Source organism: Mesorhizobium sp. P2_C7 (assembly GCF_056404515.1).
The window spans coordinates 107,806-162,905 of sequence record NZ_JBFUDW010000017.1 but is presented as its reverse complement, the minus strand read 5'-3'; the positions used below and the strand labels follow the sequence as shown (position 1 = coordinate 162,905).

The 55,100-nt window shown below is 63.7% G+C and carries 57 protein-coding genes (2 of these 57 only partly in view); 31 read left to right on the top strand and 26 right to left on the bottom strand.

Going from position 1 to position 55,100, the window contains the following annotated elements; all coding sequences use genetic code 11:
- Positions 1-741: the 3' portion of a GTPase Era gene (gene era, locus AC1D2G_RS29230; protein WP_477418420.1), read on the top strand. Its footprint begins 192 nt before the window's first position; 741 of the gene's 933 nt are visible here — the last part of the coding sequence; its start codon lies off the left edge, out of view; it ends in the stop codon at positions 739-741.
- A 156-nt stretch (positions 742-897) separates the two neighbouring features.
- On the opposite strand, the gene AC1D2G_RS29225 is transcribed toward era, so the two are convergent.
- Both AC1D2G_RS29225 and AC1D2G_RS29220 read right to left on the bottom strand, forming a co-directional pair.
- Positions 898-1,701 carry a CPBP family intramembrane glutamic endopeptidase gene (locus AC1D2G_RS29225; protein ID WP_477418418.1) on the bottom strand — a complete coding sequence of 268 codons (804 nt, stop codon included), beginning with the start codon at positions 1,699-1,701 and terminating at the stop codon, positions 898-900.
- Between the two features lie 296 nt (positions 1,702-1,997).
- The gene (locus AC1D2G_RS29220) at positions 1,998-2,273 is read right to left on the bottom strand and encodes a hypothetical protein (RefSeq protein ID WP_477418416.1); all 276 of its coding nucleotides are present in this window, start codon (positions 2,271-2,273) and stop codon (positions 1,998-2,000) included.
- Positions 2,274-2,504: 231 nt separating this feature from the next.
- Between AC1D2G_RS29220 and AC1D2G_RS29215 the strand changes: the two genes are divergently transcribed.
- The 9 genes from AC1D2G_RS29215 (at position 2,505) to AC1D2G_RS29175 (ending at position 12,469) form a co-directional block, all read left to right on the top strand.
- The gene (locus AC1D2G_RS29215; protein ID WP_095086569.1) at positions 2,505-3,674 is read left to right on the top strand and encodes a porin; all 1,170 of its coding nucleotides are present in this window, start codon (positions 2,505-2,507) and stop codon (positions 3,672-3,674) included.
- 137 nt (positions 3,675-3,811) lie between these two features.
- A complete protein-coding gene (recO, locus tag AC1D2G_RS29210; protein WP_477226246.1) occupies positions 3,812-4,573 on the top strand; it encodes a DNA repair protein RecO in 762 nt (253 codons plus the stop codon).
- Positions 4,570-5,088: a PaaI family thioesterase gene (locus AC1D2G_RS29205; RefSeq protein WP_477418414.1), complete on the top strand. Its 519-nt coding sequence runs from the start codon at positions 4,570-4,572 to the stop codon at positions 5,086-5,088. Before recO ends, AC1D2G_RS29205 begins: the two co-directional genes overlap by 4 nt.
- A gap of 82 nt (positions 5,089-5,170) precedes the next feature.
- Positions 5,171-7,939: a DUF2339 domain-containing protein gene (locus AC1D2G_RS29200; RefSeq protein WP_477418412.1), complete on the top strand. Its 2,769-nt coding sequence runs from the start codon at positions 5,171-5,173 to the stop codon at positions 7,937-7,939.
- A gap of 160 nt (positions 7,940-8,099) precedes the next feature.
- Positions 8,100-8,618: a sigma-70 family RNA polymerase sigma factor gene (locus AC1D2G_RS29195; RefSeq protein ID WP_477399491.1), complete on the top strand. Its 519-nt coding sequence runs from the start codon at positions 8,100-8,102 to the stop codon at positions 8,616-8,618.
- Positions 8,615-9,406: an anti-sigma factor family protein gene (locus AC1D2G_RS29190; protein WP_477418410.1), complete on the top strand. Its 792-nt coding sequence runs from the start codon at positions 8,615-8,617 to the stop codon at positions 9,404-9,406. The genes AC1D2G_RS29195 and AC1D2G_RS29190 overlap by 4 nt, the downstream gene beginning before the upstream one ends.
- A gap of 206 nt (positions 9,407-9,612) precedes the next feature.
- On the top strand, positions 9,613-10,719 hold the full coding sequence (locus tag AC1D2G_RS29185; RefSeq protein WP_477418408.1) for a peptidase C39 family protein: 1,107 nt from the start codon (positions 9,613-9,615) through the stop codon (positions 10,717-10,719).
- Positions 10,716-12,179: a RimK family protein gene (locus AC1D2G_RS29180; protein WP_477226250.1), complete on the top strand. Its 1,464-nt coding sequence runs from the start codon at positions 10,716-10,718 to the stop codon at positions 12,177-12,179. Before AC1D2G_RS29185 ends, AC1D2G_RS29180 begins: the two co-directional genes overlap by 4 nt.
- A gap of 17 nt (positions 12,180-12,196) precedes the next feature.
- Positions 12,197-12,469 (top strand): DUF3303 domain-containing protein, encoded by a 273-nt coding sequence (locus AC1D2G_RS29175; protein WP_457153773.1) that lies wholly within the window; start codon positions 12,197-12,199, stop codon positions 12,467-12,469.
- Between the two features lie 10 nt (positions 12,470-12,479).
- Here the strand turns inward: AC1D2G_RS29175 and AC1D2G_RS29170 are convergent, their stop codons facing one another.
- Complete coding sequence (locus tag AC1D2G_RS29170; protein ID WP_477418406.1) at positions 12,480-13,412, bottom strand: LysR substrate-binding domain-containing protein; 933 nt, start codon at positions 13,410-13,412, stop codon at positions 12,480-12,482.
- 112 nt (positions 13,413-13,524) lie between these two features.
- On the opposite strand from AC1D2G_RS29170, the gene AC1D2G_RS29165 reads away from it, so the two are divergent.
- A complete protein-coding gene (locus tag AC1D2G_RS29165) occupies positions 13,525-14,415 on the top strand; it encodes a fatty acid desaturase family protein (protein ID WP_477418448.1) in 891 nt (296 codons plus the stop codon).
- A gap of 56 nt (positions 14,416-14,471) precedes the next feature.
- Here AC1D2G_RS29165 and AC1D2G_RS29160 read toward each other — a convergent pair whose 3' ends face one another.
- A complete protein-coding gene (locus AC1D2G_RS29160; RefSeq protein WP_477418404.1) occupies positions 14,472-15,227 on the bottom strand; it encodes an SDR family NAD(P)-dependent oxidoreductase in 756 nt (251 codons plus the stop codon).
- A gap of 93 nt (positions 15,228-15,320) precedes the next feature.
- Between AC1D2G_RS29160 and AC1D2G_RS29155 the strand changes: the two genes are divergently transcribed.
- Complete coding sequence (locus AC1D2G_RS29155; RefSeq protein ID WP_477418402.1) at positions 15,321-16,238, top strand: LysR family transcriptional regulator; 918 nt, start codon at positions 15,321-15,323, stop codon at positions 16,236-16,238.
- A gap of 14 nt (positions 16,239-16,252) precedes the next feature.
- Here the strand turns inward: AC1D2G_RS29155 and AC1D2G_RS29150 are convergent, their stop codons facing one another.
- From AC1D2G_RS29150 to ygfZ, 3 genes are all read right to left on the bottom strand, one after another.
- Positions 16,253-18,388 (bottom strand): putative bifunctional diguanylate cyclase/phosphodiesterase, encoded by a 2,136-nt coding sequence (locus tag AC1D2G_RS29150; RefSeq protein WP_477418400.1) that lies wholly within the window; start codon positions 18,386-18,388, stop codon positions 16,253-16,255.
- 63 nt (positions 18,389-18,451) lie between these two features.
- Positions 18,452-19,087, bottom strand: a complete 636-nt coding sequence (locus AC1D2G_RS29145) for an HD domain-containing protein (protein WP_095086537.1) — start codon at positions 19,085-19,087, stop codon at positions 18,452-18,454.
- Entirely contained in the window at positions 19,087-19,944 is an 858-nt protein-coding gene (gene ygfZ, locus AC1D2G_RS29140; RefSeq protein ID WP_477418398.1) for a CAF17-like 4Fe-4S cluster assembly/insertion protein YgfZ, read from the bottom strand. Before ygfZ ends, AC1D2G_RS29145 begins: the two co-directional genes overlap by 1 nt.
- A gap of 73 nt (positions 19,945-20,017) precedes the next feature.
- Between ygfZ and AC1D2G_RS29135 the strand changes: the two genes are divergently transcribed.
- Complete coding sequence (locus AC1D2G_RS29135; protein WP_477418395.1) at positions 20,018-21,349, top strand: dihydroorotase; 1,332 nt, start codon at positions 20,018-20,020, stop codon at positions 21,347-21,349.
- Positions 21,350-21,382: 33 nt separating this feature from the next.
- Here AC1D2G_RS29135 and AC1D2G_RS29130 read toward each other — a convergent pair whose 3' ends face one another.
- The 4 genes from AC1D2G_RS29130 to AC1D2G_RS29115 form a co-directional block, all read right to left on the bottom strand.
- Positions 21,383-22,168, bottom strand: a complete 786-nt coding sequence (locus AC1D2G_RS29130; RefSeq protein WP_167392167.1) for a hypothetical protein — start codon at positions 22,166-22,168, stop codon at positions 21,383-21,385.
- A 70-nt stretch (positions 22,169-22,238) separates the two neighbouring features.
- A complete protein-coding gene (locus AC1D2G_RS29125) occupies positions 22,239-22,496 on the bottom strand; it encodes a hypothetical protein (RefSeq protein WP_008874920.1) in 258 nt (85 codons plus the stop codon).
- A gap of 339 nt (positions 22,497-22,835) precedes the next feature.
- Positions 22,836-23,213 (bottom strand): TIGR02301 family protein, encoded by a 378-nt coding sequence (locus AC1D2G_RS29120; RefSeq protein ID WP_477418393.1) that lies wholly within the window; start codon positions 23,211-23,213, stop codon positions 22,836-22,838.
- Positions 23,214-23,279: 66 nt separating this feature from the next.
- Positions 23,280-23,711 carry an NUDIX hydrolase gene (locus AC1D2G_RS29115; RefSeq protein WP_477418391.1) on the bottom strand — a complete coding sequence of 144 codons (432 nt, stop codon included), beginning with the start codon at positions 23,709-23,711 and terminating at the stop codon, positions 23,280-23,282.
- Positions 23,712-23,842: 131 nt separating this feature from the next.
- On the opposite strand from AC1D2G_RS29115, the gene AC1D2G_RS29110 reads away from it, so the two are divergent.
- Positions 23,843-24,604, top strand: coding sequence for an SOS response-associated peptidase (locus AC1D2G_RS29110; protein WP_477418389.1), 762 nt, complete (start codon positions 23,843-23,845; stop codon positions 24,602-24,604).
- A gap of 73 nt (positions 24,605-24,677) precedes the next feature.
- On the opposite strand, the gene AC1D2G_RS29105 is transcribed toward AC1D2G_RS29110, so the two are convergent.
- Positions 24,678-24,833, bottom strand: a complete 156-nt coding sequence (locus AC1D2G_RS29105; RefSeq protein WP_111549195.1) for a hypothetical protein — start codon at positions 24,831-24,833, stop codon at positions 24,678-24,680.
- A gap of 391 nt (positions 24,834-25,224) precedes the next feature.
- On the opposite strand from AC1D2G_RS29105, the gene cysS reads away from it, so the two are divergent.
- From cysS to AC1D2G_RS29065, 8 genes are all read left to right on the top strand, one after another.
- Complete coding sequence (gene cysS, locus AC1D2G_RS29100; protein ID WP_477418387.1) at positions 25,225-26,658, top strand: cysteine--tRNA ligase; 1,434 nt, start codon at positions 25,225-25,227, stop codon at positions 26,656-26,658.
- Positions 26,655-27,041 carry a VOC family protein gene (locus AC1D2G_RS29095; RefSeq protein ID WP_477418385.1) on the top strand — a complete coding sequence of 129 codons (387 nt, stop codon included), beginning with the start codon at positions 26,655-26,657 and terminating at the stop codon, positions 27,039-27,041. The genes cysS and AC1D2G_RS29095 overlap by 4 nt, the downstream gene beginning before the upstream one ends.
- A gap of 6 nt (positions 27,042-27,047) precedes the next feature.
- Complete coding sequence (locus AC1D2G_RS29090; protein ID WP_095086514.1) at positions 27,048-27,539, top strand: GFA family protein; 492 nt, start codon at positions 27,048-27,050, stop codon at positions 27,537-27,539.
- Positions 27,536-28,012, top strand: coding sequence for a GFA family protein (locus AC1D2G_RS29085; RefSeq protein ID WP_457151885.1), 477 nt, complete (start codon positions 27,536-27,538; stop codon positions 28,010-28,012). Before AC1D2G_RS29090 ends, AC1D2G_RS29085 begins: the two co-directional genes overlap by 4 nt.
- Positions 28,009-28,965 carry a prolyl aminopeptidase gene (gene pip / locus AC1D2G_RS29080; protein WP_477418383.1) on the top strand — a complete coding sequence of 319 codons (957 nt, stop codon included), beginning with the start codon at positions 28,009-28,011 and terminating at the stop codon, positions 28,963-28,965. Before AC1D2G_RS29085 ends, pip begins: the two co-directional genes overlap by 4 nt.
- Positions 28,962-30,584, top strand: a complete 1,623-nt coding sequence (gene cimA, locus AC1D2G_RS29075) for a citramalate synthase (RefSeq protein WP_477226255.1) — start codon at positions 28,962-28,964, stop codon at positions 30,582-30,584. Before pip ends, cimA begins: the two co-directional genes overlap by 4 nt.
- A gap of 83 nt (positions 30,585-30,667) precedes the next feature.
- On the top strand, positions 30,668-31,585 hold the full coding sequence (rarD, locus tag AC1D2G_RS29070; protein WP_477418381.1) for an EamA family transporter RarD: 918 nt from the start codon (positions 30,668-30,670) through the stop codon (positions 31,583-31,585).
- A 9-nt stretch (positions 31,586-31,594) separates the two neighbouring features.
- Positions 31,595-32,296, top strand: coding sequence for a glutathione S-transferase (locus tag AC1D2G_RS29065; protein WP_477418379.1), 702 nt, complete (start codon positions 31,595-31,597; stop codon positions 32,294-32,296).
- Positions 32,297-32,314: 18 nt separating this feature from the next.
- On the opposite strand, the gene AC1D2G_RS29060 is transcribed toward AC1D2G_RS29065, so the two are convergent.
- The 3 genes from AC1D2G_RS29060 to AC1D2G_RS29050 form a co-directional block, all read right to left on the bottom strand.
- Positions 32,315-33,313, bottom strand: a complete 999-nt coding sequence (locus AC1D2G_RS29060) for a transporter (protein WP_477287334.1) — start codon at positions 33,311-33,313, stop codon at positions 32,315-32,317.
- A 150-nt stretch (positions 33,314-33,463) separates the two neighbouring features.
- Positions 33,464-35,773 carry a glycosyltransferase family 2 protein gene (locus AC1D2G_RS29055; RefSeq protein ID WP_477418377.1) on the bottom strand — a complete coding sequence of 770 codons (2,310 nt, stop codon included), beginning with the start codon at positions 35,771-35,773 and terminating at the stop codon, positions 33,464-33,466.
- 155 nt (positions 35,774-35,928) lie between these two features.
- The gene (locus tag AC1D2G_RS29050; protein ID WP_477287330.1) at positions 35,929-36,219 is read right to left on the bottom strand and encodes a muconolactone Delta-isomerase family protein; all 291 of its coding nucleotides are present in this window, start codon (positions 36,217-36,219) and stop codon (positions 35,929-35,931) included.
- A 109-nt stretch (positions 36,220-36,328) separates the two neighbouring features.
- On the opposite strand from AC1D2G_RS29050, the gene AC1D2G_RS29045 reads away from it, so the two are divergent.
- Positions 36,329-37,234, top strand: coding sequence for a LysR substrate-binding domain-containing protein (locus AC1D2G_RS29045; protein WP_477418375.1), 906 nt, complete (start codon positions 36,329-36,331; stop codon positions 37,232-37,234).
- 62 nt (positions 37,235-37,296) lie between these two features.
- On the opposite strand, the gene AC1D2G_RS29040 is transcribed toward AC1D2G_RS29045, so the two are convergent.
- Complete coding sequence (locus AC1D2G_RS29040; RefSeq protein WP_457151876.1) at positions 37,297-37,908, bottom strand: LOG family protein; 612 nt, start codon at positions 37,906-37,908, stop codon at positions 37,297-37,299.
- 114 nt (positions 37,909-38,022) lie between these two features.
- Here AC1D2G_RS29040 and AC1D2G_RS29035 point away from each other — a divergent pair, with 114 nt between their 5' ends.
- The 4 genes from AC1D2G_RS29035 (at position 38,023) to AC1D2G_RS29020 (ending at position 42,361) form a co-directional block, all read left to right on the top strand.
- Entirely contained in the window at positions 38,023-39,522 is a 1,500-nt protein-coding gene (locus AC1D2G_RS29035) for a LysM peptidoglycan-binding domain-containing protein (RefSeq protein WP_477418373.1), read from the top strand.
- 115 nt (positions 39,523-39,637) lie between these two features.
- Positions 39,638-39,985, top strand: coding sequence for an ArsR/SmtB family transcription factor (locus AC1D2G_RS29030; protein WP_477418371.1), 348 nt, complete (start codon positions 39,638-39,640; stop codon positions 39,983-39,985).
- Between the two features lie 22 nt (positions 39,986-40,007).
- Positions 40,008-41,888, top strand: coding sequence for an ABCB family ABC transporter ATP-binding protein/permease (locus AC1D2G_RS29025; RefSeq protein ID WP_477226266.1), 1,881 nt, complete (start codon positions 40,008-40,010; stop codon positions 41,886-41,888).
- Between the two features lie 125 nt (positions 41,889-42,013).
- Positions 42,014-42,361, top strand: a complete 348-nt coding sequence (locus AC1D2G_RS29020) for an antibiotic biosynthesis monooxygenase family protein (RefSeq protein WP_477418369.1) — start codon at positions 42,014-42,016, stop codon at positions 42,359-42,361.
- Between the two features lie 5 nt (positions 42,362-42,366).
- On the opposite strand, the gene AC1D2G_RS29015 is transcribed toward AC1D2G_RS29020, so the two are convergent.
- Complete coding sequence (locus AC1D2G_RS29015) at positions 42,367-43,230, bottom strand: SMP-30/gluconolactonase/LRE family protein (RefSeq protein ID WP_477418367.1); 864 nt, start codon at positions 43,228-43,230, stop codon at positions 42,367-42,369.
- A gap of 98 nt (positions 43,231-43,328) precedes the next feature.
- A complete protein-coding gene (locus tag AC1D2G_RS29010) occupies positions 43,329-44,066 on the bottom strand; it encodes a lysozyme inhibitor LprI family protein (protein ID WP_477418365.1) in 738 nt (245 codons plus the stop codon).
- A 189-nt stretch (positions 44,067-44,255) separates the two neighbouring features.
- Between AC1D2G_RS29010 and AC1D2G_RS29005 the strand changes: the two genes are divergently transcribed.
- Positions 44,256-44,954, top strand: coding sequence for a phosphatidylserine decarboxylase (locus AC1D2G_RS29005; protein WP_477418363.1), 699 nt, complete (start codon positions 44,256-44,258; stop codon positions 44,952-44,954).
- Between the two features lie 3 nt (positions 44,955-44,957).
- Complete coding sequence (locus tag AC1D2G_RS29000) at positions 44,958-45,776, top strand: CDP-alcohol phosphatidyltransferase family protein (protein ID WP_095086458.1); 819 nt, start codon at positions 44,958-44,960, stop codon at positions 45,774-45,776.
- A 64-nt stretch (positions 45,777-45,840) separates the two neighbouring features.
- Here AC1D2G_RS29000 and AC1D2G_RS28995 read toward each other — a convergent pair whose 3' ends face one another.
- The gene (locus tag AC1D2G_RS28995) at positions 45,841-48,063 is read right to left on the bottom strand and encodes an AMP-binding protein (protein WP_477418361.1); all 2,223 of its coding nucleotides are present in this window, start codon (positions 48,061-48,063) and stop codon (positions 45,841-45,843) included.
- Between the two features lie 141 nt (positions 48,064-48,204).
- Entirely contained in the window at positions 48,205-48,612 is a 408-nt protein-coding gene (locus tag AC1D2G_RS28990; RefSeq protein ID WP_477418359.1) for a tautomerase family protein, read from the bottom strand.
- Between the two features lie 111 nt (positions 48,613-48,723).
- On the opposite strand from AC1D2G_RS28990, the gene AC1D2G_RS28985 reads away from it, so the two are divergent.
- Positions 48,724-49,587, top strand: coding sequence for a LysR substrate-binding domain-containing protein (locus tag AC1D2G_RS28985; protein WP_477418357.1), 864 nt, complete (start codon positions 48,724-48,726; stop codon positions 49,585-49,587).
- Between the two features lie 162 nt (positions 49,588-49,749).
- Here the strand turns inward: AC1D2G_RS28985 and AC1D2G_RS28980 are convergent, their stop codons facing one another.
- On the bottom strand, positions 49,750-50,658 hold the full coding sequence (locus AC1D2G_RS28980) for a DMT family transporter (RefSeq protein WP_477418355.1): 909 nt from the start codon (positions 50,656-50,658) through the stop codon (positions 49,750-49,752).
- 60 nt (positions 50,659-50,718) lie between these two features.
- Entirely contained in the window at positions 50,719-51,606 is an 888-nt protein-coding gene (locus AC1D2G_RS28975) for a DMT family transporter (protein WP_095086443.1), read from the bottom strand.
- A gap of 224 nt (positions 51,607-51,830) precedes the next feature.
- On the opposite strand from AC1D2G_RS28975, the gene AC1D2G_RS28970 reads away from it, so the two are divergent.
- Positions 51,831-52,337, top strand: coding sequence for an OsmC family protein (locus AC1D2G_RS28970; protein ID WP_457151117.1), 507 nt, complete (start codon positions 51,831-51,833; stop codon positions 52,335-52,337).
- 19 nt (positions 52,338-52,356) lie between these two features.
- On the opposite strand, the gene AC1D2G_RS28965 is transcribed toward AC1D2G_RS28970, so the two are convergent.
- The 4 genes from AC1D2G_RS28965 to purF all read right to left on the bottom strand — a co-directional run.
- On the bottom strand, positions 52,357-52,575 hold the full coding sequence (locus tag AC1D2G_RS28965; RefSeq protein ID WP_027045347.1) for a hypothetical protein: 219 nt from the start codon (positions 52,573-52,575) through the stop codon (positions 52,357-52,359).
- A gap of 168 nt (positions 52,576-52,743) precedes the next feature.
- Complete coding sequence (locus tag AC1D2G_RS28960) at positions 52,744-53,373, bottom strand: hypothetical protein (protein WP_457151116.1); 630 nt, start codon at positions 53,371-53,373, stop codon at positions 52,744-52,746.
- Between the two features lie 79 nt (positions 53,374-53,452).
- A complete protein-coding gene (locus AC1D2G_RS28955; protein WP_457151115.1) occupies positions 53,453-54,193 on the bottom strand; it encodes an SDR family NAD(P)-dependent oxidoreductase in 741 nt (246 codons plus the stop codon).
- Between the two features lie 48 nt (positions 54,194-54,241).
- Positions 54,242-55,100 carry the 3' portion of an amidophosphoribosyltransferase gene (gene purF / locus AC1D2G_RS28950; protein ID WP_095086431.1) on the bottom strand. It continues 611 nt past the right edge of the window, so the window shows 859 of its 1,470 coding nt (coding positions 612-1,470); its start codon lies beyond the right edge, outside the window; it ends in the stop codon at positions 54,242-54,244.

The following is a 55,100-nucleotide window of genomic DNA, read 5'->3' as shown; positions in this document are numbered from 1 at the left end:
AATGCGCAGATCGTCTTCGTCGACACGCCCGGCATCTTCAAACCCAAGCGGCGGCTCGACACGGCAATGGTGACCACCGCCTGGGGCGGCGCCAAGGATGCCGATATCGTGCTGCTTTTGATCGACGCCGAGCGCGGCATCAGGGGCGATGCCGACGCCATCCTCGAACGGCTGAAGGATGTGCGGCAGCCGATGGTCCTCATCCTCAACAAGGTCGATCGCGTCAAGCATGAGGCGCTGCTGGCCCTGTCGGCGGCAGCGAACGAGAAAGTGCCGTTCAAGCGCACCTTCATGGTCTCGGCGCTGACCGGTTCCGGCTGCAAGGACCTGCTGGACTATCTCGCCGAAGCCTTGCCTGCCGGCCCCTGGTATTATCCGGAAGATCAGATTTCGGACCTGCCGATGCGCCAGCTGGCGGCCGAGATCACCCGCGAAAAGCTCTATCTGAGGTTGCATCAGGAACTGCCCTATTCCTCCCACATCGAGACCGAGAAATGGGAAGAGAAGGCGGACGGCTCGGTGCGCATCGACCAGACCATCTATGTCGAGCGCGACAGCCAGAAGAAGATCGTCCTCGGCCACAAGGGCGAAACCATCCGCGCCATCGGGCAGGCGGCTCGCATGGAGATCGCTGGCATCCTCGAACAGAAGGTGCACCTCTTCCTGTTCGTCAAGGTGCGCGAGAACTGGGGTGACGACCCCGAGCGCTATCGCGAGATGGGGCTCGAATTCCCGCGCTAATCCCGGGGATCGATGAAGTGCTTGCCGTCCATGCACTGATGACTTGATGTCGCCCTATTGACGGGGCTACCGCTGCTCCCAGGGCGCCGGCAGTACGCATCCGCGCCGCCGACAAATGGCGCGGTGCCGGGTTCGGACACCGCGCTCGTTGCGCGCCTAGACAGCGCCAGCCACGGCAAGCTGCGTCCTTGGCCGGCGAACGAAGCTCTCGGTGCCATAGTAGGCGACGATGGCGACGGCGATGATCGCCCAGATGGCCACGCCGATCCACTGCTGCTGCACATAGTCGCCGCCGGTGAAGACCTTGCCGAGGAAGCGCACGCTGTTTTGGTGCGTCACGTGCATGATGAAGGCGAGCAGCACGCTGCCGGTGTTCTGATAGAGCCAGGTGAACACAATTCCGGCCAGCACGACGTTGATCGTGCTGTAGAGGCTAAGGTCGCCGACCAGGCCGAGCGGGAAGTGCCAGATCGCCCAGATCACGCCGAGGATCAGGCTGCCGGTCAGTGCTGAATGGCTGGCGAGAAGACGTGGCGTCGCAAAGCCGCGCCAGCCAGGCTCTTCCCCGAGCGGGCCGCTGAAGACTGCGTACAGCGCTATGATCGGCAGCATCTCGGAGAGGGCCGGAATATTGCTCCAGGCCGGCGCTGCCGAGCCAAACAGCGGATTGATCAGGATCGAGATCAATTGTGTTCCGAAGGGCAAGCCGAATGCCACCAGGTACCAGAACGGGTGAACCCGCCATTTCACCATCGAGGCGAGGATGGCCTTGACCGAACCCCAGCCGCCGGACAGGGCCGCGACGATGAAGCCGGCGGCCATAGGACCGAAGGTGAACCAGGGAATGCTGTCGCCATTCGACAGCCAGAATGGGATGAACGCCAGCCAGGTCAGGCCAAGCGCGAGCGAAAAGAAGGCGGTCAGCTGGTGCCTTCGCACCAGGCTCGGGACGGAAGTCATGTCGGGTCCTCTCGGCGGGCAGATTGGTCACGAGAGGTCGCCGGGCTGCCCGATCGGTCGACATGCATCTGGAGACGAGCCAGCCGAATTGTTCGGCAGGCCGTGCCGACCGCATCGGCCAACCCGGGTCTATTGGCACCGGCGCGGCCAAAAATCCCGAGCGGTTTCTGAAAGATTTCCGATATTTCCGCCGGACAGACATCGCTCCGCTGTCTTGTCGCTACAGGACGAGTCGCCTCGAATGGCGCGCGACCAACTCACACAGAATCGTCTTGATCGGTTGGCTGCCGTCATAATCAGCGACGCGACAGCGCTCCGGCGGGTTCGATCGCCTCGGCAAAAGCAAAACTGGCCGGGCAGGCGTCGCCCTGCATTTCGGCGCAGCGCCAGAGCGCAAGTGGCGGACGGATGCCATCGGATGGTCGGTGGGTGAAGAAATATCCAGCCAGCTTTTCGCCGAAAACAGGCGTATATTTCGCATGCGGGCGGCAATTGTAGAAAATTGATGTCTCGAATATATAATTAGCCGCGAAATTATCTGAAAGTATATTGAATATATGACGTTGTGCCAATTGTGCTAACTGGAAATGCGGTAAGTGTTATTTGTGCAACACAGCATTAATCTGTTGATAGAAACGGGATTATTTCCGGGATCGTCATTGAAGGCAGAAGGTCGATGGGTATGTTCGCCGCGGAAAAGGGCGAGCGGTGCGCGCCTTTTTCGTTGTGGGGGTGAGGCGGGAAAACATTGCCGCCAGCCACAAATCCGAAGCCATTCAAAATTATGACTGGAGAGTCAGAAAATGAACATCAAGAGCCTCCTTCTCGGCTCAGCCGCGGCACTGATCGCGGTCAGTGGCGCGCGCGCGGCTGACGCTGTCGTGGTCGCCGAACCGGAACCGGCCGAATACGTCAAGATCTGCGACGTCTACGGCGCCGGCTACTTCTACATCCCGGGCACCGAAACCTGCCTGCGCATCGGCGGCTATGTCCGTTATGACATCGGCGTCGGCGATGCCGGCACGTTCGATGGCGTCAACCACGTTCCGGACCATCAGAGCGCCGGCGACACGCACTCGACCTACTACAAGAACACCCGCTTCACGCTGAAGACCTGGACCGGTCAGGAGACCGAGCTCGGTACCCTCAAGACCTACACCGAGACCCGCTTCAACTACGGCAACAGCAGCGGCGACTATCTCAACCAGGCCGCCTCCAATGCGGACGACTGGCAAGGCCGCAACAAGTCTACCTCGCTGCGTTTCGCTTGGATTCAGCTCGGCGGCCTGCGCGTCGGCAAGGACGATACGGCTTTCGATACGTTCATCGGCTATGCCGGCAACGTCATCCAGGATACGCTGGTTCCGTATGGCGGGCAGGAGAGCAACGTCGTTCAGTACTACTTCGACGCAGGCAACGGCCTCACGGGATTGGTCTCTCTCGAAGAAGGCGCCGGCAAGGGCGGCACCATCGACAGCTATGTTCCGCATGTCGTCGGCGGCTTGAAGTACAAGAGCGACTGGGGTGCGATCACTGGCGTCGTCGCCTATGACAGCAACTACGAGGAAGTGGCCGGCAAGGTTCGTTTGGACGTGAATGTCACCAAGGAACTGTCGCTGTTCATCATCGGCGGTTACGGCACGGACGACAACCTCAACGATCCGACCAACGCCATCAATGCTAAAGGTCGCGGCTTCTACAAGCAGTGGGGCGGCAACTGGGCAGTCTGGGGCGGTGGTACCTACAAGTTCAACGACAAGACCGCGTTCAACGCCCAGATCTCTTATGACGACTGGAAGAACCTCGGCGTCGCCGCCAACGTTGCCTACACCGTTGTGCCCGGCTTTACGGTCACGGCCGAAGTCGATTACCTCAATGCTGGAAAGTTCGACGACGCCGACTTCAGCAACTGGACCAAGGCCAACAAGAAGAGCAGCGTCGGCGGCATTCTCCGCTTCCAGCGCTCGTTCTAACGGATCGATTGATCTCACCAGCCGCCCGCAGCGTTATCGCTGCGGGCGGTTTTTTGTGCACTGTGCTGTACCGATCTGTCAGTTGAGCCAAACTCCATACCTTGATTTCGCCATCCAACCGGTGAAAAGCTCTGGAAATGGAATGGCGCGACGAGGGAATCATTCTCGGCACCCGCAAGCATGGCGAAACCAGCGCCATTCTCGAGGTGATGACACGCGCGCATGGCCGTCACCTCGGCTTGGTGCGTGGCGGCCGTTCGCGCAAGCAGCAGCCCGTCCTCCAACCCGGCAATCGCGTCGACCTGTTGTGGCGGGCGCGGCTTGACGAGCATCTCGGCACGTTCCAGGCCGAGGCGATCGAGATGAACGCCGCCCGGCTGATGGACAGCGCGGTGGCCGTCTACGGGCTGCAGACCATGGCCGCGCATCTGCGCCTGTTGCCCGAGCGCGACGCTCATGAAGGTCTCTACGAAACGCTTGCCGTGATGATCGTCCATCTCGACGATGCCGACGCTGCCGGCGAACTGGTGGCGCGCTTCGAGCTTCTGGTGCTGGACGAACTCGGCTTTGGCCTCGATCTCAGTCAATGCGCCGCCACCGGCACGCGGCAGGACCTGGCCTATGTCTCACCCAAATCCGGACGCGCCGTGTCTCGTGAGGCCGGTGCACCCTGGCGCGACAAGATGCTGGCGCTGCCGGCCTTCCTGCAGCGCGGCTCAGGCCAGCGCGGCGATCCAGCGGCGGTCGACGACGCCTTCCGGCTGACCGGCTTCTTCTTCACCCGCCACGTCTATGAGCCGCGCGGCATCGAACCGCCCGACGCCCGCGCCGGCTTCCTTGCCGCACTGCGCAAACACCACGCGCGCAGCAAGACCATAGCCGGAGAGAACGCAGCATGAGCGAGGTCGAATTGTATCCGGGCTGGGTCTCGCCGCTCGGCCTCGGCACGATTCCGCATGCCGACATCCCGGAATACACCGGCCTGGACCTGCTGCAGCGTATCATCGACGGCAAGTATCCGGCGCCGCCGATCTCCTTCCAGCTCAACTTCGCGCTGACCGAAGTGTCGGAAGGACGTGCGGTGTTCCGTGGCGTGCCCAACGAGCGCCACCTCAACCCGCTGGGCAGCGTGCATGGCGGCTGGGCGGCGACGCTGCTCGATTCGGCATTGGGTTGCGCCGTGCAGACGCTGCTCGAAAAGGGTGAGGCCTATACGACCGCGGAGTTCAAGGTGAATTTGACGCGGCCCATCACGCCGAAGACCGGCGAGGTGATCTGCGAGGGCAAGGTCGTCCACAAGGGGCGTACTCTGGCGGTGTCGGAAGCGACGCTGAAGGATGCCGGCGGCAAGCTGCTGGCGTTCGGCACCGAAACATGCTCGATCTTTCCCGCGGCCAATCTGGCGGCGCGTTGACTTTCAGGCCGTTTGGCCGCCGCATTTGAATGTCAGTGAGACTGAACGTCAGTGAAAACTGGCCTGGTTTGGGGGAACCGCCATGTTTGAAAGCCTGATCGGCCTTGTCGCCATCATCGCCTTGTTCGTCATCATTTCGCGCCAGCAGAGCCGCATTGGCCTGATCGAGCGCGAGCTTGGCGCGCTGCGCAGCTTTGTCCTTTCGGGCGCCGTGCCGCCGGCGGCCAAGCCGTCCGAACAGGCAACCGCCGACAGCGCGCCGCCCGCCGATGTGGCTCCGGCCGTTGCGGCCGCGGCCGATATCGTCCTGCCGGCGGTGAGCGAGGCGGTCGCTGCGCAGGCACCGGTTGCCGAGGCGGAAGTTCCAACCGGCGAGGCCGTGTCCGGGCCATGGGCGCCAAGTGATGCGGCGCCGAAGGCAGCAGAACCTGCCGAGCCGGCCGCGGCAGCGAAAGCCGCCCGCCAGTCGGATGTCGAAACGGCACTCGGCACCCGCTGGGCGGTCTGGGTCGGCGGCATCGCGCTGGCGCTGGGTGGCCTGTTCCTGATCCGCTACACCATCGAGGCCGGCATTTTCGGCCCCGGCGTGCGGCTGACCATGGCCGCTGTTCTCGGCCTGGTGCTGGTCGCAGGAGGCGAGTTCATCCGCCGCACCGGCTTCAAGGTGCCGGTGCAAGGCGTTGCCGGCGCCTATATTCCAGCGATCCTGACAGCGGCCGGTGCCTTCATCCTGTTCGGCACCGTCTATGCCGCCCATGGCATTTACGGCTTCATCGGCCCGGCGCTCGCCTTCACGCTGCTCGGCGCCATCGGCGTGGCGACCATTGCGGCAGCCCTGGTCCATGGCCAGGCGCTGGCCGGCATTGGCCTCGTCGGCGCCATGGTGACGCCGATGCTGGTTGCCTCGCAGGCGCCCAATCCCTGGGCGCTGTTCGGCTATCTCGCGATCGTGCTTGTCGCCACCGGCGTCATCGCCCGCATGCGCGACTGGACGTTGCTGATGGCGGCCGCCTTTTTCGGCACCGGTGTCTGGACCATCCTCTATATGACCGATGCGCCGGGCGCGAACCTCTCCACCATCCTGTTCATCGACGCCGTCACGCTGGCCGTGCTTGCGTTTGTCTGGCTCGGCCGTCGTGGCGGCGAGGCCGGACCAGCCAGGGCTTTCGACTGGCCGTCTATCATCCCTGGCCTGTTCATTGCATTCTCGGCGCTCGGCCTGTCGGTCGACCCGGTCTTCGCCGCAGCCGGCGATGCCTTGCCGGGCGCCGTGCTGATCGCCGCAATGGTGGCCGTCGCGCTTTATCGCCCACCGGCGCTGCCGCTCCTCTATGCCGCAGGACTGGTGACGGTGATGATCTATCTCGGCATCATCCCGCCGACTTCGATCGCCTCCGACTTTTCGGCCGGCGCTCTGGGCGTCGATGGCTTGCCGGTGGCCACGTCCAACGCGCTGACATTGCGTATCGGCATCGCGCTTGGCCTGGTCTTCATAGGCGCCGGCTTCTGGGCCGCCCGCAGGTTCGCCGCCGCGACACAGATCCGCGCGGCCTCATGGGCGGCGTGGGGCGTCATCGTGCCGCTGGTCGTCCTGCTGGCGCTCTGGTTCACCTTCGGCAATCTCGACCGCGACTTTGTCTACGCCGCCGCAGCAGCACTGCTGGTCGTGGTTTTCGCGGCCGGCAGCGAATGGATCGCACGCAGCGAAGAGCTGCCTCTCACCGGCGGCGTGGCGGTGTCGTTTGCCCTGGGCGGTGCGGCCGTCGCCGGCCTCCTGATGCTGCATATGGCGTTCAATTCCGGCTGGACCACCATCCTGCTCGGCGCGGCGGCGATCGTGCCGGCGCTGGCGACGCGCTGGCGTTCCTATCCGGTGCTCGGCTGGATTTCGGTTGGCGCGGTGATTGCCGTGCTTGGCCGCGTCTCCTTTGACCCGACCATTGTCGGCGCAGAGTTCCTGTCGACGACGCCGGTCTTCAACTGGCTGCTGCCGGGCTACGGCGTGCCGGCGCTCGCCTTCGGTTTCGCCGCCTGGCAGCTTGCCCGCACCACCAACGGCCGCCCACGCCTCGCCATGGAAGCGGCGGCGGCGCTGTTTGCGCTGCTCACGCTCGCCATGCTGGTGCGCCACGCCATGCATGGCGGCGTCATCGACACGGGTGCGATGACGCTCGCCGAGCAGGCGATCTACACGCTGATCGCCATTGGCGCCGGCGCCATCCTTGTCGCCATCGACATGCGCTCGCCAAGCTCTGTGCTGCGCTATGGCTCGATGGCGGCGGGCGTTGTTTCGGTGGCCTTCATCGTCATCCGGCATTTCGTGGTGCTGAACCCGTTGTTCACCGACGAATCGACAGGCCAGATCCCGGTCTTCAACCTGTTGTTCCTCGCCTATCTCCTGCCGGCCATCGCTGCCGGCGGACTGGCGCTCTATGCCAGGGACAAGCGACCGAAATGGTATGCGCAGATGCTGGCGCTGGTGGCGGCCGTGCTTGCCTTCGCCTACGCCACCCTGTCGGTGAGGCGTCTGTTCAAGGGCGAGTTCATTGGCCTGTGGAGCGGCCTCGGCCAGCTGGAAACCTACACCTATTCGGCGCTGTGGCTGGTGATCGGCGTGGCGTTGCTCACCGCCGGCGTCTGGCTGAAATCGCAGGTGCTGCGCATTGCCTCGGCCGTGCTGATCTCGGTCGCAGTGCTGAAGGTCTTTGTCTTCGACATGTCGGAGCTGGAAGGCGTGTTGCGGGCGTTGTCCTTCATCGGCCTTGGCGCCGTGCTGATCGGCATCGGCCTGTTCTACCAGCGGCTTTTGACGCGGGCGGCGAGAGAGAAAATGCCGGTCGGCGAGCAGTGATGACAGGAACTCAATTTAGCCGGGAATAAAACGGCCCGCCATCTCGTTATCTCATTGCTTGGGTGACCGGGGCGGCGGACCGCTTCGCGCTGGCCGCTTGCGCCGCGCCGAGAAGGCGCGTTCAATATCGGATCAACAAGGGCGACCAGAACCAGCGGTCATGCACGAAAAGAAGGCAGCAATCCTTGGCGAAATACCGCGACTGCGCCGCTACGCACGCTCGCTTTTGCGCGACCGCGATGCTGCCGACGATCTCGTTCAGGATTGTCTCGAGCGGGCGCTTGTCCGGCTCGACAACTGGCAGACGGGAGAAAGCCCCAGGAGGTGGCTGTTTACGATCATGCATCATTTGTTCATCGACCAGATGCGCAAGGTGAACCGACGCGGCGAGGCGACGATGCTTCCGCTGGAAGCAGGCGAGGCGGTGGCCCAGCCGGCCGAGCAGGTGGAGAGCATCGCTTCGCGCGAGATCATCGACGCATTGCAGGCAATCAGCCCCGACCGCCGTGCGGCTCTTGTCATGGTCGCCATCGAAGGGTTTTCCTATGCCGAAGCCGCCAACATTCTGGGCGTCCCCGCAGGCACGCTGATGTCGCGCATTGCGCGCGGGCGTGAGGAATTGCGCGGGCTGCTGGACGACACGGCGCGCCGTCGCGCAATAAGGATCGTCGAGAAATGATCCGCCGCGACTTCTCCGAACGTGACATCCACATGGCGATCGATGGCGAGCTGCCGGCTGACGAGCGCGCCGCCTATGATGCCTGGCTCGACGCCAATCCCGAGATGAAGGCCAGGAGCGCCCGTTTCACCGCCGATCGGACGGCATTGCGCGCCGCCTTTGCCGGCGTGCTGGACGAACCCGTCCCAGTGCGGTTGCGCAAGGTCGTGTTCGGCGACACGCCGGTCAAGGCTGCGGCCTCACGCTCACGCTGGTGGCTTGCCGCCGCGGCGGCCGTGCTTGTGGTCGCCGGCGGGCTTGGCGGCTACCTTGCCGGCATCGACCGCATCGGACAGGAAAATCCTGCCGAAGATCAACTGGCCGAACAGGCAATCGCGGCCCACGTCGTCTTCGCCGCCGAAAAGCGGCATGCGGTCGAGGTGCCGGCCAGCGACAAGGATCATCTCCAGACCTGGCTGTCCAACCGTGTCGGGTTGAAGCTGGTGGCGCCGGACCTGACCGCGAACGGTTTCCAGCTGGTCGGCGGCCGGTTGTTGCCGGCCGGAGAAAGCAAGGCCGCGATGCTGCTCTACGAGGACGACAAGGGCGAGCGCATATCTCTCTTCGTCACGGCGCAATCGGCGCAGAATGCCAAGGGCACCTATGCATCGGCGCAAGACGGTCCCCAGGCCGTCTACTGGCTGGACAAGGGCTATGGCTGCGCCGTCGTCGGTTCGTTGCCAAGCGAGCAATTGGCCGTCGTGGCAAAGAGCGCCTATGGTCAGCTTCTGGCTGGCCTCGCCAGTTGAAAAGGCGCCGCCTTGATGGCGACGCCAGTCCATAAATAGTGATCCTGTTCAAAGCGTTTTGCATCGCCAGGTTGCTGCCGAATCTGTCACAATTCGGCCCTATTCGAGGTGCGATAGCGCTTTGTGGTCATCAGTATTTCGACTGATGTCTTGAACGTTTTCCAGTAGGGCATTTCCCACCACCAATCGAGGTTTTCTCAACCCGCATGCCTGCCGAGATCCGCACGGCCCGCGCGTCTGACGTCGATGATCTCGCCGCCATCGAGAAAGCTGTTTTCCAAAGCGACCGTATTTCCCGCCGCTCCTTCCGCCTGTTCATCGAGCGCGAAACCGCCGAGACGCTGGTCGCTGAAATCGATGGCCGCGTGGCCGGCTATGCCATCGTGCTGTTTCGCAAGGGTAGCGGGGTGGCACGTCTCTACTCGATCGCCACCGGTCCCTTCTTCGGGGGACTGGGTGTTGGCCGCATGCTGCTCGGATCAGCGGAAGACGCCGCCTTCGAGCACGGCCGCATGATGCTGCGTCTCGAGGTGCGCGAAGACAACAGCCGGGCCATCCGCATCTATGAGCAGGCCGGCTATCGCAAGATCGGCCGCGAATCCGGCTACTACGAGGACGGCGAGACAGCGCTTCGCTATGAAAAGACCTTGCGTGGTGACATTCCGATCGCCACCAAGGTGCCGTTCTACCAGCAGACCTGCGAATTCACCTGCGGCCCATGCTGCCTGATGATGGCGATGGCCAATTTCGATCGCGGCTTCGTGCCGGATCCGGTCATGGAAATCCGACTTTGGCGCGAGGCGACGACTGTCTTCATGATGTCGGGACCCGGTGGCTGCGAACCGTTCGGCCTCGCTGTCTCGGGCTACGAAAGCGGGCTCGCGGCGGAGATCTATGTTTCGTTCTACGGCGCGCTGTTCCTGCAGTCGGTGCGCAGCGAGGACAAGCGCCGGGTGATGGAACTGGCCCAGGTCGACTTTCGCCGCCGCGCGGAACTTTACGGTATCCCGGTGAATTACCGTCCATTCACCATCGACGACATTCGCGCCGCGATCGCGGAGGGTAAACTGGTGCTGGTGCTGATCAGCGGTTTCCTTATGTTCGGCAAGAAGGTGCCGCACTGGGTGCTGGCGATCGGCGATGACGGCGACCATATCCTGATCCACGATCCATGGGTCGAGGACGAAAGACAGGAGACCATCCTTGATGCCGCCAACATTCCCGTGCCCTACGGCATCTTCATGAACATGGCGCAGTTCGGCCGCGACGGACTGCGAGCCGCCATCACTCTGGGAAAGCGCGACAGACAATGACCTGGGTCATCCTTACCGGCCGGCAGAGCGATCTCGACCAGGTGGCGACACCGCACAAGATCATCACCAACCGTGACTATCTTGCGCATCCGTCGCTGTTTCGCGGCCAGCGGCCGAAGGTCATCAACCTGTCGAACAATTACGGCTACCAGAGCCGCGGCTACTACGCCTCGCTACTGGCGGGCTCACGCGGCCACAAGGTCATTCCGACCGTCGAGACGATGATCGACCTGTCGGAGCGCAAGCTCTACGAACATGCGTTGCCGGAACTGGAACTGGCACTCAACAAATGTCGCAAGGATCTCGGCGGCGCCTTTCCAACCAAGGTCTGCATCTTCTTCGGCATCGGCCCGTCGAAGATCTGGGACCGGTTCGCTAAGCTGTTGTTCGACTGGTTCCGCGCACCGGCACTCGAAGTCCACATCAAGGACAGCGCTGAATGGGCTTCGATCCGCAAGATCGGCTTCCATCCGCTGGCGCGGATGACCGAGGACGAAGAAAAAAGCTTCATCCAGTGCCTGGAGACCTACACCAACCGCGAGTGGCGCGACACCAAGGGCCGGACGCCGGCGCGCTACACCTTCGCCACGCTGGTCGATCCGCATGAGGAATTGCCGCCGTCGGAGATCTCGTCGCTGCGCTACTGGGCCAAGATCGCCGAAAAGATGGGCGTCGAAATCGAGCCGATCACCAAGCGGGACCTCGCCAAGCTCGCCAACTACGACGCGCTGTTCATCCGCGAGACCACCTCGATCTCCAACCACACCTATCGTTTCGCCCGCCGTGCCCAGCAGGAAGGCATGCCGGTGATCGACGATCCACTGTCGATGATCCGCTGCACCAACAAGGTCTATCTCAACGAGCTGATGGCCTACAACAAGGTGCCAGTGCCGCCGACGGTGATGATCGCCGGCAGCTCGGATCTCGAACTGGCGGCGCAGACGCTCGGCTTTCCGCTGGTGTTGAAGATCCCCGATTCGTCGTTCTCGCGCGGCGTCAAGAAATGCGCTGACTTCGAGGAGTTGAAGACGCTCGCCACGGAATGGCTGGAGGATTCCGATCTTCTGATCGCGCAGAAATTCATTCCGACCGAATATGACTGGCGTGTCGGCGTGCTCGGCGGCCAGCCCCTGTTTGCCGTCCACTATCTGATGGCCAAGAAGCACTGGCAGATCGTCAACCACAAGGCCAACGGCAAACCCGACCAGGGCGGCATCAAGACCTTCACGCTGAAGGAAACCCCGGCGCATGTCGTCGAGACGGCGGTGAAGGCGGCGCGCTGCATCGGTGACGGGCTCTATGGCGTCGACCTCAAGGAAACCAAGGATGGCGTCTTCGTCATCGAGGTCAACGACAATCCGAACCTCGACCATGGCTGGGAGGATTCCGGCGAAAAGGACGAGGTCTGGGTGCGGCTGACGCAGTGGTTCCTGGAGCGGCTGGACCGGCCGGGGCGCTAATTTGATCGGGGGTGGATATGCTGTTCGTCGTGATCGAGGACTTTCGCGGTTGCGATCGAAAGGATATCTACCGTCGCTTCAGCGATCGCGGCCGCCTGAAGCCGGACGAGTTGCTCGTGCACCATAGCTGGATCGCGGCGGATATGAGCCGCTGCTTCCTGCTGGTGGAGGCCGATGATGTCACGCTGCTGCAGCGCTGGGTCATCGAATGGGCCGATCTGGTGGAGTTCGAGATCGTTCCCGTGGCGACGAACAAGGACATGGTGGAGGCATTGAGCGGGCACCTCTGAGCGGCGGCCGTCAACGGCCCTCGGTCAGCGCCGGCGAATTGACCGTGCGCACGCATTCCTCGATCAGCCATTGGCGAAACGCCGCCACCACATCGCGTTTTGCGCTGCGTTCCTGGATTGTCAGGCAATAAGGCTGGCGCAGCTCCAGCGCCTGGGCCAGCGGCCGGACCAGCCGACCGTCTTCCAGCGCTTCGGCACAGTAGACCCCTTGCGCCAGCGCCACGCCAAGGCCGGAAATGGCAAGATCAAGGGCGGCCCGTGACGAATTCGGCGAAAGGCCGCGTTGCGCTGCCCGGCCAGGCTCTATGCCCATCGCTTCGAACCAGTTGCGCCAGGACGGGAACGACGCGCCCGTCGGTCCCCAGTCGGTGTGGATCAGCGGCAGGCCGGCGAGGGCGGTGGCGTCCAGAGATCTGTTCGACGCGACGAGATCAGGGGCGCAAACGGGGTAGACGGCATCCCTGGCGATGTCTTCCGTTGCCTGGTCTCGATAGTGCGAACGGCCATAGGAAAGGCGGGTGTCGATCAGGTCGCGGTCGAACGACACCGGGTCGTCTTCGCCTCTGAGCGATATGTCGACAGCGCCGTGGGCCGCGACAAAGCCCGCCAGGCGCGACGACAACCAGCCCATGGCCATGGATGGCGGGACCGACACGACGAGCCGGGAGCGGAACTCGGCGCCGCCCAGTTCGCGTGACACGCTGCCGATCTCACCGAATGCCGTTGTCAGCCGAGGCAGTATTTCCCTGCCGGCGTCGGTGAGGACGACGCGGCGGTTGACCCGGTTGAACAGCTTGCGGCCCATCTGGTCTTCGATGGTCCGGATCAGCTGGCTGACCGCGGCAGCCGAGATGGACAGCTCCTGGGCTGCCGCGGCAAAGCTGCCGGAACGCGCCGCCGCTTCGAAAGCCTGGAGTCCGCGCAAGGATGGAAAAGCGATCATGCTGCCCGATAGATAAGATGACCTTATCTAAATCGCATAATTCCTCGTTTTCAGAAAGCTTTCTTGTTGAATACGATGGGCGTCGACATTTTTCGAACTCCGGATGACGCCAGTGGACCATCGCGACGTAATTGCATCGTTGACGCAGCAAGAGCGCAATCGCCTGACCGCCAAATCCGACGTCGCGGGTCTTGTCCAGCTTGGTGCTCATTGGGGTGCGATCATCATCATCGGATCGCTGATCGCCGCCAGGGTTCCGTTCTGGCCGCTGCTGATGCTGCCGCAAGGCATCCTGATCGTCTTCCTGTTCACGCTGCTGCACGAGACGGTGCATCGCACGGCCTTCGAAACGCAGTGGCTGAACGATGCCGTGGCGCGGGTGTGCAGCCTGGCGATCGGGCTGCCGGCGGACTGGTTCCGCTATTTCCATTTCGCCCACCATCGATACACCCAGGATCCGGACAATGATCCGGAACTGGCTTTCCCCAAACCGGAGACATGGAGGCAATACCTCGTCCATGTCTCCGGCATCCCGGTGTGGTGGGGGCACCTCAAGACGCTTTGTGGCAATGCGATGGGCCGCGGCCGGGAAGGCTATGTGCCGCCAAAAGGCTACGCCAAGGTGCGCGTCGAGGCGCGGGCCATGCTTGCCTTCTATGGCGTGGTCATTCTACTGGCCGTCTATTTCCGGCTTACGGTGCTTCTCTATGTCTGGATCGTGCCGGCCTTGCTCGGGCAGCCGTTTCTGCGCCTCTATCTCTTGGCCGAGCATGGCCGTTGTCCATTCGTCGCCAACATGCTGGAGAACACCAGGACCACGCTGACCAATTGGCTGGTGCGCAAGCTGGCGTGGAATATGCCGTTCCATGCCGAGCATCATGCCTATCCCGGCGTGCCGTTTCATCAACTGCCGAAGTTTCATGCGCTGATCGAGCGGCATCTGAAGATTGTCGAACCGGGCTATGTCAGCTTCCACGAAAAATACATCGAGACATTGCGCTGATGCTGCGCGGTTGCATACCGGTCGCGCCCTGCTTGAGGACGCGACCGGTACGACGGCTAGATTTGTGCAATACCGCCGTCGACGAAGAGCTCGGCGCCGGTGACAAAGCTGGAATCGTCCGAGGCCAGGAACACGGCCGCCTTGCCGATCTCATCGGGATCGCCGAGCCGGCCCATTGGCACCTGGTTGGCAAGGAAATCGAGCAAACCCTTCTGGTGTTCGGCCTCAGGTCCGGCAAGCTCGGCGAGACCCGTTGTACGGGTCGGACCGGGACTGAGGATGTTGACGCGGATTTGCCGCTCCTTCAGGTCGAGAATCCAGCTGCGGGCAAAATTGCGCAGGGCCGCCTTCGACGCGCCATAGACGCTGAACGCCGCCGCGCCGGTTGAGCCGGCGGTCGAACCAGTCAGGATCACCGATGCACCGTCCACCAGCAATCCAAGCGCCTTCTGCACGGTGAACAGCACGGCTTTGACGTTGCGGTCGAATGTTTCATCATAGTGCTGTTCGCTGATCTGCCCGAGCGGCAGCATGGAACCGCCGCCAGCATTGACCGAGAGCACGTCGATCCGCCCGCTTTGCGCTTTCACTTTGGAATAGAGTCGGTCGAGATCGGCGAAACTGGTCGAGTCGGCCTGGATGCCGGTGGCGTTCTTCCCGATTGCCGTGACGGCCTTGTCGATCTCGGCCTGGCGCCGTCCGGTGATGTAGACATGGGCGCCTTCAGAGGCGAAGCGCTTGGCGATGCCAAGGCCGATGCCGCTGCTGCCGCCGGTAACCACGGCGATCTTTCCTTCGAGTTTCCGCGTCATTTTCGTCACTCCTGTTGTGGGTGACAGAGAGATATGGACAGGTAGTTGTTTTCGAAATAGCAATGTTTGCAAACAATCGTTGCAGGAATGGTGATGTCGAAAGTTCCGGACTTCGAAGGATTGGCCATTTTCGCCAAAGTCGCGGAGGAGCGGTCCTTTGCTGCCGCCGCGCGCGTGCTCGGCCTGTCGGTGGCGACAGTATCGCGTGGCGTCAGCCGACTGGAGGAGCGGCTTGGCGCGCGGCTTTTCAACCGCACATCGCGGCGTCTCGCCCTCACGGATTTCGGTCATCGTCTCGCCGAGCGGGCGTCGCGCCTCTACCGTGACGCGGAGGATGCCGAGAATGCGGCACGCGAGCTGTCGGCCAGTCCGCGCGGCCTTGTACGTCTGGCCGTGCCGATGTCGTTTGGGCTGCGGTGCGTTGCGCCGTTGCTTCCTGATTTCTTCAAACTCTACCCCGACGTGTCGATCGATATGCATCTGAGCGATGCGGTCGTCGACCTGGTCGGTGATGGGTTCGATGCAGCACTCCGGATTGCCGTCCTGCCGGATTCCTCGCTGGTTGCGCGGCGCCTGTGCAGCATTGCTCCGTTCATCGTCGCGGCACCGACCTATCTCGCCCGGTATGGCCGTCCAGGCAGGCCACGCGACCTCGACGCGCATCATTGCCTTGGCTATGCCTATCGTCCTCGGCAGGACGTCTGGCATTTCAGCAATGCCGCGGGTGACAGCGAGGCCGTCACGCCCTCCGGGCCATTGCGGGTGACCAATTCTGACGCGCTGGTTCCAACAGTGCTGGCCGGAACGGCGATTGCCGAGCTGCCGGAATTCATTGCCGGCGAATACCTTGCCGATGGGCGCCTGGAAGCGATCCTGACCGACTGGACTTTGCCGAGGGGGGCGCTGTATTTCGTCACGCCCTCAGCACGCTCGCGCCCCGCCAAGGTCGAAGCCGTCGCCGGTTTCATGGCCGCGCATCTGTCGCAGCCAAGTTGGCCAGTGCCGAAATAGCGGGCAGCGCCGGTTTAACCGGATTGCCCGAAGGCCGCGGTCGGTCTCAGTAGGCGCTGAATATCCGCCGCCCTTGATGGCAACCCGATCAGATAGCCCTGCGCTTCGACACAGCCATTGGCGCGCAGAAAGTCGAACTGCATCTCGGTCTCGACACCCTCGGCGGTGACCGTGATGCCGAGCTCGGCGCCCAGCCCGATGATGGTTCGAACGATCGCCGCTGTGTCGCGATTGCCGATGTCGCGAATGAACGAACGGTCGATCTTGATCTTGTCGACGGGAAAACGCCGGAGATAGCCGAGCGAGGAATAGCCGGTGCCGAAATCGTCGAGCGCAATGCGGATGCCCAGCCCTCGCAATTGACGCAACGTCTTCAGCACGGTCTCGCTTTCGTCCATCAGCACGGTTTCGGTGATTTCCAGTTCCAGCCGGCTGGCCGGGACGCCGGAGAAGGCCAGCGCCGAGATGACGCTGCGGGCAAAGCCGCCACTTTTGAGCTGCACGGCCGAGACATTGACCGCAATGCGCAGGGAAGGCCAACTTGCCGCCGCCACGCAGGCTTTCCTCAATGCCCACTCGCCAAGCGGCACGATCAGCCCGGTTTCTTCGGCGACGGGAATGAAATTGTCCGGCGCCACCGTGCCGCGTGTCGGCGAATGCCAGCGCATCAAGGCTTCCGCGCCGACGATCCCGCCGGATTTTATGTTCATGATGGGCTGGAAATCGAGATCGAATTCGTGGCGCGGCGACGCGGACTCAAGGTCGACCTCAAGCGCCCGGCGCGCCTGCACCGTGGCGTCCATTGCTGGCTCGAAGAATCGGTACAGGTTGCGTCCTTCGCTCTTCGCCCGGTACAGCGCCGTGTCGGCGTTCTTCAGCAGCGTATCGGCATCCCTGCCGTCGTTGGGGTAAACGGCGATGCCAAGGCTGATGCCGACATGCATCTCCCGGCTCTTGTCGCGAAACGGTTGTGCGATCGCCTCGACGATGCGTTTCGCCAGTTTTTCCGCGTCGGCAAGATCTTTGAAGTTGGACTGGATGATGACGAACTCGTCACCGCCGAAACGGGCGACGATGTCTGTTTCATCGCGCAGGCAACGCCGCAGCCTCTCGGCCACGCTTTTCAGCAGCCAGTCGCCGGCCGGATGCCCCAAGGTGTCGTTGATCGCCTTGAAGCGGTCGAGATCGAGAGAGAAGATCGCCAGCGGTGAAGTCGCATCCTCCAGCGCCTGGTCGAGCCGTTCGCGAAGCATCGAACGGTTGGGCAGTCCGGTCAGCGTGTCGTGATGCGCAAGATGGGTCATGCGCTCCTCGACCAGCCTGCTTTCGGTGACGTCGTCGAACGTGGCGACCCAGCCGCCACCACTCATCGGCCGACGCGCGATCATCAGCGTTCGTCCGTCGGCAAGCTGACGAGGGGTCGATCGCGTCTGGCCGATCTGCAGGCGGGCTTCAGTTTTGAGGACCTCRCCATCGATATCGATGGGCGGATAGACACCCAGGCGTACAAGCCGCTCAAGGAGTTCGCGCAGACCCATGCCCAGCGGAAGGTCTGCCTCGCTGACACCATAGAGCTCCAGAATGCGTTGGTTGCGCACGATCAGCCTGCCGTCGGCGTCATACATCAGCAGGCCTTGCGACATGTTGGCAAGTGCTGCGTCGAAGCGGCGGTGCTGCTCCTTGAGATCCCGCTCTGCGCGTCGCTGTTCGGTGATGTCCTCGTAGATGGAGACCCAACCGCCCGAAGCCAGCGGGCGATGCGAGATGTTGATGATACGACCGTCCGACAGCGTCTCCTCGTAGGTCGAGGCTTTCGCCCGGTCGATATAGGGTTTGCGGATGGCGTAGAGTTCTTCGGCGCTTTGCGAGGCGATGCCGATGTCGACGCTGTGGCGCAGGATGTCGAGGAACCGGATGCCGGGCCGCATCACCTTGGGGTCGAGGCAGAAGATGTTGATGTAGTTGACGTTGCAAATAATCATGCGCTCGTCGGCGTCGAACATGCACAGCCCATGCGACATGTTCTCGACCGCAGCCGAAAAGCGTTCGTTCTGTTCGCGCAGTTCGTCCTCAATGGAGCGCGGCCGATCCATGCCTTCGGCCCCCGGTTCCGGGACGGTCGAACCATCCTTGGCATCAGCGACGGGCATAAGGCGCCTGCGGATCGTGATCGAACGGGCTAGTGTGGTCGCCGCCGGTTAATTTAGCGTTTTTCAGCCGATCACGGGTGCTGGAACCTGGTGGCGCGACTTCTCGATCGCCGAAAAGCGCTTCAGGAACGCATTTTGCGCTGAGGTCACCGAGCGTGGCGTGAAATCGAAGCGATCGGCATTGAAACCGCGCGGACGGCCGAAGAATTCGGTCGCCTCGGCAGTCGAAAAACCGGCAAGCAGCGTTGCTTCGAAATAGGCGGCGATCTGGTCGGCGCGCTTGATCTCCTTGCGCAGCGCAGCAGCTGGTTCCGGCGGCAGCGAGAAGCGCAGATGGATGGCGCGCTGCAGTCTCAATTCACAGTCCTTGTAGCTGCCGCCCATCACCGATTTGAACGGCGAGATCATGTCGCCGATGACATATTCGGGGGCGTCGTGCAGCAGCGCCGCCAGCCGGGCGTCGGCCGAAGCCGCAGGCACCAGGTCGCAAAACAGCGCCTCGACCAGCAGCGAGTGCTGGGCGACCGAGAACGCATGCTCGCCTCTGGTCTGGCCGTTCCAGCGGGCAACGCGGGCGAGCCCATGCGCGATGTCCGAAATCTCGATGTCGAGTGGTGAGGGGTCGAGCAGGTCGAGCCGGCGGCCGGACAGCATGCGCTGCCAGGCGCGTGGCGGCGCGCCGACGCGATCGGCCGCCATCAGGCCTCCTCCGCGCTGACGGCTTCCTGCGGAAAGCTGAACTTCGCCCAGGCGGGGATGGTCACGGCAACCGGCACGTCGCCCGCCATGATCGGCTGGCCGGCGTCGAGCGCCGCCTTGACCCTGTCGATGCGGGCAATGGCGAGCCCGATCGTGCCGGCGTTCGAGCCAAGCGTGCCGACCGGCCGTCCCTCGACGGTCAGTTCGGTGCCCGCGGCGGGCAGGGGAAGTCCGGCCTGGACGATCAGCACGCGCCGCCTGGCCGTGCCGCGATGCTGCATCCGCGAGACAACCTCCTGGCCGACATAGCAGCCCTTCTTGAAACCGACGCCGCCGGTTTCGTCCAGCAGCACGTCGTGCGGGAAGGCGTCTCCTAGTTGGTAGTCGCTGCCGCTTTCGGCAATGCCGCTGGCGATGCGGGAGGCCTGCCATGCGGCAAGGTCGCTGCGCTCATCCGCTTGGCCATAGCAACGCGTGACGGTGCCGTTCGCAAAGCGCGTGTCGGCCGCCGTTGAATCAGATTGTGAGGTGGTTGACTCAACTCCCCATGCGACGGTGACAAGCGCCTGATCGGCTTTGGCAATCTCGACCTTGGCGCGCAGCTTGTAGAGCGTCAGCCGGCGTACGAAATCATCTGAAATGTCGGCCCGGCATTCGAGCCTGAATGCATTGTCGCCGGCACGCGAGATCAGGAAATCGAACAGGATCTTGCCTTGCGGCGAAAGCAGCGCGCCCGGTTTTGCTTGGCCGGGTGTCAAGACGTCGAGATCGGTGGTCAGGATGTTCTGCAAGAAATGCTCGGCATCAGGCCCCGAGACGGAGATGAGCGCGCGGTCTTTGAGCTGGGCAAAGGGCATTGGCGAAAGCAGCCTGATCTTGCAAAACGGTCGGCCTTTACGTAAGCCGCTGGCACTCCCCCCGCAAGAGAGCATGGCCATGACCTACGACCTCATCCTGACAGGCGGCACTGTGGTCAACCATGACGGCGAAGGGGCTCGCGATGTCGGTGTGAAGGACGGCCGCATCGCTGCCATCGGCGATCTCGGCCAGGCCTCGGCCGGCGAGACGATCGACTGCCGCGGCCTGCATATCCTGCCGGGTGTCGTCGACAGCCAGGTCCACTTCCGCGAGCCGGGACTGGAGCACAAGGAAGACCTTGAGACGGGGTCGCGGGCGGCGGTGCTGGGCGGCGTCACCGCCGTGTTCGAGATGCCCAACACCAATCCGCTGACCACCAGCGAGGCAGCGCTTGCCGACAAGGTCCGCCGCGGCAGCGGTCGCATGCACTGCGATTTTGCCTTCTGGGTTGGCGGCACCCGCGAGAATGCGAAAGACGTCGGCGAACTCGAGCGGCTGCCGGGTGCGGCCGGGATCAAGGTTTTCATGGGCTCCTCCACCGGCGACCTCCTGGTCGAGGACGATGAAGGCGTCGCTTCGATCCTGAGGAATACCCGCCGCCGCGCCGCCTTTCACTCCGAGGACGAATTCCGGCTGCGCGAGCGTCAGGGCCAACGCATCGACGGCGACCCGTCATCGCACCCGATCTGGCGCGATGAGATCGCCGCCTTGCGCTGCACCGAGCGGCTGGTGCGCATCGCGCGCACTGTTCGCGCCCGCATCCATGTCCTGCACATCTCGACGGCCGAGGAGATCCTGTTCCTCCAGCAGCACAAGGATGTCGCAACCTGCGAGGCGACGCCGCACCACCTGACCCTGTCGGCTGACGATTACGCGCGGCTCGGCACGCTGATCCAGATGAATCCGCCGGTGCGCGACATCAGACACCGCGACGGCGTCTGGCATGGCATTGCGCAAGGCATCGTCGACGTGCTCGGCTCCGACCACGCACCGCACACGCTGACCGAGAAAGCCAAACCCTATCCGGCCTCGCCGTCGGGGATGACCGGTGTGCAGACGCTGGTGCCGATCATGCTCGACCATGTCAACGCCGGCCGGCTGACGCTGCAGCGCTTTGTCGACCTGTCCAGCCACGGTCCGCAGCGCATCTTCGGCATGGCGAGAAAAGGTCGCATCGCCGCCGGCTACGACGCCGATTTCACCATCGTCGACATGAAGCGGCGTGAGACTATAACCAACGTGCAGGCCGGCTCGAAAGCCGGCTGGACGCCTTATGATGGCAAGCAAGTCACCGGCTGGCCGGTCGGCACCGTCATTCGCGGCCGCCGCGTCATGTGGGATGGCGAGATCGTGGCGCCGGGCCAGGGCAAGACGGTGGAGTTTTCCGAGGCATTGCCTCGCTAGGCCCCAACCTCTCGCAAGGCGGGCCAAAAAGGCTCAATCGCCGGCGACGAAGAATGTCCACTGTCCGGTGGGCGTGATGCCGACGCGGTAGAAGATGTAGGCGCCGAACTGCTTCATGTCGTCGAAATCGCCGGCGGTGACGATCTTGAACAGTTCGACCCGTTGCTTGGCGTCGAGCTTGTCCAGTGGCAGCGCGAAGAAATACGGCCACACATAGAGTTCTTCCGGTTTGCCGGCGTCGAGGTGGACGTAGCCGGCATTGAGCACCTCTTCCAGGATGGCCAGGATCTCCTGGCCGTCCGGGTCGCCGGAGAGACCCTTGAGGAAGGCGATGGCGTCGCCGTCTATATCGGTCAGCGACAATTGTGTCGTGCTGTCGCCCGTGCCGATCAAAGGCCGCAGCTTTTCGATGTCGCCGCTTTTGCAGGCTTCGACGATCAGGTCGTGCATGCGCCGTACCGGTTCCGGCAGCTTGCCGAGATCGTAGACGACCTCGGGCACTGGGGTTTCCGGATCGACGCGCGGCCTGGTTACGCCGCCGCCGCTCGGCGGGCTGTCCGGCTCGGCTTCGTCGGGGCCGGCCGGCTTGCTGGTTGGAGGCGGCGTTCCGACCGGGTCGGGCATTGGCACAGTGCTTCCCGGCGGCGACATGTCGTCGTCCGCCGGCGGCGTGACGGGTGCGGGGAGCTCTTCGCGCTTGATCTCGCTCAGCGCATAAGCGGGGCTGCTGACGAGAACCAAGGGAATCGCGGCACAGCCAGCGGCGAAGCAGATGTAGAGGACCAAGCCAACCGGCTTGCCTGACATCGAAAAACTCACTGCCCGTTTCTCCCTGCTTCCGGGCATGACGCCCGAGCGGCATTCTGCCGTCAAAGAACCGGATGTCGGTTCAGTGCCGCAGCCGTTCAGGTTCGAAGGCGCCAGCAATCACCTTTTCACGCATACGGTCGAGCAGGGCAAGGGCCGAGGTCTCACCATTGGCACGCAACATCTCGCCGAAGGCCGTCTCAAGCGCTGCCTCGGCAATGATCTCGGGCTCTATACCGGCGGAGAGACCTTCCGCCCAGGCTTCGCTGTGGCTTTCCACGGCGGTCAGGCGCTTCTCTTCCCTGACCAGCGCGTCGATGTCGTTGACACCATGTTCCATATGCGATGTCCACCCTTTCAAGCGGCGATCCGTCGATGCGGATCAGGCTTGATCTGTTCATTTCACACGCAGGGTCAATTAAGTATTTGTAAATACGACATTTTTTTGATCGTTTTTTACAGAACCCGATTGCCTTGCGCGAAGCTGCGTTCAACTCAGGCCAAACTTAGCCGATTAGGGCGGCCTGCGGGGCGAAAACCTTCAGTTTGAGTTAATTCCGCATTCGCGCGGTAAGGTTTCATTAAGACTGTTGCAGAAGTGCCACACGAGGATTGCACCAAGATGTCACCTGACACAAGTCGGAGGTCCCAATATCTGTGGATGGGCAGTTCGGAATGCCTAGTTGCCATAACGCGAGGCGATGTCGCGCGACAGCGTCTCGCCTTCCTTCATATAGCGGCTGATGGCTTCGGTGGCCGAGGGGGTGCACTGCGTGTAGGTGCCGCCGAAGGAGCGGTAGCCGCGATTGAAGCTGGCGATGAAGCGGGCGCGCCGCTCGGCGTCCGGATTTTCCGAATCGAGCAGCTTCTGCATCTCGACACGCCACTGGTCGCCTTTCTCACCGCACAAATTGCGCAGGAAATGCAGCGATCCCAGAACTTCCGCCAGCCGCATCAGCCCGGGTTCGAACGGCGATTCGGCACCGAGCGCCGGCCGCGTCGAGACGACCGAGCTAACGGCCAGACATATGGCGAGGAGCAGGGATGGACGGTTCATAAGCCCTCTTGGCCAAACAGCATTAAGTCTTTGTGGCGAAACAATTTGTCGCCCGCAAGGCGATTTTCAGGGCAGCCCGGCGTTTGCGCCAAGGCCCAGCAAGTCTTCGGCTACCGCGAACACCGAGCCGGCAAGTGGCAGCCTTGCCATCTCGCTGAGCGTATAGAAGGCCGCTGTCTCGGCGTCGTCGCTGGCCACGGCCTCGCCGCCGGCATAGGCGGCTCCGAACACTGTCAGAAGGTAATCGACCGGGTGGGCGTCATCCCTTTCGTCGATGTGGATTTCCCGAAGCGGCCGGTATTCGATGGCGTGCAAGCCGGTTTCTTCCAGCAGTTCGCGCTTTGCCGCGGCCTCCAGCGTCTCGCCGGCCTCGACCTTGCCGCCCGGAAAGGCATAGAGCCCTTGCGATGGCTGCCGCGCGCGCTTGACCAGGAGCACGGTGTCGCCGCGCACGACGGCCACCGAGACGGCCGGAAGTGTCTTGCGCGCTTCGTTCATGGATTCCCGATCAGGCTCATCTGAAGGCAGGTCTGTTGTGGACCGCCCAGCATGGGGAAGCTTTGGCGATTGCGCAACGCCGGTTCCATCGCCACTTTCAAGCTGAACCAGCCGAAGGGTACCAGTCGACCATGTGCGGACGTTTTGCCTTGACCGCGACACCGGATCGGACCGCCGCCTTTCTGGGCGTGGCGGGGCTTGAGGATTTCCCGGCGCGCTACAACATCGCGCCGACGCAGCCGATCCTGGTGGCGATCGCCGGTGCTCCGCGGGCGCCGGGCTCCAATCTGCCGGACCGCCAGCCGATGCTGGTGCGCTGGGGGCTGATCCCGACCTGGGTGAAGGACACCAGGGAGTTTCCGCTGTTGTTCAACGCACGCTCGGAAGGGGCCGCCGAAAAGGCCTCGTTTAAGGCCGCCATGCGCCATCGTCGTGCGCTGGTGCCGGCATCCGGCTTTTACGAGTGGCGGCAAACCAGGGGCAAGAAGGGGCAACCTTATTGGATACGGCCCCGGCATGGCGGAGTGATCGCCTTTGCCGGACTGATCGAGACCTATGCCGAGCCGGGCGGTTCGGAAATGGACACCGGCGCCATCCTGACCGTCAATGCCAATGCCGACATCGCCCACATCCACGACCGTATGCCGGTGGTGATCGATCCCAGCGACTTTGCCCGTTGGCTGGATTGCCGCACGCTCGAGCCGCGCGATGTCGCCGACCTGTTGCGGCCGGCGCAGCCTGATTTTTTCGAAGCAATTCCCGTGTCCGACCTCGTCAACAAGGTCGTCAACACCGGACCGGAGATTCAGGAGAGGGGCGAGATCGGGCCGGAGCCCGAGAAGGTCAGGCGCCAGAAGCCCGGCGCGGACGATAGTCAGATGACACTGTTTTAGAGGCGCAAGTCGGCTTTGGAGGCACATGTCAGCGCTATGTCGCCGGCCCCTCCGGGGCCGGTCGCGCACCAGTTCAGGCAGCGCGAGGCGATACGATCTTCTGCGCCGGCTTTTTCTTCTTCGCGGTATGGAGAAGGGCGGCGACGATCGCTGCCGGGCCGATGGCGCGATAGTGGTTGGCCAGCGCCGGTTGCTTGGCTCGGTTGGATTCCTGCTTGGTTCGGGGCATGTCTCTCTTCCCAGGTAACATTTTCGTGTCTGCCGTTTGATGGCCGATTCTGACCAAATCGTGACGCGTGCTGAACTAGTCGACGAATGTTTCATCACTGTGCCGACATGTTTAATAAAATGTTTCAGTGCGCTTTTACCTGTGATCCAACGACGTTTTTGCCGAAAGTAGCGACTTGACGGCAACACCTGCCAAGGCGATAAAGCCGCCCATGAAAACGTCTTTCGCCATTTGTGGCATTTGCATTATTGGCTAGCCTCGCGCTGGTCCGGACGTTTTCGCCTCATCTTCCCCAGATTGGACAAACGCCCCGGCCAGCAGGCTGGAGTCTGTTTTGCGCCTCGGCGGGCGCCCGGCTTCAGTCAAAACATAACGAACCGGGAAGGCACGAATGTCTGACGCATCGCATGGCCTGCGCCTCTACAACACGCTGACGCGAACGAAAGAGGATTTCGTCCCGATCGATCCGCGCAATGTGCGCATGTATGTCTGCGGCCCGACGGTCTACGACTTTGCCCACATCGGCAACGCCAGGCCGGTGATCGTCTTCGACGTGCTGTTCCGCTTGCTGCGCCATCTCTATGGCGAGGCGCACGTCACCTATGTGCGCAACATCACCGACGTCGACGACAAGATCAACGCGCGCGCCTTGCGGGACTTCGGCGGCGAGATCGCTTCCGGCGCGCTCTCGCTCAACGAGGCAATCCGGCGGGTCACCGAAAAGACCGCCGACCAGTTCCACAGGGATGTGGCCGTTCTCGGCTGCCTGGAGCCGACGGTCGAGCCGCGCGCCACCGAATTCGTCGAGCCCCGCGCTGACGGCAAGGCCGACATGATCACCTTGATTCAAAGCCTGATCGGACGCGGCCATGCCTATGTCGCGGCGGGTGAAGTGCTGTTCGACACGGCCTCGATGCCGGACTACGGACAATTGTCGAAGCGCAATCTCGACGAGCAGCAGGCCGGCGCTCGGATCGCCGTCGACGCGCACAAGAAAAGCCCGCAAGATTTCGTGCTGTGGAAGCTGTCGTCACCGGAGGAGCCGGGCTGGAACAGCCCATGGGGCAGGGGACGGCCGGGCTGGCACATCGAATGCTCGGCGATGTCGGCCGCCTATCTCGGCGAGGTCTTCGACATCCACGGCGGCGGCCTCGACCTGATCTTCCCGCATCATGAGAACGAGATCGCCCAGTCGCGTTGCGCCCATGGCACCGACGTCATGGCCAATATCTGGATGCACAACGGCTTCCTGCAGGTCGAAGGCCAGAAGATGTCGAAGAGCCTCGGCAATTTCTATTCGATCAACGAGTTGCTGGAGACGGAGACTTTTGGCGGCCGCAAATGGCCGGGCGAGGTGCTGCGGCTGGCAATGCTGATGACGCATTATCGCGAACCGATCGACTTTTCCGTGCGCAAGCTGGAGGAGGCAGAGAACATGCTGCGCAAATGGAAGCGGGCGGCGGACCTGGCGCCGGCCGCTGGGCAGTTGCCGGTGGAGGTCATCGAAGCGTTGTCGGACGATCTCGCCACCTACGCCGCCTTCCAGGTCTTGACGCAGTTGGCCGGCGAGGCCGTGGACGGCAACGAAGCGGCGGCTTCGCTGAAGGCGTCGCTGCTGTTCCTCGGCTTCGATGTCGCCTCGGCCGACATTGATGAAGGTGGTGTTGCCGAGGCGATCGCCAATCGCCTCGCGCTTATCGCGGCGAAGAACTGGGCCGACGCCGACCGCATCCGCGACGAATTGCTGGCACAAGGCGTACAATTGAAGGACGGCAAGGATCCCGTCACCGGAGAGCGCGTGACAACGTGGGAGGTAAAAAGATGATCGACCATCTCGGTATCACCGTTGCCGATTTCGATGCTTCGAAGGCTTTCTACGACAAGGCGATGGCGCCGTTGGGCGCTGCGCTGCTGTATATGGTGCCGCCGGAATACACCGGCGGCGCCAAGGTCGGCGGCTATGGCCGCGACCGGCCGGTGTTCTGGCTGAGTTCCGGCAAGGACAGGCCGAAAGACCACCAGCACGTCGCCTTCACCGCGCGCAGCCGCGCCGAGGTCGATGCCTTCCATGCCGCGGCACTTGCCGCCGGCGGCAAGGACAATGGCGGGCCGGGCCTGCGTCCGCACTATCACCCGAATTATTACGGCGCCTTCGTCTTCGATCCCGACGGCAACAATGTCGAAGCCGTCTGCCATGCCCCGGAGTGAACCGCGATGAGCCTCGACAACCGACCGATCTATACCGGCGGCTGCCAGTGCGGCGCGGTGCGCTTTCGCGTCGAGGGCGCGCTTGGCGACGCTTCGATCTGCCATTGCCGCATGTGCCAGAAGGCGTTCGGCTCGTTCTACGCGCCGCTGGTTTCGGTGCGCGGCGCAACGCTCGACTGGACGCGCGGTGAGCCCAAATATTTCCGCTCGTCCAGCCATGTCGATCGTGGCTTTTGCGCCAATTGCGGCACGCCGCTGACCTTCACCGCGCCGGACGGCGTTGGCCTCGCCATCGGCGCGTTCGACAATCCGGCGGAGATCGTGCCGCTGATCCAGTGGGGCACCGAGGCAAAGCTGCCCTATGTCGACACGATCCCGCAATTGCCGGGCGAGGAGACGATGGCGGACATGTCGTCGGCCCCCTATCTGGCCGATCTCGTCTCCTACCAGCACCCGGACCACGACACCGAACAATGGCCGCCGAAGGAAAGATCATGACCGAGACAATACGAACCGGCGGCTGCCAGTGCGGCGCGGTGCGCTTCCGCATCAAAGGGGCGCTCGGCCGGCCGTCGATTTGCCATTGCCGCATGTGCCAGAAGCAGTTCGGCTCGTTCTTCGGGGCGCTGGTGACGGTGCCCAGGGATGGCGTCGAATGGACCCATGAGGAGCCAAGCTATTTCCAGTCGTCGGTCAACATCGATCGTGGCTTCTGCGCCCGCTGCGGCACGCCGCTGACCTATCGGCAGCCCGGTGGACTGGAGATCGCCATCGGCGCCTTCGACGACCGCTCCGATCTCGCCCCGCAAATCCAGGTCAACTACGCCGCGCGGCTGCCCTGGGTGGAGACGATCTTCGACCAGCCCATCCACCAGGACCCCGATTACTACGCCCGGCAGGAGCAGATCATCTCCTTCCAGCATCCCGACCACGAAACGGCGGACTGGCCGACCAAAGGTTTGCAGCTATGAGCAGTCGACTGCACACCCTCTATCCCGAGATCGAGGCGTTCGAGTCCGGCATGCTCGATGTCGGCGACGGCCATCAGGTCTATTGGGAACGCTCCGGCACCAGGGGCGCCAAGCCGGCGGTGTTCCTGCATGGCGGGCCAGGCGGCACCATCTCGCCAAAACACCGGCGGCTGTTCGACCCAAAGCTTTACGACGTCATCCTGTTCGACCAGCGCGGCTGTGGAAAATCGACGCCCAACGCCTCCCTGGAAGCCAACACGACCTGGCATCTGGTCGCCGATATCGAACGCCTGCGCGAGATGGCCGGCTTCGACAAATGGCTGGTGTTCGGCGGTTCCTGGGGCTCGACCCTGGCGCTTGCCTATGCCGAGACCCACCCTGATCGCGTCAGCGAACTGGTGGTGCGTGGCATCTACACGCTGACGCGTGCGGAGCTCGAATGGTATTACCAGTTCGGTGTCTCGGAAATGTTCCCGGACAAATGGGAGCGGTTCCTGGCGCCGATCCCGGAGGCCGAGCGCGGCGACATGATGGCGGCTTACCGCAAGCGGCTGGTGGGCAGCGACCGCAAGGCGCAGATCGAGGCGGCTCGGGCCTGGAGCCTGTGGGAAGGCGAGACGATCACGCTTTTGCCTGACCCCGAAACCAGCGGGCCTTTCGGACAGGACGACTATGCCGTCGCCTTTGCCCGTATCGAAAACCATTATTTCGTCCATGCCGGCTGGCTGGAAGAGGGGCAGTTGCTGCGCGATGCCTGGAAACTGAGGGATATACCCGGCACCATCGTGCATGGCCGCTACGACATGCCGTGCCCGGCGCGCTATGCCTGGGCGCTGCACAAGGCCTGGCCGAAGGCGGATTTTCACCTGATCGAGGGCGCCGGTCATGCCTATTCGGAGCCGGGCATCCTGGGTCAGCTGATCCGGGCGACGGACAAGTTTGCGGGCAAATGACCATGACCCGCGAGCGCCTCTACCTCTTCGACACCACCTTGCGCGATGGCCAGCAGACACCAGGCATCGACTTCTCCGTCGAGGACAAGATCGCCATCGCAAAATTGCTCGACGCTTTCGGCCTCGACTATGTCGAGGGCGGCTATCCCGGCGCCAATCCGACAGACACCGCCTTCTTCCAGGAGAAGCGCACGGCGCGCGCCAAATTTGTCGCCTTCGGCATGACCAAGCGGGCAGGGGTGTCGGCGTCCAACGATCCTGGCCTTGCAGCCCTTGTGCAATCGAAGTCGGACGCCATCTGCTTCGTCGCCAAGAGCTGGGACTACCACGTCCGCGTCGCGCTCGGCTGCACCAACGAGGAGAACCTCGACGCCATCAAGGCATCCGTCGAGGCGGCGATCGCCGCCGGCAAGGAGGCGATGGTCGATTGCGAGCATTTCTTCGATGGCTTCAAGGCCAATCCCGACTACGCCCTGGCCTGTGCCAGGACGGCCTTTGATGCCGGCGCGCGGTGGGTGGTGCTGTGCGACACCAATGGCGGCACGCAGCCGTCGGAAGTCCGCGCCATTGTCGAGCAGGTCATCGGCTCAGGCATCCCCGGCGGCAATCTCGGCATCCATGCCCATGACGACACCGGCCAGGCGGTGGCTAATTCGCTGGCCGCGGTCGAGGCCGGCGTGCGCCAGATCCAGGGCACGCTCAACGGCATCGGCGAGCGCTGCGGCAACGCCAACCTGATCTCGATCGTGCCGACCCTGGCGCTGAAGCCGGCCTTCTCCACCCGCTTCGAAACAGGTATTTCGGCGGAAGCCCTGACCGGTGTCTCCAGGCTTTCCCGCGCTTTCGACGAGCTCCTGAACCGTGCGCCGGAAGCGCAGGCGCCCTATGTCGGTGCCTCGGCCTTCGCCACCAAGGCCGGCATCCATGCCTCCGCACTGGCCAAGGAGCCGGCGACCTATGAGCACGTGCCCCCGGAAGCGGTCGGCAACCGCCGCCGCGTCATGGTCTCGGACCAGGGCGGCAAGGCCAATTTCCTCGCCGAGCTGAAGCGGCGCGGGATTGATGTGCCTAAGGACGACCACCGGCTCGATGCGCTGATTGCCGTGGTCAAGGAACGCGAGGCCGAGGGCTATGCGTATGAAGGCGCCGATGCCAGCTTCGAACTTCTGGCGCGCAAGATGCTGCACGGCCTGCCGGAGTTCTTCAACGTCACCTCGTTCCGCTGCATGGTCGAGCGCCGCTTCGACGCCAACGGCCAGTTGAAGACGGTGTCCGAAGCTATCGTCAAAGTGCTGGTCGACGGCGAGGAGAAGATGTCGGTGGCCGAGGGGCATGGCCCGGTCAACGCGCTCGACATTGCCCTGCGCAAGGATCTCGGCAAATTTCAGAACGAGATCGCCGACATGGAGCTTGCCGACTTCAAGGTGCGTATCCTCAATGGCGGCACGGAGGCGATCACCCGCGTGCTGATCGAATCGCATGATGGTACCGGCGCGCGCTGGTGGACGGTCGGCGTTTCCGAAAACATCATCGACGCTTCGTTCCAGGCGCTGATGGACTCCATCGTCTACAAGCTGATGAAGAACCGCGAGATGGCCGGGCTGGTGGCGGCGGAGTAGGGTTGAACCATCAACGAAAGTCCGTTGATCCATCAGAACTTTGTGATGGTCTTGGCAAGGCGGCTGGGCCATAGCGTTGGCCCATGGCCCCTGAAGCAACTGCCCTGGACACCGATTCAAAGGCCCGCCGCGGTTTTCTTTTGGCGCTGGGCGCCTATCTGCTGTGGGGATTGCTGCCCTTCTACATGAAGGCGGTCGCCCACCTGCCGCTCGCCGAAGTCATTGCCCACCGTATCGTCTGGTCGGTGCCGATCGCCGCGGCCGTGCTGGTCTGGGCCGGCCGCACGGCGGATTTCAAGGCGGCACTTCGCTCACCCCGAACCATCGCCATGGCCGCGCTGACAGCGGCGCTGATTTCGGTCAACTGGGGCATCTATGTCTGGGCGATCGCCGTCGACCGCACCGTCGAGACCGCGCTTGGCTACTACATCAACCCACTGGTCAACGTCGTCGTCGGCGCGCTGCTCCTGGGCGAGCGTCTCGACCGATTGCAGATCGCGGCGGTGGTGCTGGCGGCAGTCGCCGTCACGGTGCTGACCATCGAGGGCGGCAAGCTGCCCTGGGTGTCGCTGGCGCTGGCGTTTTCCTTCGCCGCCTACGGCTTCTTCCGCAAGACGCTGCCGATCGGCCCGAGCCAGGGGTTCCTGCTTGAAGTCCTTTTGCTGTCGGTGCCGGCCCTCGGTTACATCGCCTACCTGATCGCGACCGGGCAGGACCACATCGTGTCCGGCAGCGGTGCTGATACGGCATTGCTGATCGGCTGCGGTCCGGTCACATCGGTGCCGCTGCTGCTGTTCGCCTTCGGTGCCAAGCTGCTGCGCCTCTCGACCATCGGCATCATGCAATATATCGCGCCGACCATGGTGTTCCTGATCGCGGTCCTGATCTTTGGCGAACCTTTCGGCACAACCCAGGCCGTCGCCTTTGCTCTCATCTGGGCGGCATTGGCGATCTATTCCTGGTCGATGCTGACGAGCGCGCGCAAGGCTTCTATCCGGTAAGGAGTTTCGATGTACCTGCTGCACATCGCCAACAAGAACTATTCCTCATGGTCGCTGCGGCCATGGGTGCTCATGCGCGAGCTGGATATTCCGTTCGAGGAGCGGCTGACGCCATTTCCGACCGGATCGAGCTGGGATCTCTACCGGCCGTTCTCACCCAGCGGCCGGGTGCCCTGCTTGATAGACAACAGCCTGGTCGACGATGGCTGGGCGGTCTGGGATTCGCTCGCCATCGTCGAGTATCTGGCCGAGCGTCACCATGGCGTTTGGCCCGTCGAGGCCAAGGCGCGCGCCTGGGCGCGCTCGGCCGCCGCCGAAATGCATTCGAGTTTCACCGCACTGCGCGGCGCGTGCCCGATGAGTTGCGGCGTACGCGTCAAACCGTTCCCGATGTCCGATGCGCTGAAGCAGGATCTCTTCCGCCTCGGCGACCTATGGAACGATGGCCTTGCCCGTTTCGGCGGGCCGTTTCTCGCCGGCGCACATTTTACCGCCGTCGATGCCTTCTTTGCCCCGGTGGCGTTCCGGGTGCACTCCTATGGGCTCACCTTCGAGGCGGCGGCTGCGGCCTATGCGGCACAGCTGCTCAATCTGCCGGCGATGCGCGAATGGTATGCGGCCGGCCTTGCCGAGACCTGGCGCGACCCGGACCACGAGGCGGAAATCCGTGCCGCCGGGACCATCATCGAGGATCTTCGCGCTTCGGCATGAACAGTCGCCGGGCTGCGGTTACAGCCCCCGGCCAAGCCGCCTGACGAACAGATAGGTGGCAGCCGCGATAAACACCGAGACCGCTGTCACCACCCAGAAACCCATGGGTGTGTCGACCAACGGCAGCCCGCCGACATTCATGCCGAACAGGCCCGAGATGATGGTCATCGGCAGGAGCACCGCCGTCATGACAGAAAGAACATAGAGCAGCTGGTTCGACTGCATGGTCAGCTTGGCCATCAACTCGTCCTGCAACAGCCTTGTGCGCGCCTGCAACTGCTCGCCGTCATGATAGAGCGTATGCGCCCGCTGCGAGAGCCTTGCCGCCATGTCGTTGATCGGGTCAGGCAGCTCGTTGCGATGCGAATGGTCGAGATGCCGGAACAGATTGGTGATCGTCGCCATCTGCCGATGGATCACCACCAGCTGCCGGCGCGCCTCGACCAGCGCCTGTCGCTCATTATGCCATGCATCGCGCACGACGCGGTCCTCGATGCCGTCGAGCGTGTCGCCCAGCTTGCCGAGCTCGACCGACATGCCGTCGAGCGACTGGCCCGTGACCGCCTCGATCAGCTCCGCCGGCGAGCGGAATTTCCGCGATCCATTCTCCACCGCCTTGCGGACGGCATCGACCGATTCCAGCGGCTGCTTGCGAGCGCCGACCAGCATCGTCTCGTTGAAGGCAAAGCGGAAATGGACAAGCCCGCGCGCTTCCGAAAAGTCGTGCTTTAGGTCCGGCAGATCGCCATAGAGCCAGCCATCCTCGAAGTCGATGTGACAGCCATGGCTGGGGGCAAGGAAGGCGTCGCGCACCGGCCCCGGCAAAGCTTTTTCGGCGCCGATCTCCTGGCGTGCATGCAGGTCGGTGATCTGATAGCTGCGCCAGGTCCAGCACGCCTGTGCCGGGTCCTTGGTGCGCAGGCCATCGGCGGTGAAATGATAGATGAAGAACAGCCCGTGCTCGTCGGGCAGGTAAGGCGACAGGTCGGTGCCTTCCGGGGCAAGAGCGACATCCATGGGCAGTACCAGATACAGTTTTCGGAAATGGCGCCGCGTGGCGGCAGCCTGACCGCGATTTCTAGCACGGACGAGTCCGCTTGCGTGTGACGGTTTCTTGACGGTCGATCACGGTCCGTCGATCACCGGCATCGCTTTCGATGTTGCGCGTCATCTTCGGCGCGCGAACGGGCCTAGCGCCCAACGCAATGGTGCGGTCAGCCGCCAGCTGCGTGACGCGAGGATCGCGTCGCGTTCTGCGCGGAGAGCGTCTCGGTCGCGGACGAGCATGTCGCGTTGGAGGCTGAGATCGTGGTTGGTGCGAACAAGTGCGTCGTGGTCGAGTGCGAGGTCACGCGTCGTGACCGTCGGCTGCGGTTGTTCCTGCAGCGGCAGCCGGGCGAGGAGCCATTCGGAAATTGCTGCCGGGAGGGCCAGCGTTCCGTCCAATATCGGATTTGCCTCTGCCGATCCGGCGCTGAACAGGTGATGATAGTGGATGTGGACCAATCGCGCCGCGTCGGGTGACGGCAACCCAGCCAGGTTGTTGAGAGGAAAATTGTGCGTATCCGGCAAAAGTCGCACGGAGTGGTTTCCCGCGACTGCCGCCAGCGAAAAGGCGGCCTGGCTTGTACCCCAATAGGCGGTGGCCTCTCCGTGCAGAACCCCGGTTCCGGTGTTGTAGGTTGGCCCGTCGGCCCACGACTTCATATCCGCGGCCACCAATTGTCTGAAAATGTCTTCGGTGCGCTGGAAAAGCCCGCAGGCCCTTTTTGCTACAAAAAGCCCGCCATTGTAGCTCGCCCGCACCGCCTGGCCACCGACCGTCGTGTTCACGATGGGCAGACGTTCATAGTCGACGCCGACAAGGGCGCACAACTTTCTCCAGTAGCTGTCGAAGGGGTCGCCAGGACCCATCGTGCACATTCCCTTGACGTCTACAGGGCGCGCGGCGGCCGAACTGGCGCCCAACGATAAATCGGGCTCGGCGACAAAGATCGTATCGCTGTCGAGCTGCACAATGATTGGCGGCCCCGGCCGACGTTCGACGTGAGCAAGAGCGTGAATGCGATACGACGTGCCATATTGCGGGTAGTAGCTCTCGATCTCGATCGGCAGATATTCGACACCCATCTGCTCAAGTTTGCGCAGCGTTGATACGGATGGGCGACGGCTACTCCTGGGCGACACGACCGTTATCGGGAACCGCGAATAGGCACCGGCGAAACATCGTATGCTCTCGCACAGCAACAGGGCTTGCGCTTCGAGAATGCCCGCCTCGGCAATCAGGACAAATTCGACACTCTTTTCGGCGATGTCGCGCGCCTGGCCAGCCTCCCGCGGCAGTGCCGGTACGCCCGGCGAGGGTGCCGGTGAAGGCTCTATTTTCGCAGTTTCGCCGAGCCATTTCCCCGTCGCGCGCAACCGGGCCTTCAAGCCAGCCGCCAGCCGCGTCATTGCCGCTCTGGTCGCGGCACGCCGGTCGAGCGGCCAACACAGGGAACAGACCCTCAGCATCTCGTGTATCCGCAACGGCGGACTGGCCAGCATGCGGGCAACGAGGCCATGCGCCAGCTGCCTGGCGGCATCCGCATCCTCGGCCCGCTCGAACGGCCGGGCGGCGGCGAGGAAGACGCGAAGCACGGCAAGCAGCTTGCAGTAGGCGGCGGCGCGCCGCTCGACGGCGATCTCATGCCCACGGATGAATTCGGTCATATCGCGCGCGAAGGCGTCGTCATAAAGATCGTAGGTCAGCCCAAGCTTGGCCCAAAGCGCCTCGCGGATCGGATGCGTCCGGTTGCGCGCGTTCTTCGAGTGCTTCGTGCTCAGCCCTTGCGTGTTCAGCCGGTAGCGCGTCAGCGGTTCGGCAAGGTTTCGCGCCCGGCACAAAGGCAGCAGGGCAAAACACAGATAGTGATCATGCGATATCCACTGATCGGCCTTGTAACCTCCGACGGCCTCGAAGCCGCTACGGCGATAGGCCATGGATGAATGATAGAATGGATTGTGGAACAGGATGGTCCACCGGATCGCCAGATCCGTTTCGGGCATCAGCTGCCCGCCGACGACGCGGTCGGCTTCGTCGATCAGCGTTACCGCGTTTCCGACGAGGCCAAGCTCGGAGTCCTCGTCCAATGCGGCGACCAGTCGCCCGACATGCGTCGGCTCGGCAATGTCATCGCAATCCAGACGCAGGATGATGTCGCCGCGGGCCGCCTCGATGCCGCGGTTGGCGGCGGCGGCTGGGCCAAGATTGGTGGGATTGGTCACGATCCGTATGCGCGGATCACGGCGTGCCAGTGCCTCGAAGACCGCGTCGTCGCCCGTCGCGTCATCGACGATCACAAGCTCAAGATCGCGGAACTCCTGGGTTAGGATGCTGTCGACCGCCGCGTCGAGGAAGCGCTGGTCGGTGTAGACGGTCATGACGACGGAGGCGCGGGGAGCGAGATCTGTCTCCGTCTCGGGTCTGTTCTCCAAAGTTTGTCCCCCTGCAGATGTTCCCCGATAGCCAACTCGCTCGCGAGCCGCAAACGGAAATCGCCACAGGACGAGTTTGCCCACCCGTATCCGGCGAAAGTCTTGGAGGGAGAGGAGGCGGCAAGCCTTGCCGACCGCCGCTCCTCGTGCGCCCGTCAGCGCTTCGGGCCGAAGCCTGGATAGGGATTGAGCGGGACGATGGCGGCGATGTCCATCATGCCCGCCTTGACCAGCGGCAAGGTGGCGAGATGGTGGCGCACATCGGCGTCGCTGCCGGCCTCGAACATCATGCCGCTGCCCGGGATGTCGCCACGGTTCCACACCTGGCGCACCGCGCCTTCGGCATAGAGCGTGCGCCGTTGCTCGGCCTCGCCGGGCAGCAGCGGCGCGAAATCGGCATCGCTGAACTTTTCAGTGTTGCGGGTGAGAAGGGCAAAGAACTGCATGGCGGTCTCATTGGGTTGCGGTGCCCCGACCATCGCTCCGCCTAGCCAGACTGTCCAAGACTGAATAGGCTAAAGTTGAGACCTCCAAGGACCTGAAGATCGAAGAAAAATGTTCGACTTGCGCCAACTCCGCTATTTCGTCACGGTCGCCGAAACCGGCAATGTCGGCCGTGCCGCCGAAATCCTGCATATTTCGCAATCGCCGCTCAGCCGGCAGATCATGCAGCTCGAGGAGCAGCTTGGCGTTCCCCTGTTTGAAAGAGCCAGGCAACGGGTCCATCTCAACGCCGAGGGCCGAGCATTCCTCACCGAGGCCCGCTCGCTGTTGTCCAACGCGCGACGATTGGAGGAGTTCGGCCGCAACCTGGCCAGCGGCGCCGTCGGCCGTCTCGCCATCGGCTATGTCGAAGGCGCCGTGCATGCCGGGCTTGTCGCAGGGATGCTGCGTCAGTTCCGTCGCGAACGGCCGGATTTTCACCTTCAGTTGCGAAGCCTGCGGTCGGCGGCGCAACTGGAGGGGCTTAGGCAGCGCTCGCTCGACCTTGGTTTCGTCTATTCGCCGCCGGCTGACGATGACCCGGACATTGCCACGATCGCGCTGCGCCATGAGCCGCTGGTGCTGGCGATCCCCGAAGATGACCCGCTTGTCGGGTTGTCGGACATCAGGCCGCATCACCTCGACCGCCGCACCTGGATCACCGTCGTGCGCCAGCCTGACGACACCAACCGTGGCCAGTTCCTGGCCGCCTGCGCCAAGGCCGGCTTTTTTCCCGACATCGCTTATGAGACGGCCGATCCGTTGACCTCGCTCGGTCTGGTCAGCGCCGGTCTTGGCTTGGCCACAGTGCAGGCCAGCCTGCGTACCGCCGCACCGTCGCGGATCGTGTTTCGCGACCTGCCATGGTTCGAGCGAACGGTTTCCATCCATCTTGCCTGGCGGCGCCACGACCGCCGCGCGGTGATCGCCGGCTTGCGGGAGGCGGCGGGGGAAGAGGGCAGGGCAGCAGGGCAGTAGGGCAGCAGGGCTTCACCTCAGGCAATCTACATACTGCCATACTGCCCTACTGCCTTTTTCCCCTACATCTTGTCGATCACCGACTGCATGCCCTCGGTCGGGGCGTCGACGGAGGAGCCTGCCACCATGATGGCGGCGACGATCGCCTCCGGGTCGTTGACCACCAGCGGCTTGACCCGCTGCGCGGTGTGGATGAAGCCCTCGGCGGCCATGTGGTCGAGCAAGGCCAGCATCGGATCCCAGAATCCGCCGACATTGGCGAAGACGATCGGCTTGCGGTGATGGCCGAGCTGCCCCCAGGTCATGACCTCGACGATCTCCTCGACCGTGCCGATGCCGCCCGGCAGCGCCACAAAGGCGTCGGATTTTTCGAACATCCTGTGTTTGCGCTCGTGCATGTTGTCTGTGATTACGAGTTCGTCGAGCCGGTCAAGCGCGGTTTCGGTCGCCTCCTTGTTGATCAGGAAGCGCGGAATGATGCCCGTCACCTTGCCGCCGGCACGCAAGGCGCCCTCGGCGACGGCGCCCATGATGCCTTTGGTGCCGCCGCCGTAAATCAGCCTGAGGCCGGAGCGCGCAATCGAGCGCCCAAGCAGGTGACCGGCCTTGGCATAGGTTTCATCGCGGCCCGGAGACGAGCCGCAATAGACGCAGACGGATCGAATCGTGTTCATACCGATGATTGGTGATTGGGTCTGAAAGCGGGGTCAAGCCCGGGGCGGGCTTTTTCTTGTCGGCTTGGGCAAAACAGGCTAGACCGGCATTAGGTGGCTAAGGGGTAGGGAAATATGGCAATTAATCCACTGAAGGCGTTCTTGTTCGCAGCGGGTGGGACCGTTGCGGCCGCAGGAACCGCCTATGTATCGGGCGCACTCGACCCATATCTCATTCGTACGCCGCCGGCGGAAGTGGCAGCACTGACGCCGCCCGCGGCGCCGAAACCAGCCGATCCCGGCACGGAAGCGCGGCTGCCGCCAGCGGCGGTGCCGGCCGCTCCCGGCGCGGCGCCTCAGGCGACGGCCCCGGCCGCACCGGCAACGGATGCGGCGGCTCCAGCCGCGCCCGCAACGGATGCGGCGGCACCGGCTGCGGCCGGTCTGATCGTGCCGTCCTTCGATGTGGTGCGCGTCGAGAGCAATGGCTCGATCGTCATTGCCGGCAATGCGGCGCCCAATTCGAAGGTAGAGATCCTCAACGGCACCACCGTGCTCGGCTCGACGGTCGCTGGCCCCGATGGCGCCTTTGTCATCGTGCTCGACGATCCGCTGAAACCCGGCGACTACACAATCGCATTGCGCGCCACCACCGGCGATGTCGTGACCGCCTCGGCGCAAACCGCCGTCGTCTCGGTTCCCAAGGATGCGGCGGGCCAGGTGCTGGCGATGGTCGAGGAGCCCGGCAAGCCGGCCGAACTGCTCACCGTTCCGGCGCCCGAGACAAAGCCGGCCGCACCGGCCGCTGGCGACCAGGCTGCCGCCCCGGCGGCTCCAGCGCCAGCCGTGGTTGCAGCAGCACCCGCGCCAGCGGCACCGGCTACGCAGCCCGCCGGATCAGTGGCCGAACCCAAGATCGTCGTCGAAGCGGTCGAAATCGACGGCAAAAAGATCTTTGTCGCCGGTCTCGCCGATGCCGGCCGCAAGGTGCGCGCCTATGCCAATGACATCCTGCTCGGCGACGCGCAGACGTCGCCGGACGGCCATTTCCTGGTCGAGGCGACGCGTGACATTCCGGTCGGCAGCTACACCATCCATGTCGACGGTCTCGATGCCGACGGGGTGACAGTTGTGGCCCGCGCCGCCGTACCGTTCGAGCGCGAGCCGGGTGATTCTGTCGCCGCCGTGGCGCCCGCCGAAGCAAAGCCGGCCGCGCCTGCCGTCGCAGGCGCCGCTCCGGCGGAATCCGCATCGGCTCCTGCTGCACCGGCCACCGAGGCTCCGGCCGGGACGGCACCGGCCGCGCCCGCTCCCGCCACCGACGCTCCTGGAGTTGTGGCTGCGGCAACGCCGCCAGGCGATGTGCCCGAGACGGTGGCGCCCAAGCTCGAGCATGCCGGCAGTGCCGTCATCATCCGCCGCAACGATACGCTTTGGCGGATTTCGCGGCGCGTCTACGGCCATGGCGTGCGCTACTCGACCATCTACCTCGCCAACCAGGATCAGATCAGCGATCCCGACCGCATCTGGCCGGGGCAGGTGTTCAAGGTCCCGGAAAAGTCGAAGGAAGGCGAAGCCGCCGACCTCAAGGCGATGGGCGAGCAGGCGACAACGGCTCCGCCCAAGACCAAGTAGTCAGCCATCGGCTGAGCGCGCAATCTCCCCCGTGTGGGGGAGATTGGCAGTTCCAGCGCTCTACCCATCGGGTTAGCTTGCAGTAGAACCGGTCATCGTTTATCGCCGATGGACGATGACCGAATCCTCCTCCGAAACAGACGGATGCCGCTCCGCGCCGGCCAACTGCGCCCCGGACAGCCGCACCGTTGCCGCGCGGCTTGCCGCGTTATCCCACCCGGCACGCATCGAAATCATAAAGCACCTGTCAGCCAGCAACTCCTGTTGCTGCCGTGAAGTCGTCGATCGTTTCGATCTGGCGCAGTCCACCGTGTCACAACACCTGAAGATACTGGTCGAGGCCGGGCTGGTCCGCTTCGAGCCCGATCGCCAGCGCTCGCGCTATGCGGTCGACCACGCCGCGCTTGCCGATGTTTCCGCATCGGTCGCCGCGCTCGTCAATTCCTGCTGCTCCGGCCGCTGAAAATAAGAAGAAGGCACCAGAAATGGCCGAAAAAACCGTCTCCGACTCCTCGACCTTCAAGACGCTGCTCAATCTGTGGCCTTACATGTGGCCGGCGGATCGCGCCGATCTCCGGGCACGGGTCACCTGGGCGACGCTTCTCTTGGTTGTCGCCAAGCTGACGCTGGTCGCCGGTCCCTATTTTTTCAAATGGGCGACCGACGCGCTGGCCGGCGACGCCAGGTCTGTGCCGCCGCTGCCAACCTTTCTGCTGGCACCCGTCATGCTGGTCGTCGCCTACAACGTCGTGCGACTGGTGCAGCTTGGTTTCAACCAGCTGCGCGACGCACTGTTTGCCCGCGTCGGCCAGTATGCGGTGCGCCAGCTCGCCTTCCGCACCTTCGTCCATATGCATGAACTGTCGCTGCGCTTTCATCTCGAGCGGCGCACAGGCGGCCTGTCGCGTATCATCGAGCGCGGCACCAAGGGCATCGAGACGATCGTGCGTTTCATCATGCTCAACACCGCGCCGACCATCCTCGAATTCGCGCTGACCACCGGCATCTTCGCCTACACCTATGGCTGGAAATACGTCGTCGTCGTCGCGGTCACCGTCTGGGTCTATGTCTGGTTCACGGTGCGGGCGAGCGACTGGCGCATCGGCATCCGCCGCGACATGAACGACAGCGACACCGACGCCAACACCAAGGCGATCGACTCGCTGCTCAACTACGAGACGGTCAAATATTTCAACAATGAAGGCATGGAGGCCGAGCGCTTCGACCGCTCGATGGCGCGCTACGAGATCGCGGCGACCCGCATCTGGACTTCGCTCGGCTGGCTGAACTTTGGCCAGGGCATCATCTTCGGCCTCGGCACCGTCATCGTCATGTGCATGTCGGCACTCGAAGTGCAGGCGGGCACGCAGACGGTCGGCGACTTCGTCTTCATTAACGCGATGCTGATGCAGCTGTCGGTGCCGCTCAATTTCATCGGCTTCATCTATCGCGAAATCCGCCAGGGGCTGACCGATATCGAGCAGATGTTCGACCTTCTGGATGTTCCGCAGGAGATCGTCGACAAGCCGGATGCCAGGCCACTCGCCGTCAGCGCAGGGAAGGTCGAGTTTCGCGACGTGCATTTCTCCTATGATCCGAACCGCAAGATCCTGAAGGGCATCAGCTTCGCGGTGCCGGCCGGCAAGACGGTCGCCATCGTCGGGCCATCGGGCGCCGGCAAGTCGACCATCTCCAGGCTGCTGTTCCGCTTCTACGACGTCCAGGGCGGCCAGGTGCTGATCGATGGCCAGGATATCAGGGACGTGACGCAGGAGAGCCTGCGCGGGGCGATCGGCATGGTGCCGCAGGACACGGTGCTGTTCAACGACACCATCGCCTACAACATCCGCTATGGCCGTATCGGCGCCAGCGAGGAGGACATGCGCAAGGCGGCCGAACTCGCCCAGATCGGCCCGTTCATCGAGCGGCTGCCCGATGGCTACAAGTCGATGGTTGGCGAGCGCGGGCTGAAACTCTCCGGCGGCGAGAAGCAGCGCGTGGCGATCGCCCGCACCATTTTGAAAGCGCCGCCGATCCTGATGCTGGACGAGGCGACTTCGGCGCTCGACAGCCACACCGAGCAGGAGATCCAGGCCGCGCTCGATCTGGTCAGCCGTGGCCGCACCACCATCGTCATCGCCCACCGGCTGTCGACGGTGATTTCCGCCGACGAAATCATCGTGCTGCAGGATGGCCAGATCGCCGAGCGCGGTACCCATGCCGAGCTAATGCGCAAGCACGGCCTCTACGCCTCGATGTGGGACCGCCAGCGCGAAGCGACCGAAGCCGAAGAGCGGCTGCGCATCGCCCGCGAAGGCGACGAGCTTGGCGTCATCGTCCGCCGCCGCACGTCGGAGGTGTCATAGCGGCGGCTCTTCTTCTCCCCCTTGTGGAAGAAGGGAAAGAATCCGCTTGACCTCAACTTTAGTTGAGATTGTAGGCCGTTCTTGGAGCCCGCAAACACCAAGATCCAGGAACGGAACAATCGAAAATGAGCAAGATAAATCAGAGTGCTGATGGCGGCAGCGTGTTCAGGGTGGACAAGTTCGTCGTCCCGGCCGCCGCCCGCGAAGAGATACTCGCCAAGGTCAAGGCAACGCATGAGGTGCTGCGCCGGCAGGATGGCTTCGTGCAGGATTTCCTGCTCGAGCAATTCTCGGGCCCGGGCGAATTCAACCTCGTCACGATCGTCGAATGGGAGAGTCAGTCGGTCGTCAACCGGGTCGTGCCGATCGTCACGGCCGAGCACGCGCGTGCCGGTTTCAATCCGCAGGAAACGATCGCCCGGCTCGGCGTGCGAGCCGACATCGCCAACTATCGGCGGATCCCAGGGGTGTAAGGCTTCTACGGCCAGCCGACCCCAGGTGCCGGCGCTTCAACGCTGAGCACCTGGCCGGTGCGGGCATCGCTGATCATGTGCTCGAAGCCGCGCCATTCGGCGGCGGCGATGAACAGCGTTTTCCTGTCCGCGCCACCCAGCATGCAGGCAAAGCAGCCGCGATCGACATTGACGGTCTGCAGCACCTCACCGCCTTCAAGCACCCGCACGCAGTGCTTGTTGGGAACGTCCGCGTACCAGGCCGCCCCTTCGGCATCGAGGCAGATGCCGTCGGGAAAACCATCGAGGTCGGCCCAGACGTGGCGGTTGGCGAGGCTGCCGTCCGCGGCGATGTCGAAGGCAGTCAGCCGGTTGGCGTGCGATTCGGCGACGATCAGCGTCTTGTTGTCCGGCGTCACCGCCATGCCGTTGGCAAAGGCGATGTTTTCGGCCACTTGCCGGACCGCGCCGTCTGGCGTGACCAGCACGACGGTACCTGGGCCGAAATACTGGCCGGGAGCCGGCGCCGGGCCGCCGCCATTGACATAGATGTTGCCGCGCCCGTCGACGACGATCTCGTTCCACGGGCTTTTCGACAGCTTTCGAAAATCCGCGTGGGTAACCAGTGAACCGTCCGGTTCCCTGCGCAACACCAACCCCTCGCGACCGGAGACGACGAGCAGGCGACCGTCCGGCAGCCAGTCTATGGAGTAGGGCAACACAGCCGGCACGGTGAGCACGATCTCGCGGCTGCCGTCGGCATCGACGGCGATGATCTCGCCGGTCCCCCAGTTGCAGAGCCACAGGCGTCCGTCACGCCAGCGCGGCGATTCCCCGAAGGCGAGGCCTTCCGTCACGACACGAGCTTTGTTGCCAGATGATGCCTGCATGATCGGAGCCTCCGTTGCACGCGTCGTCGGCCCTTGCGGGCGGAATGAAGCGCTGTCTCACCAAGGACGGGCGAGGGGACGGATCCCCGACAGCAGCCCTACTGTTTTTCGCTCAGGAAGAAATTGCCATCGGCATGACCGTTGGCGCCGCATGATGGCGGTTCCGAAATGCCGTCCTTGCCGGTGCCGCCCTGCTCGACGACGAGCGCATCGCCATCGCGGCGGAAGATGAAAACAAAGCCGGTCGGCCTGTCGTTGTCGTCGGTATCGACCAACCGCAATTCCTTATGTGTCTTGACCGTGCCGCCGATTTCGCACGAACCACTGCCGGAGACAGGATTGGCGACCTCTTCCGACACGTCGAGCTTGCCAGCGCCAGCCGCCTTGATCTCGACCGTGCCGCGAACGCTGCTCCATGTGCCAATGAAACCGGTATCCCTAGGCTTGCGGATGCCGGCGAGGAAGGTCGCACGGTCGCGCAGGAATTCGCCGAGATCGAAATTCTGCCGATCCTTGGGTGTGTTCTCGTTGAAGCCGGCGATCTGGTCGCGATACGCAATGAAATCGCTTTGGTCGTCCCGCAAGGCCTTGCCGGCGTGAGGATCGAGCGTCTTCAGCACCGCCGCGTAGGTTTTCGCCACGTCTGCATCGGCCTGCGCCAGGGCAGGGTCGGCGCAGATGGCCTTTTCCGCCGCGCTGGCGGCCTTGGTGCAGTCGAAGGATGGCTTGGTTTGTGCGATTGCGCTGCCATTCGATGCCAGTAGTGCGACCAGAACCCCAGCTATTTCAGCCCATCGCCTGGAATCAAGGTTGGCCCCGTTCAGGTGTTGGATCATGGGCAGTCGATCTTTTCTCTGGGCTGCGAACCGGCGGTGGCCTGAATTCTGGTGGCAACGATGCCGACAGGCAAGCGCATGACGGCTCCTGCCAGTTGCGGTCAATGCGGCCTTGCCGATTGTTGCGTTGCGGTGAATTGGGCTTTCGGCTATTGAGGCCGGACTTGAAACGGAGCCTGCCCCAGCCCGATGAGCCTTGTCGATACGGTCAAGAACGCGTTCGTACCGATCCATCGCGAAGGCTATCCCTTTATCGCGGCCTTCGGCGCGGCGACGCTTTTCCTCGGCTACTTCTCGTCGATCCTGTTCTGGATCGGCCTTATCCTGACCGCCTGGTGCGTTTATTTCTTCCGCGATCCAGAGCGCGTCACGCCGGTTGACGATCGCCTTGTGGTGAGCCCCGCCGACGGCATTATCTCGGCGGTTGGACCGGCCGTGCCGCCGCGCGAACTTGGCCTCGGCAATGTCGAGATGACCCGCATCTCAGTGTTCATGAACGTGTTTTCCTGCCATGTGAATCGCGCCCCGGTGCGCGGCCGTATTGCCAAGATCGAGCACCGGCCGGGCAAATTCCTCAATGCCGAACTCGACAAGGCGAGCACCGAGAATGAGCGCAACGGCCTGGTCATCGACAGCCCCAACGGCACGGTCGCGGCTGTCCAGATCGCCGGCCTGGTGGCGCGCCGTATCGTCTGCTGGGCCGAGGCTGGCGGCTCGATCGCCATCGGCGAGCGTTTCGGCCTGATCCGCTTCGGCTCCCGTGTCGACGTGTTCCTGCCGCTCAACGCCACGCCGCGCGTTGCCGTCGGCCAGACCGCTGTCGGTGGCGAAACCGTGTTGGCCGAATTCGGCGGTGTCGCCGGCACTCCCCTCGTGCGGATTTCCTGACCGGTGGGCACGCAATACAAAAAGTTCGAAGCCCATGCCAGCGGCGGCCCGCGCATCCGCGAAATCCCGATGCGCATGGTGCTGCCCAATCTCGTTACCGTGCTTGCCATCTGTGCCGGCCTGTCCGGCATCCGTTTCGGCTTTGAGGGTCGTTTTGAGCCGGCAGTGGTGATGGTGCTGCTCGCGGCCTTCCTCGACGGCATTGACGGCCGGCTGGCGCGGATGCTGAAGGCGACCTCCAAATTCGGCGCGCAGATGGATTCGCTGGCCGACATCGTCAACTTCGGTGTTGCGCCCGCCCTGGTGCTCTATGCCTTCCTGCTCGACCGCGCCGGATCGCCGGGCTGGATCGCAGCACTTCTGTTCGCCATCGCCTGTGGGCTCAGGCTTGCCCGCTTCAACGTGCTCGACGACGAGAAGGCCGAGCGCCCCGTGTGGCAGTCCGAATATTTCGTCGGCGTGCCGGCGCCGGCGGGCGCCGTGCTGGTGATGCTGCCGCTCTATTTGTATTTCCTGCGCACAGGTCTGGAGCCCAGTCGCCCGGCTGCCTTCGTCGCCACCGGCTTCACCATCCTGGTTGCCTTCCTGCTGGTCAGCCGGCTGCCGGTCTATTCCGGCAAGAGCCTGAGAGTGCCAGGCGACAAGGTGCTGCCGATCATCCTTGGCGTCGTGCTCTACGTGCTGCTGCTGATGACCTATCCCTGGTACACGCTGACCGCCTCGGTCGCCGGCTATCTGCTCTTCCTGCCGTTCAGCGTGCGCGCCTATTCGAAGCGCGCCAAGCAGGAGGGCGAGAAAGTGCCGCCTTCGGACATCGGGTAGGGTTTCTCGAAGCCCGCTCCGCATTCGTCATCCTGGGGGTCTTGCGCTCCGCTTTGCGTCTGCTTCAGGCCGCCACACCGAGCCCCAGCCTGTCGATCGCCAGCTTTCTGGTCGACACATAGTCGGTCTTGCCGGAACCCAGCACCGGGATTTCCTCGACCTTGATGATGTCGTTCGGCACCATCAATTCGGCGGCGCCTGCCTGCTTGCCGAATTTGCGCAACTCGTCGGGATTGGCATCGTCGGCGGTGGTGACCAGCACGATGCGCTCGCCGCGTCTCTTGTCCGGCACCGCCACCGCCGCATGGCGTTCTTCCGGCCACAGCGACTGCACCAGCATCTCGACAGCGCCCAGCGACACCATCTCGCCGGCGATCTTTGCGAAGCGCTTGGCGCGGCCGCGAATGGTGATGAAGCCCTCGCGATCGACGGCGACGATGTCGCCGGTGTCGTGCCAGCCGGTCAGCGGCTGCAGCTCACCGGGGCGATCGGCAGTCATGTAGCCCATCATCAGGTTCGGTCCGTCGAGCCACAACTGGCCGGCGTCGGATATGCCTTCGACCGGCTCCAGCTTCATGCGCATCGCCGGCAGCAGCCGGCCGACCGTGCCGTCGCGGCCATGGATCGCGGTGTTGACGGCAACCACGGGTGCGGCTTCGGTCAGCCCAAAACCTTCGATGATCTCGGCTTGGAAGCGTTCGCGATAGACGCGGCGGGTTTCCGGTTTCACAGCCTCGGCGCCGGCGACGACGAAGCGCAGGCTGGAAAAATCGCCGTCCTTGGCGGTGCGCGCATAGTTGGCGAGGAACGTGTCGGTGCCGAACATGATTGTCGGTTTCACCTTGCGCGCGATCTCGGGGATGATCTTGTAGTGCAGCGGCGAGGGGTAGAGGAACAGCTTTACCCCGGTGACCAGCGGCAGGATGGTGCCGCCCGTCAGGCCGAAGGAATGGAACACCGGCAGCACGTTGAGCAGGATGTCGGCGGGCGAGATAGTGATGCGCGCCTCGGCCTGCATGGCGTTGGCAAGCAGGTTCTTGTGCGACAGCACCACTGCCTTGGGTGTGCCTTCCGAACCCGAGGTGAACAGGATCACCGCAGGCTTGGCCGCATCCTGCCGCTGCAGCGGCCAGCGCCACAGCAAGGCCGCGGCAAGCTTGTCGAGCGCGGTGACGTCTTCCCGCACATCCTCCAGCCAAAGCAGCTTGGCGCCGCCGTTCTCGACCGCCGCGACGATATCGGCGAGGTCGGCCTTCTCGACGAAGGCACGGGAGGAGACAACCGTTCGGATTACCGCCGTGCGCACCGCCGCGGTCACGCTGGCCGGGCCGGCGGTGTAGTTGATCATTGCCGCCACCCGGCCGCCAGACAGCAGGCCGACAAACGACAACACCACGCCATTGGCGTTGGGCAGCAGCAGGCCGACCGCTTCGCCCGGCGCCGTCACCGTCTCGAACCGGCGGCCCAGGACGCGGGCGCCGATGAACATCTTGCGGTAGCTCAGCGCGCCGGAGATGACGTCCTCGATGATCGGGTGCGAGGCGCCGACACGGGCAGCGGCGTCGCGCATTGCCAGGAACAGGCCACGATCGAGCTCGGCGCCGAAAAGCCGGGCCTCGGCGACACGGTCGAACAGCGCGTTGGTGTTGGAGGCCTGGTCCGGGTTGCGCGCTGCCAGTTCGGCGATGGTCATCGGTTCCAGCACGCTGATCGACAGTTGCGGGAACCAGTGCCGCGGCGCCTTGTCCGCCGGCGTCAGCGACACCGGCAGGCTGCGCGCGCCGGCGACGAAGATCGGCACGATCTTGGCGTCGGCCTGCATGGCGATGCGGGTGACGGCGCGAAATAGGCGAAACGTCTTGACGTTGGGCTCGACCGCGTCCGGCAGATAGACGGCGAGCCGCCCCTTGCCCTTCAGCACACGCACCAGCCTGCGGCTGACGAAGAGATGTTCGGCGTTGAAGGCGATGGTGCGGCCAAGCTCGCGCCACGGTTCGAGCCATGGCGACCGCGCCGAGACCTCGTCGAGTATATGCAGCGTGTCGTCCGGCAGCAGCGACAGCATCAGCGCCGGCTCGAAACGCGATTGATGCGAGATGACGTAGATGATAGGGGCCTGCGCCTTGCGGGCGATCCTGACGCGGTTGTCGCTGATCCGGTAAGCAAGCTTGAACGGCACATAGAGCAGTGCCTGGGTGAAACGCAGGCCGAGGCGGAATTTCTCCACCACGCCGATCAGCAGCCAGGCCAGGACAAGACCCGCAAGCAGCGCCAGTGTCAGGATCATGCCGCTTCTCTCCCAACGATTCTAGCATCGCGGCTCTTTGCGACCGCTTCGCGGCAGAGCGTAGCGGAATGGAGGGCAACGTCAATGTGGAGGCGCAGCGCTCGCTTCCTTCCCCTTTTGGAAGAGAAGGGAAGGCGCAGCTCACGCCGCCTTCAACCGCCCGCTGATGAAACGGAACTCCTGCGTCTTGCCGCCATAGCCATAGGCGGCGGCCGGCACTTCATGCACGAAGGCATAGCTTTCCTCATGCACGCCGCCCAAAAGGCGGCCGAAGGCGTCGAAAATCGCCTTCAGATAGGCCTCCAGCTCGAGCTTGGTGTTGGTGCCGTCGACCACCTTGATATCGAGCCAGAACGTGTTGGTGCCATGCTCGGCCAGTGACTTGCCACCGGCGAACCAGTGCTGCGGATCGATATAGGAAACGGCAACCGCGGTGATCGTCGGATCCTTGCGCAGCTGCGTGGCGGTGATCTCGGTGACTTCTCGGGCGATCCTGGCGGACAGCGCGGCATCAGGCTTGCCGGTGACGCTGACGTTGATGATGGGCATTTCTCTTCTCCTGGTTTGAGCGGCGTCGGATCGCCGTTGGAAGGACCATGCCACTGTCATCGAGTCAAAAAAATCGAATTGTTTTCAATTGAAGTTCGATATTATCGAACTATGGAAACGCTCGATCCCGACCTGCTCAGGACTTTTATCGCTTTCGTCGACAGCGGCTCGCTGGCGCAGGCGGCGTTGAGCGTCGGCCGTTCACCCTCGGCGGTCACCGCGCAGATGCAGCGGCTCGAGGAAATCGTCGGCGAGGCGCTTCTGGCGCCGCAGGGCCGGGGCCGAGGCCTGACGCCGGCCGGCGAGGATCTCGTCGGCCATGCAAGGCGCATCCTTGCCGCTCACCGCGAGGCGTGGCTGGCGTTGAAGGGCGCGCGTGCTGCCGGGCGCGTTGCCATCGGGACGACGCAGGATTTTGCCGACAGCGGTCTGCCCGATCTGCTGCGCGCCTTCGCCGTCAGCCATCCGCGCGTCAGGATCGAATTGCGTGTCGGCCGCTCCGGCGAACTGGCGCAAGCGATGCAGTCCGGCGGGCTCGACCTGGCAATCGTCATGCGCCAGGTGGCAACGCCGGACGAAGTCGGCGTGCTGCGCGAACCGATGATATGGCTGTGTTCGCAAAAGGGGCTGGCCTCGCGCCAGGAAGAATTGCCGCTGGCGTTGCTCGATCCGTATTGCGGCTTTCGCGAAGCCGCACTTGCCGCACTCGATGCGGCCGGCCGCCGCTATCGCATCGCCGCCGGCAGCGCCAGCCTGGCCGGCCTGCGCACGGCGGTGAATGCGGGTGTTGCGCTGACGCTGCGCACCGCGCGCTTTGCCCATTCCGGCATTGTCGAAGCGCCGCGCGAACTTGGTCTGCCGCAGGTTCCGATAGCTGAATTTGCCGTTCGGCTGCGCGCCGGTGCCGATGGTCCGGCAGCTGATCTGGCGGCACTGCTCAGTGGCAATTTGGCTCTGCCCGGCCTCCTTGGCTGATCGACAAGATCCGATCTCGCTGCGGAACAAACGCCCAAGAAAAAGCCGACCTTGCGGTCGGCTGGGAGTAGGACGGGCCGAGGGGTTTGGGGGGACTTGGGGGTGGCCCGTCACACCAACAATGCATGAGCCGGACGATGGTTCCGCGACTGTGTAACTTTTTTACGAAATATTTGACGCCAGCCGTTGCGAGCGGGCCATCAGCCAATCCCGCCCCGCATGGGCAAACACCGCGCACAACACGATGGCGCCGCCGATCATGCTGGCGGCTGGTGCGATCTCGCCCAGGAACAGGAAGGCAAACAGGATCGCGAACGGCACTTCGGCCGAGCCGAGCAGCCCGGATTCGGCCGCCGGAATGAGCCGCGCCCCTTCCGTCCACAGGATCGAGGACAGCGCAAAGCATGAGCCAAAGGTGGCAAGCAGCACCGCATCGCGCGGCGTGACCGCCAGCGGATCGCTGACGAACCAGCCGAGCACGAACAAGAGGAAGGCCGAAACCGCGCCGGCCCACACTACCGGCGTCTCCCGGAAGGCGCGCACCATGATCATGTAGAGCGCGCTGCCGATGGTCATCAGCAGAGCCAATCCGTCCCCGAACAGATGACCGGTGCCGAACCCGGACCAGACCATGATCGCCACGCCGCACAGCGAGACGGCAGCGGCGACCATCGTCTGCAGGCGGAACGGCTCGCGCGTCAGAACCCAGGCCAGCAGCGCTGTGACGAAAGGCGCGGTGGCATAGATGATCGCGACATTGGCGACGAAGGTGAACTTGAAGGCCGAGATGAAGGCGATGCTGGCCAGTGCCCCTTCCACCGCCAGCAGCCAGCCGCGCCAGCCAAGGCGCAGCGTTTCGCGGTTGCCGGAGCGATGGCGGCGCCACAGGACATAGAGGCTGATCAGGATCGAGCCGACAAAGCCGCGCCAGCAGGTGATGGTTAGCGGATCGGCATGGATCGACTTGGTCAGCACCCCGGTCAGGCCGAACACCGCTGCCGATGACGACACCAGCAGGATACCCAGCGTGCGCTCGGTGGTGCTGTCCGTCGGGGCTGCAATGTCACTCATGCCGCCAGCCTACGCCGTTGCGTCCTGACATCGTAGCGTCAGCAGTGACGGCGCTCCACATCATAGCCGCTTGCGGAAATGCTCGGTGCCGACAATCAGCAGCCCGGCGGCGATGATAAGGGCGGCGCCGAAGAACACTTCACGGCGCGGCACGTCGCCCCAGATCGCAAAGCCGAGCGCGAACGCCCACAACAGCGAGGTGTATTCGAGGGGTGCGAGGATCGAAGCCGGCGTTCGCTTCATGCCTTCGAACAGAAGATATTGCGCAAACCCGCCGAGCGCGCCGACGCTGGCAAGGAGCAGCAACTGGGCCCAGTCCGGCGTTTGCCACCAGAGCAGCGCCGGTCCCGCCGAAAAGAGCAGGAAGTAGAAATTGTTGAGGAGAAGCTGGATCATCGAACGCTCGGCAAGCGCGGTCTTGCGCAGGAGCACGATGGCTATACCCCACAAAAAGGCCGCCGCCAGCACGAGCAACACCGGCACGGACAGGCCGAGATGGGTCGGGTCGCAAGCGACGAAGACGCCGGCAAAGCCGATCAGCACCGCAAGCCAGCGCAGCATCGGCACCTTTTCGCCGAGCATCACCACCGAAAGCACGGTGACGATGATCGGTGCCGCGTAGTAGACGGTGGTCAGTTCTGCAAGCTGAAGGCTGCGCGCGGCATTGTAGTAACAAAGCCAGGCGGCGAGCGTGAAGGCGCTGCGCACCAGCATCGGCCGCACGATCGGCGAGCGTACCGTGTCCGCAAACAGCCGTTGCCCGCCGATCGCCGCGCAGGCGCCCAGAATGGTGATGCTGCGGAAGAACATGATCTGCCAGACCGTCATGCCGGTGACCAGCAGCTTGATCGAGGCATCCTGCGTCGAAAACAGGAAATAGGCCGCACCGGTCAGCAGGATTCCTGCGAGAACCCTTTCGCGTGTTTCGAGAATGGCGACATCGGCCATAAGGCGCGGGACCAAAGTTGCAGGAGGCGACAAAATGCTGTGAGGAGCGACGCGAGAGGAAGTCTCCCGTACCAAAAGCTATACGGGCGAAAGTCGGCACAGCGCTACGCCAGCCCTAAGCTTGCGTTGGGGCAGGCGATGGCGACCTTGCTTCCAGAAGGCAATCGGCACTTATATCTGACAAAGCCACGCCGCTGTCCGGCCACGAGAGCGAAGGAACGGAAATGGATGCGACCGAACTGAAGGCGATGCAGGCGCCACTGAAGCAGGCTTATCGCGACGACGCTGCGCAGGCACTGATCACGCTTCGCGCCAAAGGGTCGATCGACGACCAGTCGGTTACCTGCAAGGTGGAGACGGGCAGGGCGATCGCGATCGCAGGATTGCATCCGGCAACCGGTGGCTCGGGGCTCGAGCTCTGCTCGGGCGACATGCTGCTGGAGGCGCTGGTGGCCTGCGCCGGGGTGACGCTGAAGGCGGTGGCGACGGCGCTGGAGTTCAAGCTGGGCGCTGCCACGGTGGAAGCCGAAGGCGACCTCGATTTTCGCGGCACGCTCGGTGTCGCCAAGGATGCGCCGGTCGGCTTTCGCGCCATCCGGCTCAATTTCGATCTCGATACCGACGAGCCGCAGGAGCGGGTAGACTCCCTGCTGAAGCTGACCGAGCGCTATTGCGTGGTGTTCCAGACCATCAACCAGAAGCCGCAGCTGACGGTGAGCGCACGGCGCTGAAACGCCGTGCGCCGGATGCTTACTGCGCTGCCGGCTCTTCGGCGTCGCCCTCGTCGGTGAAGGGCGAGGCGCTCGGCACGCATTGCACCGACCAGCCGGTCGGTGTCGGCTGCTTCTGATATTCGGTGATGGCGGCGGTGCACTGTTCGCGCTTGTCGAAGGTGCTGGGCAGCACGACCATGCCGCCCTGCGGGCCGGCGATTACCAGATACCAGACCAACGCTGCGGTCGTTGCCATGGGGATGTCCTTGTTCTGCCCAATTGGGGCGCTTGTTGCGGGAGTCGCTGCGATCCTATCAACTCCGCCGAAATGACGAAAGCATGACCGCCGCGCAGCCTTCCGCCATGACATCACAGCCGCGTGATGCGATGGCGGATCTGGGCCCAGATCTAAACCCAGGCGGGCTTAGTTGGTGGCAAAACAATAAAACAGGCCGTCACCGCCGGTGCCCTTCAGCGCCTCCTGGCTGCAGCCGCCACGCGAGGCATGCGAGGAGTTCCAGGATTTGGCGGCCGCCGAATCGTCGAGGCCGGTGCGGTCGTGATGGCCCATCATCGCCGCACCTTCCGCTCCGCTCATCGTCCAGTCGCCGCAGGTCTGGTCGGCGATCTTCGTGCCATCGGGTTTGGAGCCGGTCAGCATGTCGTGGCGGTTTGGCTTGTCGCCACGGCCGTTGACCACTTCGCCCTTCTCGTTCAGCGCCGTCTGCTTGGTGATGCCATTGGCGTCGCCGTGCAATGAGGCGACATCGTCGGCGATCGTCACACCCTTGGCGTTCACCCACGGCCCCTTGCCGATGCGGTCGCGCGCGTCGGTATCGCTGGTCGACAGATAGGCGGCCCAGCTCTTGCCGGTGACGCCGGCGGCTTCCGCCAGCGAGGCGCAATGCGCGTCCGCACCCTTGAGGCCGCCGAGGTCGGCACCCTTGCCGGAGCCAACGCTGGTGACGAAGAAGCTCATCTTTGCGTCTTGCGAATAGGCGGCGCCGGCGGCCGCGATAAGGGCGGCGGCGGTGGCGAGAAGCAGTCTGCGCATGGTGGTCCTCCGTTCAGGTTTCGAATGTGTGACATTCGAAGAACGTCGGCGGTGCCGAAAATCTTCCGGCAAAAAGCAGCTATTCCGGCTGACGATAGGCGACAAAGCGGTTGTGCTTGGCCTGGAAGATCAATCCGGTCTCCTTCAGGTCCGGACTGGCCAGCGGCACGATAAGTTTGGCGACCTCCGAGGGGTGCGGCAGTGTAGCCGGATCCTCGCCGGGTACAGCCTGGGCGCGCATCGCGGTGCGGGTGGGGCCGGGGTCGGCGGCGTTGATCCTGAGCGGCAGGCTTTGCGTCTCATGCGCCCAGGAGCGCATCATCGTCTCGACCGCCGCTTTGGACGCCGCGTAGGGCGCCCAGAAGGCGCGCGCCGAGTGGGCCGAATTCGCGGACAGCAAAATGGCGCGGCCGGCGTCGGACAGCCGCAGCAGCGGATCGACCGAGCGGATCAGCCGCCATGTCGAGGTGACGTTGATGGTCATCACCTTCTCGAACGTTTTCGCCTCGACATGGCCGATCGGTGAGATCACGCCGAGCACGCCGGCATTGGCGACGAGAATGTCGAGCTTGCCCCAGCGCTCATGGATGGCCCCGCCCAGCCGGTCGATGCCGGCCATGTCGGCAAGATCGAGTGGCACCAGCGTCGCCTGGCCGCCGGCCGCCTTGATCTGGTCGTCGAGCTCTTCCAGCCCGCCGACGGTACGCGCTACGGCGATCACATGCGCGCCGGCTGCAGCCAACTCCTTGGCGATGAAATAGCCGATGCCGCGCGAGGCGCCGGTGACGACCGCAACGCGGCCGGTAAGGTCGAGGGTCATGCTATGGATTCCGGGAATTTCACGAACGCGGATGACGGTGCGGCAATCCTACGACCCGCTCGTCGCCAGCAGCGACAGCGTGCGCACATTGTCGTGGCCTTCGAAGTCGAGCAGGCGGGTCGGATACTGGCCGGTGAAGCAGGCATCGCAGAACTGCGGCTGGTCGTTGTCGCGGCTGGCCTCGCCGACGGCGCGATAGAGGCCATCAATGGTGAGGAAGCCGAGCGAATCGACCCGGATGAACTCGGCCATTTCTTCCACCGACATCCGCGATGCCAGAAGCTTCGATTTTTCCGGCGTGTCGACGCCGTAGAAGCAGGAGGCGCGCGTCGGCGGCGAGGCGATGCGCATATGCACTTCCCTGGCGCCGGCATCGCGCACCATCTGCACGATCTTCTGGCTGGTGGTGCCGCGCACGATGCTGTCGTCGACCAGCACCACGCGCTTGCCCTCGATCATGCGGCGGTTGGCGTTGTGCTTCAGCTTGACGCCCATGTGGCGGATCGAATCGCCCGGCTGGATGAAGGTCCGGCCGACATAGTGGTTGCGGATGATGCCGAGTTCGAAGGGAATACCGGCGGCTTGCGAAAAGCCGATCGCCGCCGGCGTGCCCGAATCCGGCACCGGCACGACGATGTCGGCCTCGACCGGGCTTTCCTGCGCCAATTCGGCGCCGATGCGCTTGCGCACTTCATAGACGTTGCGGCCCTCGACCGAGGAATCCGGCCGGGCGAAGTAGACATATTCGAAGATGCAGAAGCGGGTCTTCTGCGGCTCGAACGGGAACAGGCTTTCAATGCCCTTGGACGTGACGACAACCATCTCGCCGGGCTTGAGATCGCGCACGAATCGCGCGCCGATGATGTCGAGCGCGCAGGTTTCCGACGCCAGGATCCAGGCGCCGTCG

Bases quoted from the DNA above. Each gene is read 5' to 3' on its own strand.
- AC1D2G_RS29090 (WP_095086514.1), top strand. From the start codon at position 27,048: ATGAGCCTCGACAACCGACCGATCTATACCGGCGGCTGCCAGTGCGGC.
- AC1D2G_RS28990 (WP_477418359.1), bottom strand. From the start codon at position 48,612: ATGCCCATCATCAACGTCAGCGTCACCGGCAAGCCTGATGCCGCGCTG.
- AC1D2G_RS29195 (WP_477399491.1), top strand. From the start codon at position 8,100: ATGCACGAAAAGAAGGCAGCAATCCTTGGCGAAATACCGCGACTGCGC.
- AC1D2G_RS29095 (WP_477418385.1), top strand. From the start codon at position 26,655: ATGATCGACCATCTCGGTATCACCGTTGCCGATTTCGATGCTTCGAAG.
- AC1D2G_RS29215 (WP_095086569.1), top strand. From the start codon at position 2,505: ATGAACATCAAGAGCCTCCTTCTCGGCTCAGCCGCGGCACTGATCGCG.
- AC1D2G_RS29205 (WP_477418414.1), top strand. From the start codon at position 4,570: ATGAGCGAGGTCGAATTGTATCCGGGCTGGGTCTCGCCGCTCGGCCTC.
- AC1D2G_RS28985 (WP_477418357.1), top strand. From the start codon at position 48,724: ATGGAAACGCTCGATCCCGACCTGCTCAGGACTTTTATCGCTTTCGTC.
- AC1D2G_RS29185 (WP_477418408.1), top strand. From the start codon at position 9,613: ATGCCTGCCGAGATCCGCACGGCCCGCGCGTCTGACGTCGATGATCTC.
- AC1D2G_RS29200 (WP_477418412.1), top strand. From the start codon at position 5,171: ATGTTTGAAAGCCTGATCGGCCTTGTCGCCATCATCGCCTTGTTCGTC.
- AC1D2G_RS29050 (WP_477287330.1), bottom strand. From the start codon at position 36,219: ATGCAGTTCTTTGCCCTTCTCACCCGCAACACTGAAAAGTTCAGCGAT.
- AC1D2G_RS28995 (WP_477418361.1), bottom strand. From the start codon at position 48,063: ATGATCCTGACACTGGCGCTGCTTGCGGGTCTTGTCCTGGCCTGGCTG.
- recO (WP_477226246.1), top strand. From the start codon at position 3,812: ATGGAATGGCGCGACGAGGGAATCATTCTCGGCACCCGCAAGCATGGC.
- AC1D2G_RS29120 (WP_477418393.1), bottom strand. From the start codon at position 23,213: ATGAACCGTCCATCCCTGCTCCTCGCCATATGTCTGGCCGTTAGCTCG.
- AC1D2G_RS29160 (WP_477418404.1), bottom strand. From the start codon at position 15,227: ATGACGCGGAAACTCGAAGGAAAGATCGCCGTGGTTACCGGCGGCAGC.
- AC1D2G_RS29110 (WP_477418389.1), top strand. From the start codon at position 23,843: ATGTGCGGACGTTTTGCCTTGACCGCGACACCGGATCGGACCGCCGCC.
- pip (WP_477418383.1), top strand. From the start codon at position 28,009: ATGAGCAGTCGACTGCACACCCTCTATCCCGAGATCGAGGCGTTCGAG.
- rarD (WP_477418381.1), top strand. From the start codon at position 30,668: ATGGCCCCTGAAGCAACTGCCCTGGACACCGATTCAAAGGCCCGCCGC.
- AC1D2G_RS28980 (WP_477418355.1), bottom strand. From the start codon at position 50,658: ATGAGTGACATTGCAGCCCCGACGGACAGCACCACCGAGCGCACGCTG.
- AC1D2G_RS29045 (WP_477418375.1), top strand. From the start codon at position 36,329: ATGTTCGACTTGCGCCAACTCCGCTATTTCGTCACGGTCGCCGAAACC.
- AC1D2G_RS29035 (WP_477418373.1), top strand. From the start codon at position 38,023: ATGGCAATTAATCCACTGAAGGCGTTCTTGTTCGCAGCGGGTGGGACC.
- AC1D2G_RS29060 (WP_477287334.1), bottom strand. From the start codon at position 33,313: ATGGATGTCGCTCTTGCCCCGGAAGGCACCGACCTGTCGCCTTACCTG.
- AC1D2G_RS29105 (WP_111549195.1), bottom strand. From the start codon at position 24,833: ATGCCCCGAACCAAGCAGGAATCCAACCGAGCCAAGCAACCGGCGCTG.
- AC1D2G_RS29010 (WP_477418365.1), bottom strand. From the start codon at position 44,066: ATGATCCAACACCTGAACGGGGCCAACCTTGATTCCAGGCGATGGGCT.
- AC1D2G_RS28955 (WP_457151115.1), bottom strand. From the start codon at position 54,193: ATGACCCTCGACCTTACCGGCCGCGTTGCGGTCGTCACCGGCGCCTCG.
- AC1D2G_RS29125 (WP_008874920.1), bottom strand. From the start codon at position 22,496: ATGGAACATGGTGTCAACGACATCGACGCGCTGGTCAGGGAAGAGAAG.
- AC1D2G_RS29225 (WP_477418418.1), bottom strand. From the start codon at position 1,701: ATGACTTCCGTCCCGAGCCTGGTGCGAAGGCACCAGCTGACCGCCTTC.
- AC1D2G_RS29005 (WP_477418363.1), top strand. From the start codon at position 44,256: ATGAGCCTTGTCGATACGGTCAAGAACGCGTTCGTACCGATCCATCGC.
- AC1D2G_RS29145 (WP_095086537.1), bottom strand. From the start codon at position 19,087: ATGGCGGCCGATCGCGTCGGCGCGCCGCCACGCGCCTGGCAGCGCATG.
- AC1D2G_RS28960 (WP_457151116.1), bottom strand. From the start codon at position 53,373: ATGCGCAGACTGCTTCTCGCCACCGCCGCCGCCCTTATCGCGGCCGCC.
- AC1D2G_RS29020 (WP_477418369.1), top strand. From the start codon at position 42,014: ATGAGCAAGATAAATCAGAGTGCTGATGGCGGCAGCGTGTTCAGGGTG.
- ygfZ (WP_477418398.1), bottom strand. From the start codon at position 19,944: ATGCCCTTTGCCCAGCTCAAAGACCGCGCGCTCATCTCCGTCTCGGGG.
- AC1D2G_RS29115 (WP_477418391.1), bottom strand. From the start codon at position 23,711: ATGAACGAAGCGCGCAAGACACTTCCGGCCGTCTCGGTGGCCGTCGTG.
- AC1D2G_RS29175 (WP_457153773.1), top strand. From the start codon at position 12,197: ATGCTGTTCGTCGTGATCGAGGACTTTCGCGGTTGCGATCGAAAGGAT.
- AC1D2G_RS29015 (WP_477418367.1), bottom strand. From the start codon at position 43,230: ATGCAGGCATCATCTGGCAACAAAGCTCGTGTCGTGACGGAAGGCCTC.
- AC1D2G_RS29170 (WP_477418406.1), bottom strand. From the start codon at position 13,412: ATGATCGCTTTTCCATCCTTGCGCGGACTCCAGGCTTTCGAAGCGGCG.
- AC1D2G_RS29135 (WP_477418395.1), top strand. From the start codon at position 20,018: ATGGCCATGACCTACGACCTCATCCTGACAGGCGGCACTGTGGTCAAC.
- AC1D2G_RS29155 (WP_477418402.1), top strand. From the start codon at position 15,321: ATGTCGAAAGTTCCGGACTTCGAAGGATTGGCCATTTTCGCCAAAGTC.
- AC1D2G_RS29065 (WP_477418379.1), top strand. From the start codon at position 31,595: ATGTACCTGCTGCACATCGCCAACAAGAACTATTCCTCATGGTCGCTG.
- AC1D2G_RS29180 (WP_477226250.1), top strand. From the start codon at position 10,716: ATGACCTGGGTCATCCTTACCGGCCGGCAGAGCGATCTCGACCAGGTG.
- cysS (WP_477418387.1), top strand. From the start codon at position 25,225: ATGTCTGACGCATCGCATGGCCTGCGCCTCTACAACACGCTGACGCGA.
- AC1D2G_RS29190 (WP_477418410.1), top strand. From the start codon at position 8,615: ATGATCCGCCGCGACTTCTCCGAACGTGACATCCACATGGCGATCGAT.
- AC1D2G_RS28970 (WP_457151117.1), top strand. From the start codon at position 51,831: ATGGATGCGACCGAACTGAAGGCGATGCAGGCGCCACTGAAGCAGGCT.
- AC1D2G_RS29025 (WP_477226266.1), top strand. From the start codon at position 40,008: ATGGCCGAAAAAACCGTCTCCGACTCCTCGACCTTCAAGACGCTGCTC.
- AC1D2G_RS29085 (WP_457151885.1), top strand. From the start codon at position 27,536: ATGACCGAGACAATACGAACCGGCGGCTGCCAGTGCGGCGCGGTGCGC.
- cimA (WP_477226255.1), top strand. From the start codon at position 28,962: ATGACCATGACCCGCGAGCGCCTCTACCTCTTCGACACCACCTTGCGC.
- AC1D2G_RS29040 (WP_457151876.1), bottom strand. From the start codon at position 37,908: ATGAACACGATTCGATCCGTCTGCGTCTATTGCGGCTCGTCTCCGGGC.
- AC1D2G_RS29030 (WP_477418371.1), top strand. From the start codon at position 39,638: ATGACCGAATCCTCCTCCGAAACAGACGGATGCCGCTCCGCGCCGGCC.
- AC1D2G_RS28975 (WP_095086443.1), bottom strand. From the start codon at position 51,606: ATGGCCGATGTCGCCATTCTCGAAACACGCGAAAGGGTTCTCGCAGGA.
- AC1D2G_RS28965 (WP_027045347.1), bottom strand. From the start codon at position 52,575: ATGGCAACGACCGCAGCGTTGGTCTGGTATCTGGTAATCGCCGGCCCG.